The sequence below is a fragment of the Devosia sp. ZW T5_3 genome, assembly GCF_044987315.1.
In the GTDB taxonomy this organism is placed as follows: Bacteria; Pseudomonadota; Alphaproteobacteria; order Rhizobiales; family Devosiaceae; genus Devosia.
This window is the reverse complement of the sequence record NZ_JBJDRE010000002.1, coordinates 1-56,135: the sequence shown is the minus strand read 5'-3', so window position 1 is coordinate 56,135 and position 56,135 is coordinate 1. Positions and strand designations below refer to the sequence as shown.

Genomic DNA, 56,135 nt, shown 5'->3' with positions numbered 1-56,135 from the left:
CATCATCTGCCGCGAAGTTCTTGAAATCGCGCAGATATTGCGTCACCTCGCCATAGGTCTTCTGGATGCGCTCATAGCTCCAGATGGTCGGCTCCACGGGCGCCCCCAGGCGCACGCCAATGGCCTTGCCGATAAAGCCGGCATAGATTTTTTCAAGGATTTGGATTTCGGAGAGCATCAGAAAAGTCTTTCAAACAAGAGTAAGGCGAGCGCGCTGGCGCGCTTCGGCGGCTTGGTGATCGGCGGTGAGAATGGTCTTGGCCGTTTCGGTGAAGGCATCGGCCGATGCGGTCAGGTCGAGCCGATTGGCGCTATCGAGCAGCGCCCGGTCCTCGGCGAGTATGACGCTTTCGCCATGCAGCGCGCCCAGGATCGCCCCGGCCATCACGCCGATGGAATCCGTATCCCGCCCCGAATTGATCCCGTCTTCGATCGATACGCGGAACGCCCCGTCATTGAGCAGGCAAAAGCCCAGCGCCAGCGGCAATTCCTCGATCGCATTGAGCCGCGATGGCCGATAAGCATCGGTCAGCCGCCCCACCCGCTCGGGGCTGTGGTTCACATCGTCCCCCATGGGCGAATATTTGGCGATGGCCGCATGGAACGCGTCGCATACCGCCGCATGGCTCGCGCCGGTGCCGCGCAAGTCCCGCGCAATCGCGGCAATCTCCACAATGGCGTTGCGTGTCCCGTCCTTGGCCACGCCAATCGCCGCGTCGACAATGGCGTCAATGCTGGTACCCGGCACAAAAGCCGCCGCCACCGCCGCCGCCATCACCCCGGCCGCTTCCAGCCCAAAACTCTCCTGGTGTCCCGAAGCAAAGGCGATCGCCTCGTCATAGGCCGCCTTGGGGTCCGCCGCATTAGTCACGCCAATCGGCGCGATATACATAGCCGCCCCGCAATTGACCATGTTCCCGATCCCGCCCTGCCGCGGGTCGCACGAACTCAGCTGATGCCGCTGGAAAATCCACTTTTCCGGATAAAACAGTCGGTCGATCAACATCGCCTCGCGCTGCAATTCGGGCACCCAGCGCGGCTTCCAGGCGATTTGCCGCACCATGCCATCGGCCATGTCCCAGGCATCCAGATGCCGGCGCACATCGCCGTAAATGTCCATCAGCGCCAGCGTCATCAGCGTGTCGTCGGTGACAATGCCGTCGCCGCGCACCCGGTTATTGCGCGCCTCGGGCGCCATATCCATCTTGTGCCAGCGCGTCTTGAGCGAGGTCACCCGGCCATAACGCGCCCTGATATCGGCCGCCGACAGCTTCTCCACCGGCGCGCCGAGCGCATCGCCCAGGGCAATGCCGTGCAACATGGCGCGGACCCGGCCGCGAAGGGAATTTGGCATGTATTCGACTTTCACTTCTGACCAGTCGACCCCCACCCCGGCGCTCCCCTCAAGGGGGAGGGATCGAGGGAGGGGGTCCCTGTGTCGTTACTCAGATGCCTACTTCAGCACAGTCCGCGCATATTCATTCAGCCGGCTGCCGCCCGCCGCTTCCCATTCCGCGACATAGGCATCCCACTGGTCCATTCCGGCTTCACCGGAGATGAACTTGTAGACCCAGGCGCGATAGACGCTTTCGGTGGCATCGAGGTCCGCCGCATAATCAGCCGGGAACACGAACGCATTGTCCGGCTTGAAATTGTCCGACACCTGCTTGAGCGAGGCTTGTGCGGCTTCGCTCATCCAGGGGGTCGGCGGCGTCCAATTGGCGGAAGCGAAGAAGCGCGCATACCAGGTGCTGATCTTGTCGGTCATCGTGTAGGTGTCGCCCGACTTGGTATATTCCTCGCCTTCAAAGCCGAGGCGGTCGAGCAATTGGCCTTCCGGGCTCGCCATGAAATCGAGCAGCGCCATCACCGTGTCCTTGTGCTCGGAGAGCGAAGACATGGCAAAGCCGCGCGCTTCCTTGGACACATCGATGGCCTGATTGCCCTGCCCGGCCGGCCCCTTGGGCGGCGCCAGCAGCACCAGTTCAGTGCCTGGATGCACCTGGCGCATCTTGCCGCCATAAATGTCGATGACTTCCGCGGACGAGCCGAAGATCACGCCAGCCTTGCCGGTATAGAACTTGTCTTCCTTCACATCGAATTTGGACGTGATGTATTCCGGGTCAAACAGGCCCTTCTCGCGCAGCGAGGCATAGAAGGCGATCTTGTCCTTCTCCTGGCTGGTGATGCGGGAATTGACCCATTCGCCAGCCTCGTTCTTCATCCAGCTCCCGGTCACCCCGAACGCCTGGTTGAAAATGGAATCCAGCTCATTGGTGTTGTCGGCCGCGGTCACGCCATAGGTATTGGCCACCCCGTCGCCGTCAAAATCACCATCCTTGATGGCGGTGAACAGGGCGACATAATCCTCAACCGTCTGCGGCGCCGGCAGGCCTGACTTTTCCAGCCAATCCTTGCGGATCACCGGCTGCGGCATGCGCGGCGGATAGACGTAAAGCAGGTAGGGATAATTGGCCAACCGCTCCACATTATGCGGATAAAGCGCCGCCTTCAGGTTCGGCGATTTCTCGATCCAGGGCGTCAGGTCTTCCAGAATCCCCTGCTCCACCATCTTGGCGTCGCCACCCTGGAAATAGATCAGGTCCGGGATATCGCCCGAGAGCAGCATGACGCTGAGCGCATCGGCATAGCCGGAGCTGGGCAGATCAACGATCTGGATATCGATCTCGGTGCCCTTGGCCGCCATCGCTGCCTCGATCCGCTCGATATGCTTCACATCGGGCGGATTGGTACTCACCAGATCCTTGCTGACCATCCGGATCACCACCGGCTCGGCAAATGCCGGCGCAATGGCAAATGCCAGCGCAGTCGTCGCCAGCAACAGTTTCCTCATAAGCATTGCAGTCTCCTCCTAGTGTTTTTGGTAGCCACTCAGCCGCTTGCGCGGGATTTTGGTTGTGTCTCGAAAATTCCCCACCCACCGTGTCATCGCGGAGAGTGGAAATACCGGTGGCCTCATCCCTTCAACGCCCCCGACATCGTCCCCTTGGTGAAGAACTTTAGAATCAGCGGGTAGATCACCAGGATCGGCACGATGGTCAGGATGATCATCCCGGCCTTGAGCGCCCGCAGGTCGATCTGGCTGGCCCCGGTGTAATTGTTCGCCGCGTCCACCCCGACAATGGCCAGCTTGTCCCCGCCGATCACGAATTGCCGGAGCACCACTTGCAGCGGCCACTTGCCCTGGTCGGTGATGTAGATCATCGCCCGGAAAAACTCGTTCCAGTGGAACACGATGTAGAACAGGGTGATCGTCGCCAGCGCCGGCTTGGCCAGCGGCAGCACCACATACCAAAAGGTCTGGAATGCGTTGGAGCCATCGAGCTCGGCCGCATCGAGTAATTCCTGCGGGATTTCCTCGAAGAACCGGATCAGGATGATCAGATACCAGGCATTGACCAGCTTGAAGAGGATCACCGACCAATAGCTGTCCAGCAGCCCCAGCCGCTTGTTGACGAAATAATCGGGAATAATGCCGGGGTCGAACACGATGGTGACCAGCACCATGATGAACAATATCCGCCGCCCCGGCAGGCCCGGCCGCGATAGGCCCCAGGCCATCAGCGCCGTGAAGATGATGTTGAGCAGCGTGCCGACCCCGGTGATCAGGATCGAATTGAGCAACCCGGCCCGCACATTGGGATGGTTGATCAACAGCGTCCAAACATCGAACGACAGCCCACGCGGCAACACTTCCATGCCGCTCATCCCCGGCAGCTTGGCCGGATCCGACAGCGACACCGCCAACAGGTTCAGCAGCGGCTGCACCGTAACGACCACCAACAGCAGCAGCGTCGAAATGATGATCGCATATTCCACTCGCTCGAGCGGGGTGCGGCGATTATTGGCGGCCATCACCAGACTCCCTTGCCGGTCAGTCGTTTGGAAAACAGATGCGCCAGCAGGATCAGCAACATGCCCAGAACGGCCTTGAACAGGCCCGCCGCCGTCGCCAGCGAGTATTCCCCGGTCTGCAAGCCGATGCGGTACACATAGGTGTCAACGATATCGATCTGGCTGCGCACCACGTCGTTGGAGAAGTTGATCACCTGGTTGAGGTCGGCGCTGAGGAACATGCCGGCATTGAGAATGAACAGCGTAGCAATGGTCGGCACGATCCCCGGGATGGTCACGTAGAGGATTTTCTGCCAGCGATTGGCCCCGTCCATTTCCGCCGCGTCATACAGCGCCTGGTCGATGGCGATGATCGCCGCCAGATACAGCAGGCTGTCCCACCCCGCCGAGCGCCACATTTCCGAAAACACCAGCACCCAGCGGATCGCGCCGGTATCGGTCATGTAGGATTTCGGCTGCCCGCCGAAGAAGCCGGTAATGTCATTGACCACGCCATCGCTTGGCGACAGCGCCGCGATGAAAACACCGGCAATCACCACCCAGCTCAAGAAGTGCGGCAGATACACTGCCGACTGGATGAACTTGCGCAGCGAACCGCTCCGCACTTCATTCAGCATCAGCGCCACGATGATCGGCACCGGAAACACGAACAGCATTTTCATGCCGGAAATGATCAGCGTGTTGACCAGCACCTGCCAGAACACCGGTGAGGTGAACAGCACCTGAAAATGCTTCAGCCCCACCCAGATATTGGGCGGGATGATCCGCACCTGCTCAAACGCGATCTTGGCTTCCCAGATCGGCAGATAGTGAAACAGGATGAAGAAAATGATGCCCGGCGCCATCATGGCGTAATAGGGCCACCATTGCCGCACCTTTGCGCCGAAACCGCCCGTCGATGCTAACAGTCCGTTAGCAGATTCGGCGCCCTCGCGAGCGGGAACGTTCCCAATGTCAGGCGCCGTAACACGGCGCAGCCCTGGCTTCGCAACCATCGTCAGTCCTCCCTACCCCGCCGCAACGCGCTTGAGGGCTGGCACCGACAGATCGGCGAGTGAACCTCGCTCTATCAGCCGGCACGGCATATAGATCCGGCCATGTTCGGGCCGGTGTTCGATTTCGTCGAAGAGCTGTTCCACTGCCCGCACGCCGATTTCGCGGCCCGGCTTGGCAATCGTGGTCAGTCCCGGCCAGGCAAATTCGCCCGACGGAATGCCGTCAAAGCCGATGATCGATACATCGGCCGGGCAATTCAGCCCCGCCTCGCGCACGGCCATCATGGCGCCCAGCGCCATCATGTCATTGGCCGCAAACACGCAGACATGCCCGACATGCGGCCGCTCCAGCAGTCGCCGCATTGCCTCGCGCCCGCCCTCGACGGTGTATTCGCCATCTTCCATGGCCAATATGCCAGGGTCGATGTCGCGCTCCACGCAATGCTCATGCACCGCCCGCAAGAACCGCGCCCGCGCCAGTCTCGACTTGGGTCCGACGATAAAGCTTGGCGCAGAATGCCCTTTGGAAACAAGATGATCCATCCCAAGCCTCACAGCCTGGGTGATATCTGAACCGACGCTCGATATGTCGGCAAACCGCTCGGCGCTCGATCCGATGAACACGAATGGCAGCCCAAAACGATGGTGGTCGTCGAAATTATCGGCCACCGGATTGATGATCGCGCCATCCACCCGCGCCCGCCGCAGCGTGCCGATATGGGTGGCTTCCTTGGCCGCATCCCAGTCCGACGAGAACACCAAAAGCGAGGCACCGCTCTCCGCCGCCCGGTCCTGTGCGCCGCGCGCTACCTCACCCCAGAACGGGTTGGTGATATCGGGAATGACCAGCCCCAGCATGCCCGAACGGCCCGATCGCATGCCCACCGCCAGGTGGTTGCGCTCATAGCCCGTCGCCGCCGCCGCCCGCAAAACCCGTTCGCGCGTCTCGTCATTGATATTGTCCGAACCGGCAAGCGCGCGCGCCGCCGTGCTCTTGGACACGCCAGCGCGTTCTGCCACATCAATGATGGTCGGCCGACGATTGCGGCTGCTGTTCATAAACCCATCCCAAAATGGCTTCTGCCGGCATCTCACTTGATGGGAACGTTACCGCGAATCCAAATCAAGTCAATTACTTTGTGCCGCTACGTCGGTCGCCTGCCAAAACCCAATCAAAATCAAAACCTTACCGCATGTGCAAAACCACGCCCACTGGTTGGCAGATTGCAGCACACCAGCCTCGCGGGCAGCTTCCCACCTCCGATCACAACAAAATTCCTGGAAATTTCACTCAAACCCATGATTTCGTCGCACCCATCATCCAAGGATTGCCGATGATGTTCCGCAGCCTCGCCCTCGCCTCCTCAATGCTCCTCGCCACGCCCGTCTTCGCGCAGGATGCAGCGCCCGCGCGCACGCTGACTGAAGTGCTGGAGGATGCCGAACGGCTCGAACCGCTTGAAACCGTGATCGTTTCGCAGAACGGCGAAATCATCGCCGAGCGGGGCTATAACGGCCACCGGCTCGACGCCCCGACCAACATAAAATCGGCTTCAAAAACAATCATTTCCGCCCTGATCGGCATCGCCATCGAGAAGGGCATTCTCGAAAGCACCGACCAGAAGATCGCGCCAATCCTGCGCGCTGACCTGCCCTCCAATGCCGATCCGCGCATCGAGGACATCACCGTCGGCGACCTGCTCACCATGCGGGCCGGGCTCGAACCCACATCCGGCGTCAACTACGGCCGCTGGGTCGCCAGCGACAATTGGGTCCGCGCTGCCCTCACCCGCCCCTTTGTCGATGATCCAGGCGCCGGCATGCTCTACTCCACCGGCTCCAGCCACTTGCTGTCAGCCATCCTCACCCAGCAAACCGGCCGCTCAACCCTGGCCAACGCCCGTGAATGGCTCGGCGCGGTCCCAGGCTTCGCCATCGCCAGCTGGGACCGCGACCCACAAGGCATCTATCTGGGCGGCAACCAGATGGCCATGACCCCACGCTCGCTGCTGGCCTTTGGCGAGCTCTACCGTAGCGGCGGCCTCGCCCCCGATGGCACACGCGTCATCTCGCAAGCCTGGATCGACCAATCCTGGTCCCCGCATACGCGATCCATCCGCACTGGCGACAGCTATGGTTATGGCTGGTTCTTGCGCAATATCGGTGGCGAAGACACCCGCTTTGCCTGGGGTTTTGGCGGCCAGATGCTCTACGTCGTGCCTGCGCTGGACCTGACCGTCGTAATGACCTCGGACGAAACCACCGGGGCCGCCAATACCGGCCACCGCGACGATCTGCATGACCTATTAGCCGAAATCATCGCCACCACAAGCGATGCGGAATAGGCCCTACTCGTCCTCGCCCCGCTTATGGGCATCGGTCCGCTTATCCACCAGCGCCTTCTCGGCCTCAGCCAAGGTCTTCTCAGCCTTGGTCCGCCCGAACTTGACGCGATTCTCGGCCGCCAGCGCGGCTTTGCCGGCCCGAGCCTTGGCCTTGCGGGCCTTGGACAGCGAAATGATTTCAGCCATGTCTAGCGCGCCTCCGGACGGTTCAGCCGAAGATAAACGCTGTGGCACCATTCGTCACCCAGCAGGAAGGTGTTCTCGGCCCGCCCGGCCTCAACAAACCCGAGCTTGCCCAGCACGCTCAGCGAGGCGGCATTGCGCGGGTCCACGTCGGCATCCAGATGCGTCGCTGTGGTATCGGCAAAGACGTAGGCGATGAATGCTCGTGAGGCCTCGGTCGCTAGCCCGCGCCCCCAACAGTCCCGCCGCAACATGAAACCGAAATCGGGCAGCCGCCCTGCTCCAACCGTGCCGATGGCCTCGCCATCCAGCACCATGATGAAGTCCTCGCCGCCATTGGCCGTGCTCTCAAGCATCTTGTCGAGCCAGCGCCTTGTCACCTCGCGGTCGGCATGCGGCAATGTCGACCAATACCGCATCGCCTGCGGGTCCGACATGATGGCGAACATCGCTTCCAGGTCGCTTGCGAGCGGCCGCCGCAATAGCAGCCGCTCACTGCGCAATTCCATCAGACCAGCCGGCTCTGTTCCATCGCGGCCGCAATGAAGCTGGCGAACAGCGGGTGCGGCTCGAACGGCTTGGACTTCAGCTCCGGGTGGAACTGTACGCCGATAAACCAAGGGTGATCGGTGCGCTCGACAATCTCGGGCAGCTTGCCATCGGGCGAAACGCCGGAGAACAGCAGGCCGTTCTTCTCGAGCAGTTTGCGATAGTCCATGTTGACTTCGTAGCGGTGGCGATGGCGCTCGGAAATGCGCGTGGAGCCGTAAATGTCGGCCACACGGCTGCCGCGCGTCAGCTGCGCCGGATAGGCGCCCAGCCGCATCGTGCCGCCCAGATCGCCCTCGGAAGCGCGCTTTTCGGTGTCGTTGCCCTTGACCCACTCGGTCATCATGCCAACGATCGGCTCCTTGGTCGGGCCAAATTCGGTGGACGAGGCATTCTTGATGCCGGCCGTGTTGCGGGCCGCTTCGACGCAAGCCATCTGCATGCCAAAGCAAATACCGAAATAGGGCACGTCCTTGACGCGGGCAAAGCGAGCCGCCTCGATCTTGCCGGCCGAACCGCGCTCGCCAAACCCGCCAGGCACCAGAATGCCATGCACATGCTCGAGATAGGGCGCCGGATCGTCGCGCTCGAAGACCTCGCTATCGATCCATTGCAGGTTGACCTTGACCTTATTGGCAATGCCGCCATGGGCCAGGGCTTCGCTCAGCGATTTATAGGCATCCTTGAGGCCGGTATATTTGCCGACAATGGCGATATTGACCTCGCCTTCCGGGTTATGCAGGCGGGCCGAAACATCTTCCCAGGCCTTGAGGTCCGGCGCCGGCGCATCGCTGATGCCAAAGGCGGCCAGGATTTCGCGATCCAGCCCTTCCTTGTGATAGGCCAGCGGCACGTCATATATGGACGCAACGTCCAGCCCCTGAATAACCGCGCTTTCGCGCACGTTGCAGAACAGGCTGAGCTTTTTCTTCTCGCCCTCGGGGATTGGGCGATCGCAGCGCACCAGCAGCACATCCGGCGCAATGCCGATGGAGCGCAGCTCGCGCACCGAGTGCTGGGTCGGTTTGGTCTTGAGCTCGCCGGCCGAGGGAATGTAGGGCATCAGCGTCAGATGCAGGTAGCAGGCGTGGCCGCGCGGCAGATCATTGCCCAACTGACGGATCGCCTCGAAGAACGGCAGGCCCTCGATATCGCCGACCGTACCGCCGACTTCGACCAGCACGAAATCGAACTCGTCATTGCCTTCAATGACGAAATTCTTAATTGCGTCGGTGACGTGCGGAATAACCTGAACGGTCGCGCCGAGATACTCGCCCTTGCGCTCCTTGGCCAGGATGTCGGAATAGATGCGGCCGGTGGTGATGTTGTCGCGCTTGTTGGCCGCTCGGCCGGTGAAGCGCTCATAATGGCCCAGATCCAGGTCGGTCTCAGCACCATCGTCGGTGACGAACACCTCACCGTGTTGGGTGGGCGACATCGTGCCGGGGTCCACATTGAGATAGGGGTCAAGCTTGCGCAACCGCACCTTGTAGCCGCGCGCTTGCAGGACTGCGCCAAGCGCCGCCGATGCAAGACCTTTACCCAATGAGGAGACCACGCCTCCGGTGATGAATACGTACCGAGCCATGGGCGTTCACCTTAATCACATCGTCGTCGATTCGTAGAGCCCGCGTGCGGCTCTACACAAAAAGAAGAAGGGGATGTTTCCATCCCCCTCTGTCGCTACGCCTTGCGGCGGTTAGTTGGTCGCCGGAGCGGCCGGTGTTTGCGTCGGCGTCTCCGCCGGAGCCTGCGGCACCGGCAGGTCGCTATTGGCGGCCGGGGCAGTCGTCGTCGTATCGGTGGTTGGGGCCACAGTGCCGATATCCTCGGTCACCGGGTCGGCGCCAGCCGGAGCTGCAGGATCACTTGCAGGAACCGGCAGATCGGACGTCGTGCCGCCCTGCAGCGAATTGAGCGCATCAAGCACGCTGGTGGGTGCGGTCTGATCGGTGCCCTGCACGGCGCGTTCGAGAATGCCCGAAGTGCCACGATCAAATTCGCTGAGCACGGTCAACCCGATCGCCGTTGCGAAAAACAGCGTCGCCAGAATCGCCGTGGTCCGGGTCAAAAGGTTGGCCGAGCCGCGAGCGGTCATAAAGCCGCCGCTGCCACCACCAATGCCCAGCGCACCGCCCTCGGAGCGCTGCAGCAGGATCACCGCGATCAGCGCCAGGACGATCAGCAGATAGGCAACAATCAGGACGTTCGCCATCGTGTCTCAGTTTCAGGTCGTGTCAAAAGATGGCGCGTCTTACACGCCTCGTGCCGCAATTGCCAGAGGCCGGGCGGAATTTCCAACCAGCCTCTGCCGTCTCGCGCTTATTATACGGCGGAGATAATGGTGTAGAAGTCCTTTGCCAAGAGGCTGGCGCCCCCAACAAGCCCGCCATTGACGTTTTCAATGGCCAAAATCTCGCGCGCATTCTGCGGCTTGAGCGAGCCACCATAAAGAATGCGGATGGCGAGGCCCTTATCCGCGAACCGGTCGACCAGAATGGTGCGGATGCGATTGTGCATCTGCGCGATTTCTTCGCTAGTCGGCGTGCGTCCCGTGCCGATCGCCCAGACTGGTTCATAGGCGACGATCACCTCATGTTGACCGGCATGATCGGGAATCGATCCGGCGAGCTGGGTGGCGACCACGGTTTCGGCCTTGCCGCCATCGCGCTCTGCCTCAGTTTCGCCGACGCAGATGATCGGCTTGAGCCCGGCGCCGATGGCGGCCTCAGCCTTGGCGCGAACAGTTGCATCGGTTTCGGCATGGGATGCGCGGCGCTCGGAATGGCCGACGATGACATATTGCGCGCCCGCATCGGCCAGCATGCCGGCTGCGATATCCCCGGTATGGGCGCCGGAGGCAGCGGGATGGCAATCCTGCCCGCCGGCCAGAATGCCTGATGTGGCGCCCTGGCGGGCGACGGCCGCCAGAATCGTTGCGGGGGGACAGATGACCACGACGGCGCGGGGCGCTTCACCGGTTGTCAGCATTTCTGCCAGGCTCTGGAGTTCGTCCAGCGAAGCGCGAACGCCGTTCATTTTCCAGTTGCCCGCGATCAGCGGCGTCAATGTCGTTGTCACTCTTAATACTCCTGCCTCTTGCACCAGAGCGGGCTTTGCCCTAACCCCGAACGTCAAATTGGATTACTAGTGCCCACCCGCTGCTGCGGTAAAGCCTAGATACGCGTTATGGAACGTCTGACATGCTCGATAGTTTGCGCGGTTTTGCAAAATCCTGGCCCGGTAAGGTCATGGGTGCTTTTCTTTTGGTGGGCATTGCCGGATTCGGCATCAACAATGTCATCACCGACCTGGGCACCAACACCGTAGCACGTGTCGGCAATGAGGAAATCAATTCGCGGGAATTCCTGCGCGCCTACCAGAACCAGATGAACCAGGTCGCCCAGCGGCTGGGGTCAGTCCCCACTCAGCAGGAAGCCGTGAGCCTGGGCATTCCCTCTATGGTGCTGCAGAGCCTGGCGCAGGATGCGGCCCTCAGCCAGATGGCAAACAATTTCGGGCTCGGCGTTTCCGAGCAGAAGCTCAGCGAAATGCTGCGCGAGGACCCATCCTTCGCCGGCACGCTCGGCACGTTCGACCCCGCCGCCTTCACCCAGGTGTTGCAGCAGAGCGGCCTGACCGAGGCCGAATATTTTGCCGACCAGAGCAAGGCCGCAGAGCGCCAGCAACTGGTGCTCTCGCTGTTTGGCGATACCAAGCTCTCCGCCACGGCTTCCAACCTGGTCAATCGCTACGCTGCCGACCAGCGCACCATGGATTATTTCGTCATTGGCGACACCAATATCGAAACACCGCCAGCGCCGACCGAGGCAGAACTGGCCGCCTATCTCACCGAGCATCAAGCCGACTATCGCACCGTTGAAACCCGTACGGTGCAAATGCTCGAGCTGTCGCCCGCGAGCCTGGCTAAAACCAAGACCATTTCCGACGACGCCATTGCCGCCGAATATGAGCGCACCAAGGCCAGCCTCAATACGCCCGAGACCCGCACCATTCAGCAGGTCGCGCTCAATCCGGAGCAGGTCACCGCCTTCGAAGCCGGCCAGACCGCTGGCACGCCCTTCGAAACGCTGGTGACCACTGCCGGCTTGACGCCGACCGAGCTTGGCACCTTGGCGCAGTCCAACATCACCGACGCCGCCCTCGCCACCGCCGCCTTCGGGCTGCCGCAGGGCGGGTTCGCCATCATCGATGGCATTGGTGGCAAGCGCGCCATTCATGTCTCGGCCATTCAGCCGGCCCGCGCGCCTACTCTGGCTGAGGCCCGTGACCAGATTGCGCAGAATCTGGCTCTGGCCGAGGCGCGCAATGAGGTGTCCGACGTTCTCGACCAAATCGAAGAATTGCGCGCTGCGTTCCAGCCGCTGACCGACATTGCCGCCCGCTTCAACCTCGATCTCTACGAGGCCAATGTGACTGCCGGCGGCGGCGAACTCTCCGTCGTTCCCGGCCTTACCGATGCCGACCGCCCCCGCGTTGCCCAGGCTATTTTCAAGGCCGAAGAGGGCAAGCTGACCCCGGCAACCCAGTTGGCCGGCAGTGCCAATCTGTGGTTCGACCTGGTCAAGATCGACCCGGCACGCGACCAGACGCTTGATGAAGTGCGCGAGCAGGTGACGACCGCGATCACCACCGAACGTACCAATGCGGCCCTCGCCACCGCGCAGGATGCCGCTGTAAAGCGCATCGAGGCCGGCGAAGCCATTGCCGATGTGGCCGCCTCGCTCGGGGTGTTCCCGCAGCTAAGCACCCAATTCACCCGCTTTGGCTCGCAGGACCAGACGATTGACCAGACGGTCGCAGCCGCGGCCTTTGCCGGTGGCGAAGACCACCACGGCGCCGTGGTCAGCAATAGCGGCGAGCACATCGTCTTCCAGGTCACCGCTGTGACGCCAGCCGAAGGCGGCCTGGCCGAACAGGCCAATGCCAGCCTCGAAAACGAAGTGCGGATCGGCATCTATGGCGATTTCGTAACGGCCGTGCGCGACGAAGCCGGCTTGCGCGTCAATGAGCAGGCCTTGCAGCAATCGCTTTCTCTCCTCACCGGCGCGCAATAGCGCCGGCCCAACTCAACTGGAACACCTGACGATGGGCGACGATTCCTACCAGCGCTTTGCCGAGCAATACGAAGCCGGGAAATCGCAGATCGTCTGGCGTCGCATCGTGGCCGACCTCGAAACGCCGATCGGCACCTATCTGAAGCTGGCGCAGGACCGCACCAACACCTTCCTGCTCGAATCAGTGCAGGACGGTGCCATTCGCGGCCGCTATTCGATCATTGGCCTCTTGCCCGATGTCATCCTCAAGGTCGAGGCCGGCCAGGCGTCCATCAATCGCACGGCCCAGCTTGATCCGGATCATTACGAGCCGCTGAGCGAAGCCCCACTCGACGCGCTGCGCACCCTTGTGGCCGACAGCAAGATCGACGTGCCGCCCGGCCTGCCGCCGCAGTCGGCCGGCATTTATGGCTTTTTGGGCTATGAGATGGTCCGCTACATGGAAGTGCTGCCCAACAGCAATCCGGACCATCTGGAGCTTCCCGAAGCGACCTTGATGCGCCCGTCGCTGCTGGCCATCTTCGATACGCTCAAGGACGAGCTTTATCTCACCGCTCCGATCTTCGTGCGGGAGGGCGTCAGCGCCCGGCAGGCCCATGAGGCGGCCGAGGCCCGCATCGAGGAGGCCATCGCCCGCCTGGGCCGCGCTTTGCCCACTACAGCCGCTCTGCCCGACCTTGAGAGCATCGCTGTCACCAGCAACACCAGCCGCGAAGAGTATTTCGCGATGGTGGCCAAGGCCAAGGATTACATCACAGCCGGCGATATCTTCCAGGTCGTGCTCAGCCAGCGCTTCGAAGCCGAATTCACCCTGCCCGCCACCGCACTCTATCGCGCGCTGCGCCGCACCAATCCCAGCCCCTATATGTATTTCCTCGATTTCGGCGGCTTTGCCATTGCCGGTTCGAGCCCTGAAGTGCTGGTGCGTGTGCAGGATGGTCAAGTCACCATCCGCCCCATCGCCGGCACCCGCAAACGCGGCGCCACCCCGACGCGGGATCAGGAACTGGCCGCCGAACTGCTGGCCGACCCCAAGGAACTGGCCGAGCATCTGATGCTGCTCGATCTGGGTCGCAATGATGTCGGCCGCGTCGCTAAGACCGGCACGGTCAAGGTCACCGACAAGTTCTTCCTCGAATTCTACTCCCACGTCATGCACATCGTTTCCAACGTGGTTGGCGTGCTCGATCCCAAATACGACTTCGTCGATGCCCTCTCGGCCGGCTTCCCGGCGGGCACGGTCTCCGGCGCCCCCAAGGTTCGCGCCATGGAAATCATCGATGAGCTGGAAAAGTCCCGCCGCGGCATCTATGGCGGCTGCGTCGGCTATTTCAGCGCCGATGGAACCATGGACACCTGCATCGTGCTGCGCACCGCCATCGTCAAGGATGGCAAGCTCTATGCCCAGGCCGGCGCCGGCATCGTGGCGGACAGCAAACCCGAACTCGAACAGCTCGAATGCGAAAACAAGGCCCGCGCCCTTTTCAGCGCCGCCGAGGAAGCGCTACGCTATGCCGGCGAGGCAAGGATCGGGCAATGAGCGAAACTTTTGAAGACCTCATTGTGAGCTTGTCGAACCACGAGGTCGGGCGAGTGGAGGCCGGTGCCACGACCTCGTCCTTCGACGGGCTCAGGATGAGGTCTACTGAAATTCATCGATGGCGGGACGAGTTCTGAAAACGGAGGTTCCCGCTTTCGCGGGAATGACACCGTGGTTGGAATTTGTCTTTAGTGGAAAGTCCCGAACATGACCCGCACTCTCGTCATCGATAATTACGACAGCTTCACCTACAATCTCGTCCACTTCCTCGGAGAATTGGGCGCCGACGTCACTGTCTACCGCAACAACAAGATCACCCTGGACGAAATCGCTGATATGGCGCCCGAGGCGATCGTGCTGTCCCCCGGCCCTTGCACGCCCAACGAAGCCGGCATTTGCCTCGCCGTCATCGACCGCTTCAAAAGTCAGATCCCGATCCTGGGCGTGTGCCTGGGCCATCAGGCCATCGGCCAGGCCATGGGTGGCGACGTGATCCGCGCGCCCCATCTCGTGCACGGCAAGACCAGCAAGATCCATCACACTGGCAAGGGCCTGTTTCGCGGCCTGAACAATGACTTCGAGGCCACGCGCTACCACTCGCTGATCGTCAAGTCCGAAACCCTGCCGCAAACCCTTGATGTCACCGCCACCACCGATGATGGGCTGATCATGGGCATGCAGCACAAGACCCTCCCGGTCCATGGCGTGCAGTTCCACCCCGAAAGCATCGCCTCGGAAAACGGCCACGCTTTGCTGCAGAATTTCCTCAATATTGCCCGCGACTTCAACGGGCAGAGGGCTGCGTGATGGATATCAAAGCCGCCCTCAACAAGATTGCCGACCGGCGCGACCTGACCGGCGAAGAAATGCGCGCCGTCATGCGCACCATCATGGCCGGCGAAGCCACCCCCAGCCAGATCGGTGCGTTCCTGATGGGTATGCGCATCAAGGGCGAAAGTGTCGGTGAAATCGCCGCCGCCGTCTCGATCCTGCGCGAACAGATGGTGCCTGTCGAAGCTCCCGAAGACGCCGTCGATATTGTCGGCACCGGCGGCGATGGCGGGGGCACGCTCAATATCTCCACTGCCAGCGCCATCGTCGTCGCCTCCATCGGTGTCCCCGTCGCCAAGCATGGCAACCGCGCCCTTTCCTCCAAATCTGGCGCCTCGCAGGTTCTCGAAGCCCTCGGCGTCAAGCTCGACCTGACCCCGGCCGAAATCTCCCGCTGCATCGTCAAAGCCGGCATCGGCTTCATGTTCGCGCCTAGCCACCATCCGGCGATGCGCCATGTTGGCCCCTCGCGCGCCGAAATGGGCGTGCGCACCATGTTCAACCTGCTCGGCCCCCAATCCAACCCGGCGGGTGTGCGCCGCTACATGCTGGGCGTCTATGCCGAGGAGTGGGTCGAGCCTGTCGCTGCCGCCCTGCTCGCCAATCGGGCGATCAAGGCCTGGGTCGTGCATGGCAGCGATGGCCTCGACGAAATCACCGTCACCGGCCCAAGCTTCGTCGCCCAGATCGCCAATGGCGACCTGCGCAGCTTCGAAGTCACCCCCGAACAGGCCGGCCTCAAGCGTCACGACGCCAAGGATTTGCTCGGCGGCGATCCCAGCTATAATGCAGCGGCGATGCATGCGCTGTTCGACGGCGCTCCTGGCGCTTATCGTGACATTGTATTGCTCAATACGGCGGCAACCCTCATCGTGGCCGACAAGGCCGCCGACCTCCGCGAAGGCGCTGCCATGGCGGCCGAAGCAATCGACAGCGGCAAAGCAAAACAAACTCTGGCCCGCCTCGTGGCGGTTTCCAACGGACAGGACCAATGAGCGATATCCTGCAGCAGATCGAGGCCTATAAGCGCGAAGAAATCGCCGCGGCCAAAGCCATGCGCCCCTGGGCCGAGGTCGTGGCGCAGGCCCACGACCAGCCCGCGCCCCGCGGCTTCGTCAGCGCCATCAAGGCCAAGCGCAGCCAGGGCCAATATGCCCTGATTGCCGAGGTGAAAAAAGCCAGTCCCTCCAAGGGTCTGATCCGCCCCGATTTCAATCCGGCCGAAATAGCCCGCGCCTATGAAACCGCCGGCGCCGCATGCCTCTCGGTGCTGACCGACCGCCCTTCCTTCCAGGGCTCGCCCAGCTACCTGATCGAGGCTCGTGCCGCCACGCGCTTGCCCGTTTTGCGCAAGGACTTCCTGTTCGAAACCTATCAGGTCGCCGAAGCCCGCGCCTGGGGCGCCGATTGCATCCTGGTCATTCTTGCCGCCATTGGCGACGACGTGGCCCGCTACCTGCTCGACGCCGCCGCCGAATGGGGCATGGACGCCCTCGTTGAGGTCCACGACCAGCTCGAACTCGACCGCGCGCTGGCTCTGGGCGCCGAGTTCATCGGCATCAACAACCGCAATCTGCGTACCTTTGAGACCACGCTCGACACCTCGATCAATCTCGCCATCGGCGTGCCGAAAAACGTCCTCCTGGTCAGCGAAAGCGGCATTATGAGCCATGACCATGTGGTCAAACTCGAACAGGAAGCCGGCATCGGCACCTTCCTCGTCGGCGAAAGCCTGATGCGCCAGGACGATGTTGCCGCCGCCACCCGCACCCTGCTGATGGGCGCCCCCGAGGTCGTCCGCTGATGGCTGAAGCCAGCCTTACGCATCTGAACGAGCGCGGCGAAGCCCATATCGTCGATATCGGCGACAAGGCCTCCACCAAGCGCCGCGCCGTCGCCCAAGCGCGGGTCATCGCCCAGCCGGCCACCATCACCGCGATCATGGGCGGGAGCCTCAAAAAAGGCGACGCCCTGGCCGTAGCCCGCATTGCCGGCATCATGGCCGCAAAAAAAACCGCCGAACTGATCCCGCTCTGCCATCCGATCCCGCTCACCAAGGTCAGCGTCGACATCTCGGCCGAGAACGACACCGCCATCCGCATTGAAGCCACTGCCGAAACCACCGGCCAGACCGGTGTCGAAATGGAAGCCCTGGTCGCCGCCTCCACCGCCGCGCTGACGCTCTATGACATGGCCAAGGCCATCGACCGCGCCATGGTGGTCACCGACATCTGCCTCCTCGAAAAGTCCGGCGGCAAGTCCGGCGATTTTACGCGCGCGCCATGAGCCTCTTGCCCGTCGAAGACGCCATCGCCGCCATTCTCGCTCGCGTACCCGCCGTGCAGCCCGAAAGCGTCGCCCTGGCCCACGCCAATGGCCGCGTGCTGGCGCAAACACTGTTCGCCACCCACGACCAGCCCCCCTTCAATGCCAGCGCCATGGACGGCTACGCCGTCCGAGCCGCTGACATCGTTCCCGGCCATAGCCTGACGCTGATCGGCACGTCCCAAGCCGGCGCAGGTTTTTCTGGCAGCGTCGCCGAAGGCCAGTGCGTCCGCATCTTCACCGGCGCGCCGGTTCCCGCTGGCGCCGACGCCGTCATCATGCAGGAAGAGGCGACGGTAAACGGCAATCTGGTGAGCTTTACCGAGCAGCCCAAGCCCGGTCGCAGCATCCGCGCCATTGGCAATGACTTTGCCACGGGCGATGCCCTGATCGAGGCTGGCGTCCGCATGGGCCCGATGCAGCTGGCCGTGGCTGCCGCCGCCAATGCGCCCAGTCTTACGGTGGCCACGCGCCCCCGCATTGCTCTTCTCGCCACCGGCGACGAGTTGGCGCTGCCTGGCTCGCCACTCGCGCCCGACCAGATTGTCGCCTCCAACAGTTTTGGTCTTGCGCCCATGTTCGCGCCCTATGCGGCCGAGGTCACCGATCACGGTATCGCCCGTGATGACCGCGCCGCCCTGCGCGCCAAGCTCGAATCGATCTTCGCGGCCGAGCCCGATATTTTGATCACCACCGGCGGCGCTAGCGTGGGTGACCACGATATCGTCCAGGAAATTCTGCTCGAACTCGGCGTAACGCTCGATTTCTGGCGCATCAACATGCGCCCGGGCAAGCCACTAATGTTCGGCACCCGCGGCAAGACGCTGATTTTCGGTCTGCCGGGCAATCCTGTCTCGGCCATGGTCACTGCCACCGTCTTCATCAAGCCGGCCCTGCGCAAATGGCTCGGCTATGTCGAACAGCCCAGTTGGCGCCTGCCTTTGGCTGGCCCCACGCCGCCCAATTCGGCGCGCCGCCACTTCATGCGCGCCCAGCTCGTCCACACGCCAACCGGCCCCGAGCTCATGCCGATCTCACAGACCGACAGCGGCCACACCTCGTCCCTGTCAAATGCTGATATGCTGATCATCCAGCCAGAATTCGACCCCGGCGCCCATGCAGGTGCGATTGTCGAAACCATAGAGATCGACGCATTTTGACTGTCGAGCCAAGAAAATCGCGATACGGGCGCGGGGGATATTGCGGAACATAACTGGAACACGTATAGTCGTTCTGCCTATGTTCCGAATCCCTGTGGAGGGCCGCCAATGCTGACGCGCAAACAACACGAGCTGCTGATGTTCATCCACGAACGGATGAAGGAAAGCGGCATTCCTCCCTCATTCGACGAAATGAAGGACGCTCTCGATCTGGCGTCCAAATCCGGCATTCACCGCTTGATCACCGCGCTGGAAGAGCGCGGCTTCATCCGCCGCCTGCCCAACCGGGCCCGCGCCCTCGAAGTGGTCAAGCTTCCCGATTCGATGAATCCTTCGCTGGGCGGCCGCAAGGCGCGCTTCGAGCCATCGGTCATCGAGGGCACACTGGGCAAGGTATCCAACCCGCCGGCGCGCCAATCTGTTGGCGACGATTACGCCCGTCCGATCTCGATCCCCGTCATGGGCCGCATCGCGGCTGGCACGCCCATTGAGGCTATCCAGACCCACTCCCACACCATCATGGTGCCCCCCGAAATGCTGGGGGCCGGCGAACACTACGCGCTGGAAGTGCGCGGCGATTCCATGATCGAGGCCGGTATTTTTGATGGCGACACCGTCCTGATCAAGAAGCAGGAATCGGCCAGCACCGGCGAAATCATCGTCGCCCTGGTCGACGATGAGGAAGCCACCCTCAAGCGCTTGCGCCGCAAGGGCAATACCGTCGCACTCGAAGCTGCTAACCCAGCCTATGAAACCCGGATTTTCCCGCCTGACCGGGTCAAGGTCCAGGGACGCTTGGTGGGGCTGCTGCGGAAGTACTGATAGTGGACCACGCCACGCCTGAGGCGGTGATGGCAGCTTATGCCGAGCTCATCAACCAGCATGATTTTGAGCTGCTGACATCGTTGATCGATGACGACGCGACCTTTTGGTTCAGCTCTGGCTCCTACCATGGCATGGAGTCAGTGCGAGCCGCCTTCGAGCGGACCTGGCAGCGGTTTTCAAACGAAAGATATTGGCTGGAAGACGTCCGCTGGATCGCCAAGGCGGATACGGCGGCAAGCTGCATCTATAGTTTTCATTGGCAAGCGGTCATCGAAGGGCAACTGGCGCAAGGCAGCGGCAGAGGAACGACCGTTCTCGGCAAGCGAAGAGGCGAGTGGCGCATAGCACATGAGCATCTGAGCGCCTTTCCCGAGTAAAAAAGGCCCGCTGGTTTGGCGGGCCTTTCTGTTTCTGAGACTTAGCGCGCCTAGTGATTATCCCGCGGAATCCCGTTGGTCTGAGCGATCCGCTGGTACTTTTCAGCTGGCTTCAAAATAGCGCCGTCGCCGAGCTGGCCGACGATGCCGCGCTGGATTTCCTGCCATGGGGTCTGATGCTTGGGATATTTGTACCCGCCCATCGATTCCAGATCGGCCCGACGCGTGGCGATTTCCTCGTCGGAAATCAGGATATTGGCCGTGCCGGTATTGAGATCGATGCGCACCCGGTCGCCGGTCCGCAGGATGGCGAGATTGCCACCGGCAGCCGCTTCGGGCGATGCGTTGAGGATCGAGGGCGAACCCGACGTGCCCGACTGGCGGCCGTCGCCGATACAAGCCAGCGCATGGATACCCTTCTTGATCAGGTAATCAGGCGGCCGCATGTTGACGACTTCCGCCGCGCCTGGATAGCCGATGGGCCCGGCGCCGCGCATGAACAACAGGGTATGTTCGTCGATCTCGAGGGAGGGATCGTCGATCCGGTGGTGGTAATCCTCCGGCCCGTCGAACACGACAGCCTTGCCCTCGAACGCGCCGGGGCTGGCCGGATTGTTAAGATAGCGGTCGCGGAATTCCGAAGAAATCACGCTGGTCTTCATGATGGCGTTGTCGAACAGATTGCCCCGCAGCACCAGGAACCCGGCTTCGGCCTTGAGCGGATTGTCGAAGGAGCGAATGACCTTGTCGTCCTGGATCGTGCTGTTGCGGCAGTTCTCGCCAATGGTCTTGCCATTGACGGTCGGCGCATTCTCGCGGATCAGGCCCTGGCTCATCAGTTCGTGGACCACCGCCGGCACGCCGCCAGCATGGTAGAAGTCCTCGCCCAGATATTCGCCCGCCGGCTGCATGTTCACCAGCAGCGGCACCTTGTGGCCATAGGTCTGGAAATCCTGCAGTTCCAGCTCGACACCAATGTGCTTGGCAATGGCCTGGATATGGATCGGGGCATTGGTCGAGCCACCGATCGCGGAATTGACCACGATGGTATTGATGAAATTGTCCTTGGTCAGGATGTCGGAGGGCTTCAGATCCTCATGCACCATGTCCACGATGCGCTTGCCAGTGCGGTAAGCCATTTCCTGGCGATCGCGATACGGCGCGGGAATGGCGGCAGAGCCCGGCAATTGCATGCCCAGCGATTCGGCCAGCGAGTTCATCGTGCTTGCGGTGCCCATCGTGTTGCAGAAGCCGGTGGACGGCGCCGAGGACGCCACCAGTTCGATGAACTGGGCATAATCGATCTCGCCAGCCGCCATCATCTGGCGGGCCTTCCATACAATGGTGCCCGAGCCAGTGCGCTCGCCCTTGTGCCAGCCATTGAGCATCGGCCCGACCGACAGCGCGATGGCGGGAATATTGACCGTGGCGGCGCCCATCAGCATGGCAGGCGTGGTCTTGTCGCAGCCAATAGTCAGCACGACGCCGTCCAGGGGATAGCCATAAAGCACTTCGACCAGGCCCAGATAGGCGAGGTTCCGATCGAGCCCGGCGGTGGGGCGCTTGCCGGTTTCCTGGATCGGATGCACCGGGAATTCGATGGCAATGCCGCCCGCTTCCCGAATGCCTTCGCGTACGCGTTCGGCCAGCACGATGTGGTGGCGGTTGCACGGCGAAAGATCGGACCCCGTCTGCGCGATACCAATGATCGGCTTGTCCGACTGAAGCTCTTCGCGCGACACGCCAAAGTTCATGTAACGCTCGAGATAAAGCGCCGTCATGTCTGGATTGTCAGGATTATCGAACCAAGCGCGCGAACGCAGCTTCTGGGGCTTGCTGGCAGTCATTTCCTCATACCTCACTGTCCGCGCTGGCGGATCGTGCCTCAACGATTGCAGCTTTCTAGCATGCCCACAGCGGTAGTGAACGGAATTCTGCCAAAAAATCATACTTTTTAGAGGCGCAGAAAAAAGCCCTGTGCAATGTTCCGAAACGCGTCTGCTCGCTTACCAAATGAGGAGACGAAACCATGGGCCTTGGGCCTTTGTTCTGTCTCGCCGGCATCCGTAGATTCTGGCTGGTTCCACCGGCGCTCTACTATTAGGGTCGCCCCGCCGGGATAAGGCATGCGGCTCAGAGGAGTGATTTTGACTGACATCGTGGATTGGGTCGCCGTTGATTGGGGCACCTCGAACTTGCGCGCCTGGGGCATTGCTGCCGATGGCGCGGTGACGTTCTCGCGCAACTCCCCCAAGGGCATGGGCAAGCTCACGCGCGAGGACTATTCCGCCGCGCTGAGCGAATTGCTCGATGGGGTCACCGGCACACGCGCCGGCGCAATCGAGGTGCTGGTCTGCGGTATGGCCGGCGCCCGCCAGGGGTGGCTGGAAGCCCCCTATCTCGAAGCCCCCACCGATCTGCGCCATCTGCTCGCGGGTGCTGTCCAGCCGGCCATGCCCAACACCCGTTTCGCGGTCTCGATTCTGCCCGGCGTCTGCCAGAAAAACGGCGCCGACAATGTCATGCGCGGCGAAGAAACCCAGTTGCTCGGGCTCGCCTCCCTGCGGCCCGGCTATACCGGCGTGGTCTGCATGCCCGGCACCCATTCCAAATGGGCGCAGCTCAACGGCACCCGCATCGATCATTTCGCTACCGCCATGACCGGCGAATTGTTCGAAATCCTCAGCACCCATTCGGTGCTGCGTCATTCCCTCGCTGGCAGCCTCGATGGCCCGGGCCGCGCCGAAGGCTTTGCGGCCGGTGCCGCAGCCGGACTCGAACGCCCGCAGGAATTGCTCGGCCAATTGTTTCAGGTCCGCGCCGGCTCGCTCCTCTCCGGCCGCACGCCCGATTGGTGCGCCGGCTTCCTGTCCGGCCTGTTGATCGGCACCGAGATCGGCAGCAATCGTCATCTGATTGGTGCCGAACCTGTGCCATTGATCGGCTCGGCCGCACTTTGCGCGCTTTATGCCGATGTGCTCGCCAAAACCGGCGCAACAGGCCTCCCCGTCGACGCAACAGATGTGGTGCTGGCCGGCCTCAAAGCCGCCCGCAGCGCCATCGCCTGATCGGAGTTACCCATGAATCACCGTCACATCATCGCCATCCTGCGCGGCATCACCCCGCCCGAAACCGTCGCCGTCTGCGAGGCGCTGGTCGCCGCCGGGATCACCATGATCGAGGTGCCGCTCAATTCCCCCGACGCGCTGACCAGTATTGCACTGGCCTCCAATGCCTTGGGCGACAAGGCCGCCATTGGGGCGGGCACAGTGCTCACCAAAAAGCAGGTCTGGGCCGTGGCCGATGCCGGGGGCACGTTCATCGTTTCGCCCGACACCAATAAAGCGGTGATCGAGGAGACTGTACGCATCCAGATGCTCTCCTATCCTGGCGTATTCACCCCCACCGAGGCATTCCGCGCTATCAAGGCGGGCGCCACCGGACTCAAATTCTTCCCCGCCGAAGTGCTGGGTGCCAAGGGCATCAAGGCGATCAAAGCCGTGCTACCGCCGGAAATGCCGATCTATGCTGTAGGCGGTGCCAATCCCGACAATTTCGACGAATTCTTCGCGGTGGGCTGCACTGGCTTTGGCCTGGGCACTTATATCTACAAGCCCGGCATGGACGTGGCCCAGGTCGCCGAGCGCGCGGCTATTGCCGTTGCCGCCTATGACAAGGGCCTGGCGCAATGACCCAGACGGCAAAACTCCTGCTCGACAGCCAATGTGCATTGGGCGAAGGCCCGATCTGGCATGCAGGCCGCCAGCAGTTGTTCTTCTTCGACATCAATGAGCAGACGTTGTTCGCCGTGACCGCTACGGGCGAGATCGCCGACAGCTGGCTGTTCAACGAAATCGTGGCCGCGGCAGCCATTGTCGACGATCACACGCTGGTGTTGGCCACCGAAACGGGTCTCAAGCAGTTTGATCTCGCCACTGGCGGCATGAACCGCATCAACGAGATCGAGGCCGATAACGCGCTGACCCGCACCAATGACAGCCGCGTGCATCCCTCGGGCGCGTTCTGGATCGGCACCATGACCAAGAGCGAAACGGAAGCGCCAATCGGAGCGGTCTATCACTATCGCAACGGCACGCTGACCACGCTCAAATCCGGAATCAAGATCCCCAACGCGACATGCTTTTCGCCGGACGGCAGCATCGCCTATTGGAGCGACACGCCGACCAAAAAGATTATGCAATGCCCCACCGATCCGGCCACCGGCTTGCCGACCGGCGATTGGACCCTCTTTGCCGACGTTTCGGACCATCGTGGCTATCCCGATGGCGCCGTGGTTGATAGCCAAGGCTATCTCTGGAACGCCCGTTGGGGCGGTTCCTGCGTCGTCCGCCATGCGCCCGATGGCTCTATCGACCGCGTCATCGAGGTTCCCGTCAGCCAGGTCACCTGCCCCGCTTTCGGCGGCCCCGATCTCAAGACGCTATTCATCACCACCGCCAACAAGAATCTCAGCGTCGAACAACTCGCCGCCGAGAAAGTTGCCGGTGGCCTGTTTGCCATTGCCGTCGATGTCGCCGGTCTTCCTGAAACTCCGATTGCCCTCTAGAGCCACAAAATGACCCCTGCCCTTGGCGTTTGCTACTACCCCGAACACTGGCCCGAAGACTGGTGGGATCGCGACGCCGCCCGCATGGCTGAGGTCGGCATCAAATTCGTCCGCATCGGCGAATTTGCCTGGTCCAAGCTTGAGCCGACACCGGGCGACCTGCGCTTTGACTGGATCATCCGGGCCATGGATGTGCTCGGTCGTCACGGCCTCAAGGTCGTCTTCGGTACGCCCACCGCCACGCCGCCGCGCTGGATGGTCGACAAGCATCCAGATATGCTCGCCGTCGACGCCAATGGCCGCAAAAAGGGTTTTGGCTCACGCCGCCACTACGACTTTTCGCACCTCGGCTATCGCGAGGAAGCCGCCCGCATCACCCAGCTGCTGGCCGATGCCGTCGGCAATCATCCCGCGCTTGGCGGCTGGCAGACCGACAATGAATATGGCTGCCACGGCACCACCTATTCCTATTCCCCGGCAGCCGAAGCCGGCTTCCGCACCTGGCTCAAGGCCCGCTACGGCACGATCGAAGCCTTGAACGAGGCCTGGGGCAATGTCTTCTGGTCGATGGAATATAATCGTTTCGACCAAATCGAATTGCCCAACCTGTTGGTCGCCGAAGCAGCGCCCGCCCACGATCTGGATTTCCGTCGCTACGCCTCCGATCAGGTCGCCGCCTTCAACAAGGTGCAGTACGACATCCTCAAGGCCAAGCGCCCGGACCTGCCGGTCATCCATAATTTCATGGGTCGCTATACCGAATTCGACCATTACGACGTGGCCGAAACGCTCGACGTGGCCAGTTGGGATGCCTACCCGCTCGGCCACCTTGCCCAGAGCGACGAGCCTGAGGACGTCAAGCGCAACTATATGCGCCAGGGTGAGCCCGATTATCAGGCCTTCCACCACGATCTCTACCGCGCCGTCGGCCATGGCCGCATGTGGATCATGGAGCAGCAGCCTGGCCCGGTGAACTGGGCCAATTTTAATCCCGATCCACTTCCCGGCATGGCCCGCCTCTGGGCGTGGGAAGCCTTTGCCCACGGCGCCGAAGTCGTCTCCTATTTCCGCTGGCGGCAGGCCCCGTTTGCGCAGGAGCAGATGCATGCTGGCCTGTTGCGCCCCGATAGCGAACCGGCGCCAGCCTATCACGAAGCTGCTCAGGTCGCCGAAGAGCTGCGCCAGACCGCCATCGCCGGCACAGCCGCCAAGGGCCGCGTCGCCATCGTGTTCGATTATCAGAGCGAATGGGCCTGGCAGATTCAGCCCCAGGCCAAGGGTTTTAGCCACAGCGCCCATGTCCGCGCCGTCTATGCCGCCTTCCGCAAGCATGGCGTCGATATCGATATCCTGTCACCCAACACCAAGAGCTTTGCGGGCTACGACATTGTCGCCATTCCCGCGCTCTTTGCCTGGAATGATGCCCTGCGCGAAGCCATTGCCGACTTTGAAGGCCACCTCCTGCTTGGCCCCCGCTCGGGTTCAAAGACGCAGAACTTCGCCATCCCCGCCGCCCTGGCGCCAGATCTGCCGAGCAATCTGCTCGACGCCAAGGTGCTGCGCATCGATAGCGTCGATCCGACCCTTGAGGTGGAAGTGCGTGGTGGCGGAGGTGCCGTGCGGCATTGGCGCGAGCGCATCGAAACCCGCGCCGAGGTCGAAATCGAGGATGCTGAAGGCTGGCCGGTGCTGATAGCGCAGGGCAAGCTGCATTACCTGGCCGCCAGCGGCAACAAGGCACTGGTTCAGCGCATCGTCGATTATCTAATCGCCGAGGCCGACGTTCCCACGCTATTGCTGCCCGCCGGCGTTCGCTCCCGGGTTCGCGACGGCTTCCGCATCTATGTGAACTACGGCTCCGGCGCTGCTGTGCTGAACCCGGCCGCCGACGAATCCGGCTACGTGCTGGGCACTGCCGAAATGCCCGCTGCGGGCGTCACCGTGGCAAAACTCGCCAAGGCCTCGTAGTATTGGGAACGGCGGTGCGGATCTCGAACTGCCCCGCCGTTTCATCCCAACGCAGCCAGTGCACCCCGCCCGTGCGCAGTGCCGCCGCGTCGATATATTGTGCCACAGTACACGTCGTGGGCACCCTGATGCGGCTGATCACCAGATCATGCGTTGGGCAATCCTCGGCAAAGGCCGCCGCGCTCTTGATGACGGCGATTGAAAATTCCGGCGTTGTCGCCACACAGGCAATGCTGTCGCAGCGCGCCTCCGCCAGCCCTTCGCCAATCGTTTCCTGATAATGCTGGCTCCACACTTCCACGGCAAAGCTGCCCGCGCGCCCGGTCACCAGTCCCACGCCTTCGGCGCCGCGTAACGCGACGGCCTGCGTCGTGTCGGCCACCAGGATATCGGGCCGTTGATCGAGCCCCAGCAGGAGGATCAGCGGCAGCGCGACCACCGGCCCCAGCATCCGCCACCAATTGCCGACAAAGGCAAACCAGGCCAGCGCAGCAACGCCGATCAGGATGGCGACAGGCGTAAGCAGCGGGTTACCAGTCAGCCCTTCGCTCCAGCCGGCCACCAGCACGCCGCCACCCACCATGCGGTCGATTCCCCACCCCATGACGGATACAGCGGCCCCTTCGATGCCGAAGGGCATCAGCAGGACCGAGATTACGGCAAATGGCATGATGACGAGACTCACCACCGGCAGTACCAACACATTGCCGATGACGCCGAGCGGCGCCGTCTGCTGGAAGTGATAGGCGGAGAAGAGCAGCGTCGCCAGACCGGCAATGAAGCTGGTCAGCGCCGTCACCCAGACCGTGCTGCCCATGCGCAGCAGCCAGCCGCTCTGCCCCTTTACCGGCCGGCGCGGCAGCTCAAAATACCCGATCAAGCCAACCACGGCAGCAAACGACAGCTGGAAACTGGGCCGGAATATGCTTGCCGGATCGATCAGGATGATCGCCAGTGCCGCGAACGCCACATTGCGCATAGTCAGCGCCCGCCGGCCCGCCAGCACCGCGCCAAAAATCAGCGCCAGCATGATGGTGGAGCGCAAAGCCGGCACATTGGCCGGTCCGCCCGCCAGCATGAGATAGCCGGCCGCAGCAACGAGCCCGCCAATAGCAGCCAGTTTCTTGACCGGCAGCCGCGTGCCTAAAGCCGGCACCGAGGCCAGTCCCAATCGCAACAGCCAGAACACCCCGCCCGCCACGATCGACAGATGCAGGCCAGAAATCGAATAGATATGCGCCAGCCCCGACTCGGCCAAAATATCCCGCGTCTCGTCGCTCAGCGCACTCTGGTCGCCCATCACCATGGCGCGGCCGATCGCTGCCGTGTCGCCATCGAGCACCGCATCGATCCGCGCACCGATGCTGAAGCGCAGGCTCTCGATCATGCGGCTTGCATCAAATCCGCTGGCTGGCGTCACCAGTGTAAAATCGCCAATCACCGAGCCATAGGCGCCGATGCCGGAAAAATACGAATGAAACTGCCCGTCATAGCCGCCGGGTAAGACCGGCCCCGGTACGGGCGCCAGCCGGAACCGGCCGGATATGGTGTCGCCCAGTTCCAGCGCCGGCTCGGCAGGCACCAGCAACCGCGCCTTTGTGATTGCCACTGGCCGTGTCGTTCCCATCGGCACTGGCCCCGACACGACAATCCGGCGCTCCTCGGCATTGGCCGAGATGATCTCATCGACCCGCGCCTCAAACTCGCCATAGGCGGGAAATGCCAGCATTTGCGTGCCGAACAATGCGCTGTGAATCGGCAGCAGGCAGAACCCGGCCCAGAATGCGCCGAGCAATGCGACTACTGGCAAAGCCCGGAACCGCCAAACCATGGCCACTGCCACACAGAGAGCCAAAGCGACGCCGATCAAAGCCTGCGGCAGCGGTTCAAACGGCAATTGGGCATAAGCCGCCAGTCCGAAAATCATGGCGAAGGGCAGCAGTACAAACAGCCGCCGCGTTGCGATGGCAGTAGATAGTCCATCGCGGAGCGAGGCCAAAACGCTACCGCGGCCTTTAGTTAGCGGCCATACTTGCCGTTTTACCGGAACTGGATTCAGCCGGAGGCGCGCCCGCTCCGGCGCGGTTCTCGGCTCAAGTGTTTCTGCCCCCAGCACCCGCCTAGCCCCCGCCCTTGCGCTCGTGCCCCTCTATGGTACACACGGCTCGCAAATTCGTCCAAACTTTCCGGTCGCCATGTCTCAGGTTGTCACCCGCTTCGCTCCTTCGCCCACCGGCTATCTACACATTGGCGGTGCCCGCACGGCACTGTTCAATTGGGCCTATGCCCGCAAGACCGGCGGCAAGATGCTCCTGCGCATCGAAGATACCGATCGGGAACGCTCCACCGAAGCCGCAGTCGTGGCGCTGATCGATGGCCTGACGTGGCTTGGCCTCACCTGGGAAGGCGAGCCGATCAGCCAGTTCGGCCGCGCCGCGCGCCACGCCGAAGTGGCGCATGAGCTGGTGAAAATGGGGCATGCCTATTATTGCTATTGCTCGCCCGCAGAGCTCGACCAGATGCGCGAGGAAGCCCGCGCTGCCGGCAAGCCCCCGCGCTACAATGGCTATTGGCGCGACCGCGACACCACGGAAGCCCCGGCCGGCGTCGAGCCCGTCATCCGCATCAAGGCCCCGCTCACCGGCGAGATCGTCGTCGATGATCACGTACAGGGCAAGGTCGTGTTCAAGACCGAGAACCTGGATGATTTCATCATCCTGCGTTCCGATGGCACACCGACCTATATGCATGCCGTAGTGGTGGACGATCACGATATGGGCGTCACCCATATTATCCGTGGCGACGACCACCTGACCAATGCCGCCCGCCAGATCGTCATCTACAACGCCATGGGCTGGACCATTCCGGAGATGTCCCACATCCCCCTGATCCATGGCCCTGATGGTGCCAAGCTCTCCAAGCGCCACGGCGCGCTGGGTGTCGAGGCCTATCGTCAAATGGGTTATCTGCCCGAGGCCTTGCGCAATTATCTCGCTCGCCTGGGCTGGAGCCATGAGGACGACGAGATTTTCTCCACCGAGCAGATGGTGGAATGGTTCAGCCTCGAAGGCCTCAACAAGGGTGCCGCTCGCTTCGACTTCGTCAAGCTCGAGAGCATAAATGGCCATTATATCCGCGAGGCCAAGCCGGAATACCTCTACGACATCATGATCGCGACGGCCGAGGAAGTCGGCCGCCTGACGGATCTCGAAGGCCTCGTCGCCAACAAGGCAACTGCGCTGGCTGCCTTGCCCGAGCTGCAGCCGCGCGCCAAGACTATTCTCGAGCTGATCGATCTGGCCCAGTTCATCTATGCGTCACGTCCGCTTGCTATCGACGCAGCAGCATCGGCTTTGTTGACCCCCGATGCCCGTGGCGTTCTGACCGATATGGAAGAGACCCTGCGCGGCCTCAACGAGTGGAGCGTGCCGGCCATCGACGCCGCCATGCGCGCGCTCGCCGAAACCAAGGGCCTCAAGCTGGGCAAGCTCGCCCAGCCGCTGCGCGCCGCCCTCACCGGCCGCACTGTATCGCCGGGCATTTTCGAGGTCATGGTGTTGATTGGCCGCGACGAAAGCATGGCCCGCCTGGCCGACCAGACCGCTGCTCACTAGAGCGCGAGGAGGGTAAGCGCTGCTTACCTATCGATTGCATCGCGGGGGCGAAAACTGATACCTCTCCCGCATGCTGCTACGCAGATTTGCCGGCCCAGCCCAACCGAAATTCCTTCCCTTCGGGCGCGCGGCCAACGAGGAGAGCTGAATGACCGATAAAGTCGCCAAACTCGTCATCGGGGACCAGACTTACGAATTTCCGGTACTGGCCGGATCCGTTGGGCCTGAAGTAATCGACATCCGATCTTTGTACGCCAAAACCGGGCTGTTCACCTACGATCCCGGCTTTACCTCGACCGCAGCCTGTGACAGCGCGATCACCTATATCGACGGCGACAAGGGCGAATTGCTCTACCGCGGCTACCCGATCGACCAGCTCGCTGCCAAGAGCAACTACCTCGAAGTCTGCTACCTGCTGCTTTACGGCGAACTGCCCAGCAAGGCCCAGATGGCCGAATTCGAAGAGCTGGTGACCCGCCACACCATGGTGCATGAACAGATGCACTATTTCTACCGTGGCTTCCGGCGCGACGCTCACCCGATGGCCGTCATGACCGGCGTGGTCGGCGCCATGGCCGCGTTCTATCACGACTCCACCGACATCAACGATCCGCAGCAGCGCGAAATCGCCTCGATCCGCATGATCGCCAAGATGCCGACGATCGCCGCCATGGCCTACAAATATTCGATCGGTCAGCCCTTCGTTTATCCGCGTAACGATCTCGATTACGCGGCCAATTTCCTGCATATGTGCTTTGCCGTGCCGGCCGAGGAATACAAGGTCGATCCGCGCATCGCCCGCGCCATGGACCTGATTTTCACGCTCCATGCCGATCACGAGCAGAATGCCTCGACCTCGACCGTGCGCCTCTCCGGCTCGTCCGATGCCAATCCCTTTGCCTGTATCGCCGCCGGCGTCGCCTGCCTGTGGGGTCCGGCGCATGGCGGCGCCAACGAAGCCGCGCTCAACATGCTCAAGGAAATCGGCACTGTCGACCGCATCCCCGAATTCATCGCGCGTGCCAAGGACAAGAACGATCCGTTCCGCCTGATGGGTTTTGGTCACCGCGTCTACAAGAACTTCGACCCGCGTGCCACGGTGATGCAGGCGACCGCCAAGGAAGTGCTCGACATTCTGGGCGTGCACAATAACCCGACGTTGCAGGTGGCCCAGGAGCTCGAAAAGATCGCGCTCGAGGATCCCTATTTCATCGATCGCAAGCTCTATCCGAACGTCGATTTCTATTCCGGCGTCATCCTGGAGGCCATCGGCTTCCCCACCTCGATGTTCACCGTGCTGTTCGCCGTCGCGCGCACCGTCGGCTGGATTTCGCAGTGGAAGGAAATGATCGCCGACCCGCAGAAGAAAATCGGCCGCCCGCGCCAGCTCTACAATGGCTCGCCAGCTCGCGACTTCACGCCCGTCGCAACGCGCTAGGCGTTTACCTCTACAAGTCTGCGGCCCCATCCTTGTTCGAGGATGGGGCCGTTTTCATGAATGAGCACTATTCGCAGTTAAGCGTTAGCCTCGCCACCAGGCAAGGACCCGATCTGCAGGGTCCTGACGCGGGGATTCAGGTTCGCCATGTTCCATCAGGTCTGACAGCTCGCCAAAAGCGGCGATCTGGGCCTGGCGGGCTGCCTTGTCGTCGAGCAGGTTGCGCACCGCTCCGGTCAGCACCGTGGCGTCCGGTTGCGACAGGACCAGTTCTGGCGCCGCCGCTCGCTTGAGCACGATATTGGGCAGGCCGACCATCGGCCGGTTGATCTTCTCGTAGACCCGAGCCTGATGTCCGTCCATGACATAGCTGATGACCATCGGCACACCCGCCAAGGCCAGTTCCAGCGTCGCCGTGCCGGAAACGGCCAGTGCCAGAACCGCCCGCTGGTACAGCGCGGCTCGCTCGGAGCGTTCGGCAATCACGGTGACCGGCACGGGCCAATCCGCCACTTCGCGGCGCAGCCGCTCGGCCAGAATCGGCAGGGTTGGGATAACAAAGCCGGTCACCGCGGGGTGATTTGCCACTTCTGCGGCGACCTGCCGGAATAGCGGCAAATGCCGCCGCAACTCGCCATCCCGGCTGCCCGGGAGCAAGACCAATGGTCCCGCTTCCACGGCATCGCGTTGCTGCAGCCGCTCGCGCAAAGCCGGATGGCCAACATAGGCCGTTGGCGGCCCGCCCAGTCGGGCCATCACTTCGGGCTCGAAGGGCAAAACGGCCAGCACTTCATTGAACAGCGGCGTGAGCTTGGCCGCGCGTCCGGGCGAACGCGCCCAGACCGAGGGCGCTACATAGAGTAGGATCGGCCCGGTATATTTCATGGCGCGCAGCCGCCGCGCCAGCAGCGCGGAGAAATCCTGGGCGTCGAACAGCACGACGATATCGGGCTGGGTCGAGCGGATCACCCGCGCCGTCTGCTCGATCCGCCACAACAACAGCGGCAGGCGCAGCAACACATCCGTGACGCCCATGACCGACAAATTGCTCATCGGAAACTGTGAGCGCAGCCCCTGCCCGATCAGCTCATCGCCGCCGACACCGCTCAGGTCGAGCGCCACTCGCTCGCGCAGGCGGCGGACCAGGTCGGCGGCAATCCTGTCGCCGGAGGGTTCGCCGGCCAGCACGAACAGCTTGAGCGGCCTGGCCATGGGCAATGTCATGCGGCGCTCCGCTGCTGGCGCCTAATCGAGCGTGGGACCATTGCGTGGCAACAGGATCGGGCGATCCGACGCGGCGGCGATGAACGCGACGACGTCCTGCACCAGGGCATTGCCCTTGAACAATTCGGCCGCATCCTCGACGCGCTCGCGCAACGTGCCCTCGCTGGCGAAAATCATGCGATAGGCCGCGCGCAGCTTGTGGATTTCTTCGCGATCGAACTTACGCCGCTTGAGGCCAACGAGATTGAGCCCCGTCAGCACCGCGCGGTTGCCGACCGCCATGCCATAGGGGATCACGTCGCCATCGACCATGGAATGGGCGCCGATAAAGGCGTGCGCGCCAACGCGGGTGAATTGATGCACCACGCAATTGCCGCCGAAGATAACATTGTCACCAACCTGGCAGTGCCCGGCAATGCCCACATAATTGGCCATGATGACATTGTTGCCGATGATGGCGTCATGCGCGACATGGGCGCTGGCCATGATCAGGCAGTCATTGCCGATCTTGGTCAGCATGCCGCCGCCTTCGGTGCCCGGATTGAGGGTCGCACCCTCGCGGATCGTGCAGCGCTCGCCGATCACCAGGCGCGAATTCTCGCCGTGATATTTGAGATCCTGCGGCTGCAGGCCGACCGAGGCAAACGGAAATATACGCGAGCCAGCGCCGACCTCCGTATTGCCATCGATGACGACATGGGACACCAGTTCCACATTGTCGTGCAGGATGACCTTGTCCCCCACGATGCAATAGGGACCGATCTTGACGCCTTTGCCGATGCGCGCGTGCTGCCCGACAATTGCCGTCGGGTGAATTGCGGCATCGCTCACGGTGTTGCCTCGATGATCATGGCAGTGATCTCCGCCTCCGCGATAACGGTGCCTTCGACGATGGCCTTGGCTTGGTAGCGCCCGACATTACGTCGGCGCTGGATCTTGGCGATATGGAATTCGATGACGTCGCCGGGGCCTGCCGGTTTACGGAACTTGGCCTTGTCGACGCCCAGCATCAAGACGATGTTCTTCTTGCCGCCGCCAGCATCGTGCTTGATCACGATCGCGCCCGCAGTCTGTGCCATGCCCTCGATGATCAGCACACCGGGGAAAATCGGATTTTCGGGAAAATGGCCTTGGAAGATGGGTTCGTTGAACGTGACGTTCTTGATGCCCACGGCCGTCTCATCACCGTCGATCTTGATAATCTTGTCGATCATCAGGAACGGATAGCGGTGAGGCAGGCTCCTGAGGATTTCGGCAATGTCCATCGCCGCCAGCTCAGTACCCTCTATCGCGCTGTCGGTCATCCCCGCTTGTCCCCTTTTGTCAGTTTGCGCATGGTGGCGATCTCGCGCCAGAAATCTCTTATATCCTGCGCCGGAGCTCCGGCAAGTTTCGATCCTGCGGGCCAGTCCTTGGTGACGGCTGCCCGGCCGTGGACCACCGAGCCAGACCCGATCGTCAGATGGCCGGAGGTACCGGCGCCGCCGCCCATCAGGACGCTGTCGCCAATAATGGTCGAACCCGCCAGCCCGCTCATTGCCGCGATGATGCAATTGCGGCCAATCCGGCAGTTATGACCGATCTGGACCAGATTATCGATCTTGGTGCCTTCACCAACCATGGTGTCGCCCAGCGCACCGCGATCGATGGTAGAATTGGCGCCCACTTCAACGCGGTCCTGAAGCAGGACCCGGCCCAATTGCGGCAGCTTGCGGTTGCTGATGCCGAAATCCAGCCAGCCAAACCCTTCGGTACCGATGCGCACGCCGGACTGGATGACGACGTCATTGCCGATATGGGCACAATCGATGGTGCAATTGGCCGCGATAATGCAATTGCGGCCGATGGTGACGCCGGCACCGATGACCGTATTGGCGCCGATGATCGTGCCGCGACCGATCTCGACCCCGGCGCCAATCACCACATTGGAGCCCAGCGTCACATCGCGCTCAAAGATCGGTGCGCCAAGATCGTCCCGGCCGGCCGAAATGATGGAGCGCGTGTTGGACGGATAGAGCTGATCGAGAATATCGGCGAACAGGTGATGGGGCTTGTCGGTGACAATCGCCACGCTGCCGGCCGGAACGGCATCGCGCAGTGCCGGCAAGACTATAACGGCGCCTGCCGAGGTCTTACGGAGTGCCTCGGTGTAACTGGCGTGGGCGGCCAGCGCGAGATCGCCCGAAGCGGCAAGATCCAGCTCGGCGACACCCGATATTGCCGGGTTGGCCCGCTGGGAGGGCAGCAATTCACTGCGGCCCACCGCAGTCAGGATCGCGCCAAGCGTGGCCGTTCCGGCAAAACGATGAAATCGGGTATCGACCATGATGTCACTTAAAAAGATTGAGCCGCGGCGCTACCGCCCCGCGGCTCAATAACTGAGTCACTGCACTTTAGCCTACAGCAGAGTCTGCAGGGTCAGCTGGAACAGCTGGGTGCGGTCGTCGGTCGACTTGTTCAGCACGTGGGCGAAGTCGCCACGCAGCGGGCCGAACGGCGAGTCCCAGATCAGCGAGGCGCCGATCGAAGTCCGCCACGGCGAGTCAATGCTCTCCGGATCAACCGCATTGCCATTCGTATTCGGCAGGCTGCCATCATCGATCCAGGCAGCATCAGCCCAGATTGCACCCGACAGACCATAGGTCTCCGGCAGAACCGGGATCGGGAACTGGATTTCAGCAGACAGGCCAGCATACATGGTGGCGCCCAGATATTGGTCACCCACGATGCGCGGACCCAGACCACGGCTTTCAAAGCCACGGATCAGCTGCGAACCAGGCAGGAAAGCTTCGACGACATTGACGCCATTGTCGCTGAAGTCGTTGATCACGCCAGCCTGGCCCCTGACGCTGGCAACGATGCCGCTGTCGTCAAGCAGAGGCACGAAGTAGCGGGCACGAGCTTCGCTCTTGAGCAGGTTGTGATCCCAGCCGATATATTGCTGAGTAAAGGTCGCATAGAGACCGCTCGTCGGCTTCTTGGTGTCGTCCAGGCCATTCCAGGTCAGCGTATAGCCAACGAATGCCTTGTAGAACTCATCGCCATCATTGAGCAGCAGCGACTTGTAGGTGCCGTCCGTATCGGAGATCAGCTTGCGCTCGGCACCAGCGAACACCGTCGCCGACAGGTCGCCCATGATCGGCATGCTGGCACGCAGCTGGCCGCCGGTCGCCTGGACGCCATAATAGTTGCGCGAGGATTCGTCGGTGATGCGGTGATACGCATCGACGCCGGCAGCAACCTTGAGGCCCATGAAGCGGGGCTCGGTGAACGAGAAGTCGAAGGTACGACCCGATTCCGACGCGCCGATTGCAGCGCGCAGATACTGGCCACGACCCAGGAAGTTGCGTTCTGTCAGCGAGATTTCGCCCAGAATGCCTTCCGAAGTCGAGTAACCGGCCGTCGCGCCGTATTCACCCGTCGACTGTTCGGTCACGGCAATGTTCAGCACGACCTTGTCGGCGGCAGAGCCAGGAGCGGTCGAGAGCTGCACGGCGGAGAAGAAGCCGAGTGCTTCGATGTTCTTGCGGCCACGGATCACCATGGAGCGGTTGAAGGGGTCGCCTTCACCGAATTCCAGTTCGCGACGGATCACGAAGTCGCGGGTCTTGGTGTTGCCGGTGATGTTGATGCGCTCGACATAGATGCGAGCACCCTCGTCCACCAGGTAGGTGACGTTGAAGCGGCCATTGGTGACATCGCGGTCGAGACGAGCACGGACGTCGGCAAAGGCATAACCCTGCGACGTGGCCTCGTAGGACATGTCCTCGATGGTCTTCTGCAGATCGGTAACCGAGTAGCCGCCACCCTCACGGGTATCGACCGAACCGGTCAGCGCATTGGTGTTGAGGCCATCAATGCTGGTCTCGATGCCGACATTGCCGAAGGTGTACTTCTGGCCTTCATTGATGGTGAAGTTGATGAAGTAGGCATTGCGCGAGGCATCGAACTCACCGACCGAAGTCACCTGCGTGTCGGGATAGCCGCGATTGGCGTAATAGAGGCGAATGCGCTCACGGTCGACGGCGAGCTTCTGCTCGTCATAGCTGTCATCCTTGAAAAGCCAGCTCAGGAAGCCGGTTTCCTTGGTGAGCATCGCGCCCTTGAGATTGCCGGAATTGAACGCATTGTTCCCGGTGAAATTGATTGCCGCGATGCCGGCGCGATCGCCCTCATTGACCACGAAGGTCACGCGGACGCGGCCATCCGGAATAACTTCGGTGCGCGCCGTAACCGACACGCCGCGGAAGCCATCGCGATCATAGGCCTGACGGATGCTTTCAGTATCGGCTGCGAGGCGCTGCTGGGAGAAGATGCCCGAAGTGGACATGTCCACCATGGTGAGCAGCTGCTTGTCGGAGAAACGGCGGTTTCCCTCGAACAATACCGAGCCAACAAGCTGTTGTTGCTGGGCGTGAGCAGAGACAACGCCAAGAAGCGGAACACCAGAACCTGCCAGCGGGGCAGCGCCCAGGATTGCCAGCGCCAAGAAAGCGCCGCGCATCAGCTTGGTGGGGTGGATCATATTTTTATTGCCTTCTGCGACCAGGCCCAAGGGCTCGCCATGCACAGCGCTCCCCCAAGCAAACTCCATTACACCGTTTTACCGTCTTTTTAACCAACGGCAAGGCGGAAGCCTCGACGCGGTTAGCAAATGATTGGTGCACTTGTATTCCTGCAACACCTTGCGAACCAAGGTTAACCAAAGGCTAACCCAGAGTTCTCAGATAGGCAAACAGGGTGTCGTTAAAGAGCGTGAACACCATGAGAGCCAGGACCAGGGCAAACCCGAAACGGAACCCTATTTCCTGAACTTTCATGCTGAGCGGACGCCCTCGCACGGCTTCGACGAGATAGTACAATAAGTGCCCGCCGTCGAGCATGGGTACGGGTAAAAGGTTGAAGATTCCGATATTAAGCGACAACAAGGCTGTCAGATTGATCAGCGCGATGATGCCGAGCGTCGCCACTTCCCCGGAAACCTTGGCGACTTTGACCGGGCCACCCAATTGTTCGACATCGCCGCGGCCGACGAAAAAATCGCCTAGGAAGGCGCCGGTGCGCTGCACGATGAAGCGAATTTCTTCCACCGTCATGCCAATCGCCTCGATTGGACCGGGCCGATAGAGGCTCACATCGGCCTGATCGACATTCCGACTCACCCCGATGCGGCCGATCCGCTGGTTGTTCCCGAAGCGATCCTGCACCTCGACGGCTTCGGGCGTCAGCTCAATGGTCTGGTCGGCGCCATCGCGCTCGATGACGATGCTGACTGGCCGCTGCGGTGCGGTGGCGATAAAGCGCTGGAAATCGTCGAAGCCATGCACGGCGTAGCCGTCGACCGACACGACAGTGTCACCCGCTTCCAGCCCCGCCGCCTCGGCAACCGAGGCCGCCACTACTTCCCCGATCACCGGGGGAATGGTGTAGCGGCCATAGCCGAGCAGCAGGACGTAGAGAATGACAAAGGTGAGGATGACGTTGGCGATGGGGCCGGCAGCCACTACGGCGATGCGCTGCCACACATTCTTGTTGGCGAACAGCCGCGGCGCGAGTTCGGGATCAATGTTGGCCAGCGCATCATTGTCCGGCACGCTGGCAGCATTCATATCCCCGACGAACCGCACGTAACCCCCGAGCGGAATTGCGGAAATCCGCCAGCGTGTGCCATGCTTGTCGTCCCAGCCGATCAGTTCCGGGCCGAAGCCGACGGAAAAGGTCTGGATCGCCACGCCATTCCAGCGCGCCACCAGGTAATGCCCCATCTCGTGCACGAACACGATGACGGTAAGCACCGCCAGGAACGGAATGACGTAGGAAAGCAACCAGAAGGCGAAGTCGAACATGTCGTTCCTTATCGATCCGGCCACCTTGGCGGCCGGGTCATCACCAGTAGAGCAGGCCCTGGGCCACGGCGTCAAAGCCGCCATGCAGGCCGCCCACGATCAAAACCAGCAAGACGCCAAATGTGAGGCTATCGAGCCGGTCCATCAGGCCGCCATGACCCGGAATGATATCGCCGCTATCCTTGATGCGGAAATGACGTTTGATTGCGCTTTCGCCCAGATCGCCCAACTGCCCAAGAACGCTGATCGAGGCCGACAGCACGAGGCCGATCCACCATGGGGAATCGGTGATGACAATCCATAGCAACAGCCCTGCCCCGGTTCCCAGCGCCAACCCGCCGAGTGCGCCCGACCACGTCTTGGACGGCGAGATATCGGGCGCGAGTTTTTCTCCGCCGATCTGCCTGCCGGTAAAAAAGGCTGCAGAATCAGTCATCCACACCACCGTGCCGAGATAGAGGCCAGCCCAGACGCCGTGGATCGTGGTGCCCCGCATCATCAGGGCCGCAATGATGATGGAGCCGAAAATCACCAGCCCCAGCACCCGCCACCAGATGCCCTCGCCCCGCATGGCCAACGCGACCACACAAGCCACGGCGATAACGGCCATGCTGCCCAGCGGCCCGAATAGCGGGAAAACCACGCCGGACAGCGCCACCAGCCCGATCAGCGCCATGCCGCCGGGCGTCAGTGGCGCCCGCGACACCATGGTTTCCCATTCGCGATAGACGCCGCCAAATACCCCGCCGACCACGGCCGAAAACACATAGCCGCCCAGATAAAGCGCGGTGGCGGTCAAGGCAATCAGAACGGCAGCGGAGGCGAGACGTGGCCCGAGATCGGACCACAAACGGCGGCGATTGGCAGAAGGTTCTGACGAGGAATCGCCTGGATTGGTCAAGGTGATGCCGCCTCGATACCGCCGAAGCGCCTGACGCGCTGGGAGAAAATCTCCAGCACACGAAGGAATGTGGCCTCGTCAAAATCGGGCCAGTACTCATCCACGAAGACGAATTCCGAATAGGCTGCCTGCCAGAGCAGGAAATTGGAAATGCGCTGCTCGCCGCTGGTGCGGACGATCACGTCGGGATGCGGAATGCCGGTGGTATAGAGCGCCGCTTCGATTGTGGCCTCGGTTATGTCCGATGGCGCCAGCCGGCCGGCTGCGACTTCGGCGGCAATCCGCCGTGTCGCGTCGACGATTTCGGCCTTGCCGCCATAGTTGAAGGCGACGATCAGCAGGAGCCCGGTATTGGCAGCCGTCTTGGCCTCGACATCGTCGATCAGCCGGATCAGGGAGGGCTCGAGCCCGTCGCGCGAGCCGATGATCCGCACCTGCACATTGTTGCGGATCAGCCGTTGCAAATCCGATGCAACAAAGCGGCGCAACAGATTGAAGATGAAAACAATCTCATCCTTGGGCCGTGTCCAGTTTTCCGACGAGAAACTGAATACGGTGAGGTTTGCCACGCCGTAATTGATGCACAACTCGACGAGATTGCGCAGCGCCTTGACGCCCTCGATATGCCCCTCGGTGCGGCGCTTGCCGCGCGCTTTCGCCCAGCGGCCATTGCCGTCCATAATCACGCCGATATGCGCCGGAATGCGCAGCGACGCAGGCGGAGCGAGTTCGGCAATGCTGGCGGGGTCGATGGACATCCACGCTCTCCTGGCGCAGTGGGCGCAAGCTTAGACCTGCATGATTTCCTGTTCCTTGGCAGCGACGACACTATCGATTTCGGCCACAGCCGCATCGGTCGCCTTCTGCACCAGGTCGGACTGCACACGGGCATCGTCCTGGCTCATATCGCCGTCTTTTTCGGCCTTTTTGAGAATGTCCATGCCATCGCGGCGGATATGACGTACCGCCACGCGGGCCTGTTCGGCGTAATTGTGGGCAACCTTGGTCAGGTCACGCCGGCGCTCTTCATTGAGTTCGGGCAGCGGCACACGAATAATCTGCCCCTCCCCCATCGGGTTGAGCCCCAGGCCGCTATCGCGGATCGCCTTTTCCACGGCATTGGCCATGGAGCGATCCCACACCTGCACGCTGAGCATGCGCGGCTCCGGCACCGTCACGGTAGCCACCTGGTTGAGCGGCATGCGCGAACCATAGGCTTCCACCGTTACCGGCTCCAGCAGGCTCGCGCTGGCGCGGCCCGTGCGCAGTCCGGCCAGTTCCTCGCGCAGCGAGGTAATGGATTTCTGCATGCGATTTTTGAGTTCGCTCAGGTCGTAGCTGACGGCCATGGCTAAAGTCCTTCTCGTCTAGTTCGATGCGCTGACCAGGGTGCTGCGGGTCTTGCCGGCAAGCACACCGGTCAGCCCGCCCGGATCGTCGAGCGCATATACGATTATCGGCATGGAATTGTCGCGGGCAAGCGCGAAAGCCGCCGTATCCATAACCTTGAGGTTTTTCCCGATGACTTCGTCATAGCTGACGGTGTCATAGCGGCGCGCGTCGGGGTTCTTCATCGGGTCTTCGGTATAGACCCCGTCGACCTTGGTGCCCTTGAGCACGACATCGCATTCGAGTTCGATGGCGCGCAACGTCGAGGCGGTGTCAGTCGTAAAGAATGGGTTGCCGATACCGCCACCCAGCACCACCACAAAACCATCTTCGAGCGCCGATTTGGCGGCGCGAGCGGTAAAGGTGTCGGCCACATTGGGCATCGTCACGGCGCTGAACGCTTTGGATTTGATGCCCTGGCGGGAAATCGCATTGGACAGCGCCAGCGCGTTGATCATGGTGCCGAGCATCCCCATCAGGTCCGCCGTCACCCGGTCGGTGCCGTCGGCCGCGCCTGCCATGCCGCGGAAGATATTGCCGCCGCCGACCACGACGCCGATCTGCACGCCCGTATTAGCGACATCGGCGATCTGCTTGGCGATGGCCTGCAAAAAGGGTGGTTCGATACCGAAGGAATTATCCCCCGCCAGCGCTTCGCCCGAGACCTTGAGCAGAATGCGTTTGTAGGCAGGCGCCATCGGCGAACCCCTTCAAGAAAAATTGTTTTGGGGCACCGAATCCGGCAGCACCCGCGCGACACTAGGCAATCGCGCTGCCAAGGGGAAGCGCCGAACCTGTGCAAATTGTAGCTAGGCGAGGTTTCTGCGCTCAATCCCCGGCCAAATCATGGCCGTACGGAGAGCAGCGGACGGGCCCGAAGGCCCATCCGCAAGTGGCTTACTTGACGCCGGCAGTAGCGGCGACTTCGGCGGCAAAGTCGGTTTCGACCTTCTCGATGCCTTCGCCCAGTGCGAAACGCACGAACTTGGTCAGCTTGATCGGAGCGCCGACATCCTTCTCGGCGTTCTTGAGCACGTCAGCGACCTTGGTTTCGCCATCGACGACGAACACCTGCGACAGCAAGGTGACTTCCTCGAAATACTTGCGCATGCGGCCTTCGACCATCTTTTCAGCGATCTCGGCGGACTTGCCCGATTCCTTGACCTGCTCAAGAATGATGGCGCGCTCGCGAGCGACCACATCCTGGTCCAGTTCTTCGGGGGCAATGGCCTGCGGCTGGGCGGCAGCAATGTGCATGGCGAGCTGCTTGCCGAGAGCCGACAGGGCAGCCTTGTCGCCGGTCGACTCGAGAGCCACCAGGATGGCGATCTTGCCGAGGCCCGGCTTGACCGCGTTATGCACATAGCTTTCCACCACGCCATCGGTGACTGAAACGGTCTGCGTGCGGCGCAGGTTCATGTTCTCGCCGATCTTGGCGATGGCTTCGGTCAATTCGGCCGAAACCGAATGGCCCGAACCGGGGAACGGCATTTCGCCGAGCTTGACCACGTCGCCATCGGCGTCGAGCGCCAGCTTGGCAACATTGCTCACGATCGACTGGAACTGCTGGTTGAGCGCAACGAAGTCGGTCTCGGAATTGACTTCGACGGCAGCCGCGGTGGTGCCATTGGTGGCGACGCCAACCAGACCTTCGGCGGCAACGCGGTCAGCCTTCTTGGCAGCCTTGGCCAGGCCGCGCGTGCGCAGCCAATCGACTGCTGCTTCCATGTCGCCATTGGTTTCGGCCAGGGCCTTCTTGCAGTCCATCATGCCGACGCCGGTCGCGTCACGGAGCTGCTTAACCAGTGCTGCTGTGATTTCCATGGGTACACCTCTTGGCGGCCCCTCGCGGGGCCGCATATTTCAGATCAAAACGAAATCGGATTTAGCCGACTTAGTTGACACTTGCTTCGTCGGCCGGCAGGTCTTCGGCCGGAGCGCGCTCGGAAGCACCCAGATCCGCGCCGAGAGCCGACGACGAGCGGCCGATGCCGTCGATCGCAGCCTTGGAGACCAGCGACACATAGAGCTCGAGAGCGCGCGATGCGTCGTCATTGCCCGGGATCGGGTAATCGACGGTGTCGGGATCGCAATTGGTGTCGACGATGGCCACGACCGGAATACCCAGACGACGGGCTTCCTTGATCGCGTTGGCTTCCTTGTTGGTGTCGATGACGAACAGCAAGGACGGCAGGTTGCCCATGTCCTTGATACCGCCCAGGTCGCGCTCAAGGCGTTCCTGCTCGCGGCTCATCATCAGGCGTTCCTTCTTGGTGCGCAGCGCGAGTTCGTCTTCGCTCAGCGACTCGAGTTCGCGCAGACGCGAGATCGAGTTCGAGATGGTCTGCCAGTTGGTCAGCGTGCCGCCGAGCCAACGCGAGTTGACATAGTACTGAGCCGACTGCTTGGCAGCATCGGCCACCAGGGGAGCGGCCTGGCGCTTGGTGCCAACGAACAGCACGCGGCCGCCGTCAGCAACGGTGTCCGAGATCAGCTGCAGCGCGCGGCTCAGGGCCGGCACGGTCTGGCTCAGGTCGAGAATGTGGATATCGTTGCGAACGCCGAAAATATAGCGTTCCATCTTCGGGTTCCAGCGATGCTTCTGGTGACCAAAGTGAACGCCTGCTTCGAGCAGTTGACGCATAGAAAAATCGGGCAGTGCCATGATGGCTGCTCCTTGTTTACCGGTTGATGCCTCCACGAAACATTGCGACGGTCTCCCGCCACCGGATGGTTCTTCAGTTTCCCGAAAAGCCTGTCTCGTGTGTGAAATCGCGCTGACACGCAGTCAAACGCAGGGGCGATATAGGGGAAGCGGCCTCAGAAGGCAAGCGCTACCGCGATCAGGGCTTGCCCGGTTTGGCCGGCTCGACGGCGGTGAAGGCCAGACCGACCTCGTCTTCACTGCGCCAGACTACGCGATAAGGTTCGATCTGGTGGCGATCGGGGATCAGGATATAGGCTGCGTCGGGGATATCCTCGGTTGAGGCGAAGGACAGCTTGGCGCCCTCCGGCGAAATATTCCGGATCGTGCCGGTTTTGCGGACAATGCCATCCTCATGCACCAGGGTGGTTTCGACCTTGGCGGCCTGACGCGGCACTTTGCGACGCTCGATCTTGGGAGTGGGTGTCATGGCCTCTGCCCGGTTGCAGCTGTGTTGTAGCGGTTTTGGGTCACTATCGGATTACACAATTCGATGCGTTTTTAGCTATCTGGCAAGGACCGCTTCGTGAACTGCGAGCCTGTTTCCGCCGGCGCAACATCGCGCTAACCTCACCACTCGCAATAGGAGGTCGAGCGATGAAATTTGGCGTGATGGGAACCGGACAGGTCGGTACAACTATTGGCGGCAAGCTGCAGGCGCTGGGACATGATGTCGTCTTTGGCTCCCGATCGCCGGAGGGCGGCAAGGCGAGCCGCGTCGGTGCTGAAACCGGCATCAGGGTCGCGAGCCACCAGGAAGCCGCCGAGCACGGCGAGTGGATCGTCAATGCCCTGCCCGGCGAGCATGCCATTGCCTCCCTGACGGGCTGCGCACTCGACGGCAAAATTCTCGTCGATATCGGCAATTACGAAGCGGCTGTCGACGGCCCCATTGCCGCGCCGCTCGGCCAAGCGCTGCAGGCAGCCTTTCCGGCGGTACGGCTGGTCAAGACACTCAACAGCGTCAGCGCCCATCTCATGGTGGATCCCGACAGCCTGGGCGCGGACCATAGCGTCTTTCTCGCGGGCAATGATGCGGGCGCCCGGGCGGAGGTCGAGACCTTGCTGCGCGCGTTCGGCTGGCGCTCGATCCTTGATCTGGGGGATCTCGAAGCGTGTCGCGCCATGGAGGAACTGGTGCCGATGTGGATGCGCCTCTTCGGCAAGTTCGGCGATCCCAACTTCAATTTGCTGGTAGCGCGGCAGGGTTAAAAGTTATCCACAAGAACGGAATGCCCGTTTCATTGTGACAGCGATACGGATGATGCGTTCGAATAACGCGGAGCGTGAGGGGGCGCCATATAGCCCGTTTTGCCGCAAAATCGAGCACGCGTGCAGTGGGACTCCGCACTCGCACCACGCCACTCCTGCCCTTCCGAACGGCCGAGTGGCAGGCTGTTACAAGACCGTCGCAAAGTTATGATTACAACGCGGCCGCCGAGACGTTGTGTCCGGTAGCGGGTTTCCGCTTGCACACGCTCGCAATGAATAGTTAGTCTTGCTTCCAGCATTGGCACAAGACCGATGAAATCTGCGGGCGGAACAAACCGTCGAGTGGAACATCCGTTCGAAAACGGACTTTGGGAGACAACAACGATGAAACGGCGTGATTTCATGCTCGCTGCCGGCACTGCCGCTGGCGCCCTTATGCTGCCCCGCATGTCGTTCGGTGCCGAGGGCACGATCGACTGGTACACCAGCTCGGATCAGAACGTGCTCGACTTCTGGACCAATGTGGTGAAGCCGAAGTTCGAGGCTGCAAATCCCGGCCTGACGCTGAACCTGGTCGATGGTGGCGATGGCGCCGGTGTCGCTGCGATCGGCGACCGCGCCCTGGCGGCTCTGGCCTCTGGCGCCGATCCGCAGGCTGATATCTTCGAGGGTTTCGACACCCGCGTGACGGTCGATGGTATTGCCAAGGGCCTCTATGTCGATTTCGAAAAAGCCGGCCTTTCCAACTATTCCAAGATCAATCCGCTGGCTTTCGATACGCCGACCAACCTGCCCTATCGTGGCTCGCAGGTTTTGCTGGCCTATGACACCACCAAGCTCGATCCGGCCAATGTGCCCAAGACCTGGCCGGACCTGGTCGCCTGGATCAAGGCGAACCCCGGCCAGTTCATCTATAACCGTCCCAACAAGGGCGGCTCGGGCGGCAATTTCGTGCGCCGCGCGATTTTCGAGGCGAACGGCAAGGACCCGAGCAAGTTCACCGTCGACAATTACACCCAGGAAACCGGCGATGCCATGCTGAACCCGGCTTGGGATATCCTGAAGGACCTGGCCCCGTCCTTGTTCGATGGCGGCGCCTATACTTCGGGCAATACCCAGTCGCTGCAGCTGCTCGGCCAGTCGGCCGTGACCATGATCCCGACCTGGTCCGATCAGGCCCTTTCAGCCATTTCGCAGGGCGTGCTGCCGGAAACCACAGGTCTGGTTCAGCTCTCCGATCTGGGCCTGCCGGGCGGTTTCACCAAGATCGCCGTTCTCAGCAACGGCGTGAACAAGGAAGCGGCGCTCAAGCTGTCCGATTTCGTGCTCAGCGAAGAAATCCAGTCGGCTGTGCTGACCGAACTGGGCGGTTTCCCCGGCGTGTCCTGGGACTATGTCTCGGCCGACCTGCGCGAGAAGTTCAAGGATATCATTCCAAGCTCGATCCCGTTCTTCCCGGGCGGTGATTGGGAAAAGGCCGTCAATGATGGCTGGTATCGTGCTGTTGCTCCGAACGTGGATCCCAATTCGTGACAGCGGTCACCTCCGGCCCGATCGCTGCCGCGCCCGCAACTCGCAAGAGGCCAATTGGCCTCTTGCTCGTCGCTATTCCCGTGCTGATGGTGATCTGGCTGGTGATCTGGCCGATCATTTCGGCTGTCATTACCACGCTCTGGGTCAAGACTCCGGAAGGCAGCGCCTTTTCCGTCGACACCTATCGCTTCTTCTTTTCCGACGGCTATAGCCTGTCAAACCTGTCGCTGACGCTATGGACAACCGGCGTTTGCGCCATTCTGCTGCTGATCGTCTGCCTGCCGATCGCGCTGTATCTGCGCTTTTCCAATAGCCGCGTGTCGGCCTATGTGCAGGGCCTCGCCATCTTCCCGATGTTCGTGCCCTCGATCATTTTGAGCTTCGCCTTTATCCGCGTGCTCGGCCCCAATGGCACTGTCGATCTGCTGCTTAATGCAGTGAACCTGCCAAAAATCCGCACGCCCTACCTCACCCCCTGGGGTCCGGTCATCGGCTTGGTCTGGGACAATATTCCGCTGACCGTGCTGATCCTGCTGTCGGGGCTGGGCGCGGTGTCCAACCAGTCCATCGAGGCGGCGCGGGATGTCGGCGCGGGGCGCTTTGCCGTGCTCTGGCACATCATCCTGCCGCGCATTTCCAATTCCATTCTGGTGGCCATTTCATTCGCCGTGCTCGGCATTTTCTCGGCCTTCACCCTGCCCTATGTGCTGGGGCCGGCGGCGCCGGAAATGATGGGGCCGTTCATGCAGCGCACCTTCCGCGAATTGTTCGAGCCGCGCACTGCCATCACCCAGGCGGTTGTGACCTTCGGGTTCTGCATCGTGTTCGGGCTCTTTTATGTGCGCTCCGTCGCCAAGAACAGGACGACCTGATGGCCGCCACTCTCGCTCGTCCGAAATGGGACTGGACCGGCATTGTCTTTGCCGTCGTGCTGACGCTGGTCATCGTCTTCCCGCTTATCGTGGTGGGGACCTGGGCCTTTACCAATGTGTGGCGCTATCCTTCCGTCATCCCGCAGGAATTCGGCCTCAAATTCTGGAACCAGACGCTGGCCCGAGCCGACGTGTGGAGCTCGATCACCACCAGCCTGACGCTGGCGGCGACGGTGACGTTCCTGTCCGCCCTCATCTGCCTGCCGGCCGCCTATGCCTTTGCGCGGCTGGATTTTCCGGGGCGGAACCTGCTGTTCTTCTCGTTCCTCGCCGGGCACGCCTTTCCCAAATTCGGCCTGCTCGTCGCCATTGCCGGCATCTTTTTGCAGCTCAACCTCATCGGCACGTTCTGGGGCGTGGTGCTGATCCAGCTCGTGGGCACGCTGCTGTTCATGATCTGGATTCCGGTCGCCGCCTTCCAGGCGGTTGACCGGCGCATGGAGGAAGCGGCGCGCGATGTCGGGGCCTCGCCATTCCGGGTGTTCTGGTCGATCACCCTGCCCCAGGCTGGCCCGACCATCGCGGCGGCGATCCTGCTCTCCTTCGTCGGCACCTTTTACGAAACCGAGGGCGCCTGGCTGATCGGCGCGCCGCAAGTGCGTACCCTGCCGGTGCTGATGATTTCGTTCATCAACAACCAGCCGGTCATCCAATATGGCGCCGTGCTCTCGGTGTTGCTCTGGGTGCCCAGTTTCATTGCCCTGCTGTTCGCGCGCCGCGTGGTCAATTCGGGATCGTTTGCCCGCGGTTTCGGCGGCTAGGAAGTCTCATGTCCGTTCTCAATATTTCCGATGTCTCCAAGGTGTTCAGCACGACGCGCGCCGTGGATTCCTTCTCCCTCGATGTCGCCGATGGCGAGTTGGTTTGCCTTTTGGGGCCGTCCGGCTCCGGCAAATCCACCCTGCTCCGCATGGTGGGCGGCTTTGAGCAGCCCTCGAGCGGGCTGATCACCATTGATGGGCAGGAGATCACCCATCTGCCGCCGGAAAAGCGGCCGACCGGCATGGTGTTCCAGAGCCACGCGCTGTGGACGCATATGAACGTGTTCAAGAACCTCGCCTTCGGGCTCAAGCTGCGCCGCCTGCCGGCCGATGAGATCAAGCGGCGGGTGGAAGGCGTGCTGGAGCTGGTTGGGCTGGGCGGCTATGGCACGCGGTCCGTCACCCAGCTTTCGGGCGGGCAGCAGCAGCGCGTGGCGCTGGCGCGGTCGCTGGTGCTTGAGCCCAAGATCCTGTTGCTGGATGAACCCTTTGCCAGCCTTGACCAGCATCTGCGCGAGCGGCTGCGTGAGGAAGTGCGCGATATTCAGCAGCGGCTCAAGATTACGACGCTGTTCGTGACGCATGGGCAGGATGAAGCGCTATCGATGGCCGACCGGGTCGTGGTGATGCGCGATGGCAAGATCGAGCAGGCTGATCGGCCGGACGTGGTTTATCGCGAGCCGAAGACGCCGTTTGTGGCCGGGTTTATCGGCACGATGAACCTGTTGGAAGGCACTGTTTCCAATGGCGTTTTCAATCGCGCTGGTTTCAGTTTTCCGCTGCCGGTGGCCGATGGCCCGGCAATCCTGGCGATCCGCCCGGAAGCATTGGACCTTACGGCTGTTGCCGAGAATGGCCAGGCCAAGGTGCATCGGGTGACCGATTATGGCACCCATGGGCTGGTCGATCTGGAACTGCCGGATACCACGCGCCTCAAGGCGTCGGTTGCGCATCCCGATCTGTTCAAGACCGGGCAATCCGTCACACTGACGCCGCGCGCAGTCGCCGCTTACCGTGACCACGCCCTCATTCATCGCAGCTGATATGACCGATCCCATCACTATCGAACGCAATGGCCACAAGACCTGGCTAAAATGGCATCGTGGCCGCCGCCGTGCTGGCGATCCGGCCTTTACCGGTGAGAGGATTCTCGAAGGCATGCGGCTGGGGGCCAGTGTCGAGGTTGATCTCGTCATCCATGCCGACCGGGGCTATGCCGTGCTGCATGACTTGAGCGTCGAGCGGGAAACCACCGGCACGGGCAAGGTGGCCGAACTGAGTGCCGCGCAATTGCGGACGTTCCATCTGCGCGATGAGGTTGGCAAGCCGCTTGAGCAGAAGGTGATGCTGCTGGAGGATCTGGCGGCGCTGCTGGCCAAGGAAGGCGCGCATCCTGATGCGTTGTTGCAGTTGGACTATAAAGAGGATGCCCGCGTTCTTGATGCGCGGGCGATAAAGACGTTCAAGGACAGTGTTGGCCCAGTGGCTCGCTACATGATCCTGTCATCGGGGGATGCTGACTCGGTGCGGTTGCTGAGTGCGGGCGTGGATGGGCTGCGGATCGGGTATGATCCTTGCCATGATGGGGCGCTGGAGCGTCTGGCCATCTCGCGAGACTTCACCGGCTTTGTGGCTGATGCCATAGCGGCCTCGCCCAATGCCGAGATGATTTACCTGGCCTATCCGCTGGTGCTTGAGGCCGACCGGCAGGGTTTCGATATCGTCGCGGCCTTCCATGCGCATGGCCGCCGCATTGATGCCTATACGATCAAGGCGGCGAATGCGGATTCCCGCGTTGCGGTCGAGCGGCTGCTGGCGCTGAAGGTAGATCAGATCACCACGGACGATCCCGAGGGCCTTGCGGCCCTGGTTGCCGGATAATTTGGCCCATAGGGCCTGGAGATAGATATGCAGTCCTACGATGCCGTACTCGCCGATATGGTCGCCGTTGCCCGCCAGGCAGGCGAGCTGACGCTGGGTTATTTCAAACGCTTCCGCGACCTCGAAATCGGCATCAAGGGACCGGCGGACTTTGTCTCCGAAGCCGATATGGAATCGGAAAAGCTCATCCGCAAATTCCTGTTCGAGCGCTACCCGAACTGGAGCTTTACCGGCGAGGAATTTGCCCCGGTGACGGGCACGGACCCCGAATATCGCTGGCTGGTCGACCCTATCGATGGCACAACCAATTTCATCAATGGCATGCATTACACCATCTCGATTGCCCTACGGCGTGGCAATGAGACGGTCTGCGGCGCGCTCTACAATCCGGTGTCCGACGAGATGTTCACCGCGATCAAGGGCGAAGGTGCCTTCATGAATGGCGAGAAACTCAAGGTCAGCGAGCAGAGCGATATCGGCCTGATGAATGTCGGCACGGGCCTTGCGACGTCGCGCCTGTTCACCTTCCCCGGCTTCTATCAGCGGCTCGAACAGATCCGCGATCCGATCAGCTCGGTGCGTATTGTCGGCAGCTCCGCCAATTCCTGCGCTTATGTCGCGCTGGGCCGGCTGACCGGCTATTACGAGGAATCGGGCCTGGTCGATTGGGCAGTCGGCGTGCTGCTGGTGCAGGAAGCCGGCGGCATTGTCACCGATTGGTGGGGGCGCGGGCCGGAATTCTACGAAAAGACCGGCTGCGTCATCGTCGCCAACAAGGCGACCCACGCCTATCTGATCGACAAGCTCAAGGATGCGCCGCGTAAAGACCCAGCTGACTAAGCCAGGCGGCGGCTTATGTCGGGCTAAATTCGACTTCCCACATGCGGGGCCAATAGACGTCGTCGTAAAAATCGGGCGGGATCGGCGACATGCGCGAAATCGCGCGTGACGCCAGATCGATCTGCTGGGCGAGGTGCTGGATGACCTCGGGCATGGGTCGCCCGGTGATGAATTCGCGCGTACGCCACTGATCGAGCTTGAGGTAACGCAGGCGGCGCCTGGCTTCGGCCTCTACGTCTTCGACGGAGACGGGATCACTACTGTTCTCGACGACTGCGAAACGCACTTTTGGAACTCAATACGAACACGAACGGCATGATCGCCGCCATAGGTGTCATCACTTTGTCATGCCGGCGTTACCGAAGCGGTAACGCCAATCTGTTGCGTGCTAGTTTGCGGCCATGTCGATTCTCTACGTCATGGCCGCCCCGGCCGAATACGGCCCCCACCTGCGCGCACGCATCACGCCGCTGATGACGGGGATTGGTCCGGTCGAGGCTGCAATCGTGGTGACACGGGCGCTGGCGGAGGCCAAAGCGGCGGGCAGCTTGCCTGGCTTGGTTGTTTCACTGGGATCTGCGGGTTCTCGCACGCTGGAGCAATGCGAAGTCTACCAGGCCTATTCGGTGAGCTACCGCGACATGGATGCCTCGGCACTGGGTTTTGCCAAAGGCCAGACGCCGCTGCTCGATCTGCCACCGGTCTTGCCGCTGCTTCCGCTGGTCGACGGGCTAAAAGGCGCCAGCCTTTCGACCGGCGCCAACGTCGTTTCAGGTGCTGCTTACGATGCTATCGAAGCCGACATGGTGGATATGGAGACCTATGCCATCCTGCGAGCCTGCCAGAGCTTTGACGTGCCTTTGCTGGCGTTGCGCGGCATTTCCGACGGCGTGGCAGAACTGAACCACTTGGCCGACTGGACGCAATATCTGCATATCATCGACGAAAAGCTGGCCGCCGCCGTCGATACGGTCGAAGCGGCATACGGCCAAAGGCCCTACTAGCTTCCGGTCTGCGCCTTCTTGTCGCGGCGGGCGCGGCGCCAAGTGGACCATTTGCGGGTGCCGCGAACGATGGCGTGGTTGACCGGTCCCTGCAGGAAGACCAGGTCGAGCGCCAGGAGCAATAGGCCCAGCGGCAGCATCCAAAGGCCCAGGACCGGCAGGAAGCTGAATATACCGCCAAGGACCAGCAGGAAGCCGAGCGGAATACGAATCCAGCGGGCTTCGGGGCGGCGGACGCGCTCGAGCCAACCGGCGGCGAAGCCGGGCGCACGGCGTTGTATCTTGTCGAATTGCCGGTTGAGACGGGCGTGGCTCTTGCTGCGCATGGCTATCCCTTATTGGCTTGGCGTCAAACTATAGCTGGTGTTTCAATCTGACTTTCCAAGGCCCGTAGCGCAATTTCGGCAATTCGCCAATGCGGCCCATTTGTCCTGCTACCGGAACCATTGGCGCGAGGCCGAGTTGATCGGGGGCAACGAAAACCATGGGAGCGTCATTATGGCAACTTCAGCACGACGGGCTATCAAACAGATTGAAGAGGCCGGCGACGACATCTCCGACAACCTCATCCAGCAGATCGCCGCGCTACGCAAGGAAATCTCGACCATAGCCGACGCTGTCGGCGATTACGGCGGGCACCGGATGCATGACGTGCAGCACAACGCGGTGGCCCTGGCCAACGAAGTGCGTCACCAGGGCCGCGTCGTGGCTAAGCAGGTCGGCCGCCAGGCGGGCGTCGCCACGCGGGCCGTACAGGAAAATCCCGTGCCTGTTATCATCGCTTTGGGCACGATCGCGCTCATCTCGGCGCTGGTTTTCCGGCGCGATTAGTAACGTTAGCGTTTTGCTAACCGTGCCAGTCACCGTTTCCTTAATCGTACAGAGTCATTTTCGGTCAAACTTGCACCAATGCAACAGACCGGAGATGACCCATGCACTTTACGTCGAAGGCGCTTATGCGCGTCGCCGCTTTGGCTGTCGTCGCGACCAGTCTGGGGGGCTGTAGCTTCCTCGGTCTTAATTTCGGTATGGCCCAGCTCAGCGAAAAAGAATGCCTGATGCGGGCAATGTATTTCGAATCCAACCGCTCAAGCTCTGAAGGCATGCTGGCAGTGGGCACCGTGGTGATGAACCGTCTGCAGGATGCCCGCTATCCCAAATCGGTCTGTGGCGTGGTGGGGCAGAAAAACCAGTTCGCCCAAGGCGTCTTGACCAAGAAGATGACCGATAGCGGGGCCGTGCTGGCCTCGCAGGTTGCCGATCAGGTGCTGCGTGGCGCGCGGCATCCCGGCGTGCAGAATGCGCAGCATTTCCATACTGCCGGCCTGCGCTTCCCGTACAACAATATGCACTACGTACTCGAAGCTGGCGGCAACGAGTTCTACGAGAAGTACTAGCCGCCGGCTTAGCCTAGAAGTCGCCGCCCAGATCGAAATCGTCGTCGCCGCTGAAATCGCCATCACCGGCGTCCGTTTCGTCCGGCGTAGCCTCCAGCGGCTGGTCGGCTTGATATTCGGATGCGTTGGCGTCGCCGCCCAGCATGCCAGCAATTGCCGAGCCGAGCAGCAGACCACCCGTCACGCCCAGCGCCGTCTGCGCCGCGCCGGCCAGAAAGCCGCCACCCTGCCCGCGACCAACATCCCTGTCGCCGCCCTGATCCCAGGGACCGCGCGCCCGCCGGCTCGGCCGAGCGGGTTCATCGCCACCAAATAGACCACCGAGAAATCCCCCGCTCGGTTGCTGTTGAGCTTCCAGTTCCTCGATGCGCTCGCGCGCCGCACGTAGGGCTTGTTCCTGAACCAGGATGGTCTGCGCCATGTAATAGGGGGATGGCGGATAGTCGCGCAGGCGCTGCTGGATCAAGGCCTCCGCCTCGGCCTCGCGCGGCGGGCTTTTGCGGGCCGCGGCTTCGATTCGGTCGAACAGGTCGTCTATGGCGTCGCGTTCCTGCTGATTCAGCATTGTCGGGCTCCCTGACATCTCGTCGTAACAAGGAAATGGGAAACACCATCCGATGTTGCAACCGCGCGGAAACTACGATCTATGCAAAGAATTCAAGCTGCCGCGAAGATGCCGCAAAGTTGACCGAATTTCGTCCAGCTTCGTGCGGTAACGAAGCGGTGATCTATAGACCTAACATCATAAAATTTATGGGAGATTGTCGATGAATTCAAAGTTCCTGCTGCCGCTGGCCGCTCTTTCCATGTTTGCGCTGGCCGCATGCAGTGATCCGAAGACTCCGGACGCACCTGCGGCCACGACCGAGACCACGGCACCTGCGGCCGCGCCGGCCGCTGCCCCTGCTGCGGCTCCCGCCGCTGCGCCGGCTGCCGCTCCCGCAGCAGCACCCGCAGCTCCCGCTGCCGGTGCCGCCACGATGACGCCCGAGCAGGCCATGCAGGCCGTGCAGGCCCAGGCTGCCAGCATGACTCCCGAACAGAAGAACGAAACCATCGCCGCTGCCCGCAAGGCTGCTGAAGACGCCGGCAAGGCCCAGGGCCTGTCCGAAGAGCAGATCAAGCAGGCTGCCGACATGGCTGAGCAGGCCACCAAGCAAATGCTCGGCGTTCAGTAACAGCACCGTTTCCGATCTGAGACTTTGGCCCCGCGATCCATTGGATTGCGGGGCTATTTCTTGGCGCTAAGGCGCAGGACATAGCCGATCACCACAGCGATCGATTCATAGAGCTCGATCGGGATGGTTTCATCAAGTTCGACCCCGCTCAGGGCTTCGGCAAGCATCGGATTGGCTTCGATGACCACGCCATGCTCTTGCGCCATGGCGATGATGCGCTCGGCCACCAATCCCCTGCCCTTGGCGATGACGCGCGGAGCATCGCTCGTGCCCTTTTCATATTGCAGCGCGACGGCCAGGGCGCGCGGTTTGATGTCCTCGCTCACGTCTGGGCATCCAGGAAATGGCCGGATGGCGCTGGCGCGGCGGAAGGCTCGCCCCGACGCACGATGATGGCGCCAGGCTGCAGGCCAGTGGCCGCAAGGGCGCCCCGCAATTGCGGTAATTCACTTTCCAGCATGGCGGCGGTTTCGGGCTCACTGGCCCAGAGCATGACGCCGGTGGCTTCACCCCGCAACGAGACATGCGCGCCCACTTCGCCAAGCGCTGGCAGATTGAGGGCGAAGCGCATTTGCCAGCCGCGCTCGCCATCCTGCTCGGCATTGCCCTTGCCGTCGCGGTGGATCTGCATTTGCAGCAGGGTCTGGTGGTTGCCGATCAGCACCGGCAAATCAAGGCTCCAGTCCCCACCCGGCTTACCAGTGGGATCAGGTAGCGACGCATGCTGATGCAAGCGCATGCGGGACAAGGCTGCATCGGTGCGTTCCAGCAGCATTTTGCCGGCTTCTTCCGGCGTGGCGGCCGGATCGATGCCAGACGGTTCATGCGCCGAGCGGGCCCGCAATACACCGCCACGAACCGGCGGCGCCATCATTGCCGCCGCGATGGGCGCCGCCTGTTGCCCCAGCCAATTGGTCAGCGTCTGGCGCAGAGTCAACAGCGCCGATTTCATGTCGGTCTGGTCCGGCACGCGGCCCGCAGCCAAGGCGCTTTCCTGAAAGATGCCGGAGCTGAGGACGGCTTTTTGCAAGGTTGCACCGTCGAGCGATGCGTTTAAAGACAGCCGCCCAGCCAGCACCTGTTGCGCGGCCCGCGCCACGGATTCCGGCAGCGCGACTTTCCCGGCGATTGCAGCCACGGCAGCAGTGAGTGCGGCCACGCTGCCCTGCCGTTGAGCGGAGGTCTGGACCATCTGCACCAATGCGGCCTGGGGGGTGGTTGGGGGCTGTAGTACCGGGCTGGCGGGAATTGGCGCGTTGGTCGCGGGCGACGAGATGGCTGGCCGCGGCGTGGGCTTGGCAGTGACTGGGGCTATGGCAGGCGCGGGCACCGTGGGAGCCACGAGGGTGGTTGGCGCTTGCTGGATGGTTGGCGTGGGGGATGAGATTGGTAACAGGTTGGCTACGGCTGGTGGAGACACCTGGGGCGGCGGGACCTGGCCCTGGGGTTGCGCCACTATGGCGGGTTGCTGGGGCGTTGTTGTTGCGACAGGTGCAAGCGGGACTGCGCTCTGTGGCGGCACGAACGCTGGTGGGGGCGCCGCTGATGCGGAAGTCGGGCAGCAATTGCCGCTGCAGCCGCGAATAGCCGAACCCGGCGATCACCTGCGGGCGCCTTGCGTCCTGCATGGATAGACCCGCCGCGCCGCTGGAATTTGCATAG

58 protein-coding genes (1 of these 58 running past the window's edge) are annotated in these 56,135 nt (G+C 61.9%); 27 read left to right on the top strand and 31 right to left on the bottom strand.

Translation table 11 applies throughout. From position 1 onward, the window contains the following. The 6 genes from ACI3KW_RS02785 to ACI3KW_RS02760 all read right to left on the bottom strand — a co-directional run. A protein-coding gene (locus ACI3KW_RS02785; RefSeq protein ID WP_404846837.1) for an ADP-ribosylglycohydrolase family protein crosses the window boundary here: on the bottom strand, positions 1-178 show its 5' portion. Its footprint begins 1,922 nt before the window's first position; the window shows 178 of its 2,100 coding nt (coding positions 1-178); its start codon is at positions 176-178; its stop codon lies beyond the left edge, outside the window. Positions 179-190: 12 nt separating this feature from the next. Next, the gene (locus ACI3KW_RS02780; protein ID WP_404846836.1) at positions 191-1,354 is read right to left on the bottom strand and encodes an ADP-ribosylglycohydrolase family protein; all 1,164 of its coding nucleotides are present in this window, start codon (positions 1,352-1,354) and stop codon (positions 191-193) included. 99 nt (positions 1,355-1,453) lie between these two features. Beyond that, the gene (locus ACI3KW_RS02775; RefSeq protein ID WP_404846835.1) at positions 1,454-2,860 is read right to left on the bottom strand and encodes an extracellular solute-binding protein; all 1,407 of its coding nucleotides are present in this window, start codon (positions 2,858-2,860) and stop codon (positions 1,454-1,456) included. Positions 2,861-2,976: 116 nt separating this feature from the next. Then, a complete protein-coding gene (locus ACI3KW_RS02770; RefSeq protein WP_404846834.1) occupies positions 2,977-3,876 on the bottom strand; it encodes a carbohydrate ABC transporter permease in 900 nt (299 codons plus the stop codon). Beyond that, the gene (locus ACI3KW_RS02765) at positions 3,876-4,871 is read right to left on the bottom strand and encodes an ABC transporter permease (RefSeq protein WP_404846833.1); all 996 of its coding nucleotides are present in this window, start codon (positions 4,869-4,871) and stop codon (positions 3,876-3,878) included. Before ACI3KW_RS02765 ends, ACI3KW_RS02770 begins: the two co-directional genes overlap by 1 nt. Before the next feature lie 12 nt (positions 4,872-4,883). Then, a complete protein-coding gene (locus tag ACI3KW_RS02760) occupies positions 4,884-5,930 on the bottom strand; it encodes a LacI family DNA-binding transcriptional regulator (RefSeq protein ID WP_404846832.1) in 1,047 nt (348 codons plus the stop codon). A gap of 278 nt (positions 5,931-6,208) precedes the next feature. On the opposite strand from ACI3KW_RS02760, the gene ACI3KW_RS02755 reads away from it, so the two are divergent. Then, a complete protein-coding gene (locus tag ACI3KW_RS02755) occupies positions 6,209-7,216 on the top strand; it encodes a serine hydrolase domain-containing protein (protein WP_404847036.1) in 1,008 nt (335 codons plus the stop codon). A 3-nt stretch (positions 7,217-7,219) separates the two neighbouring features. Here the strand turns inward: ACI3KW_RS02755 and ACI3KW_RS02750 are convergent, their stop codons facing one another. The 5 genes from ACI3KW_RS02750 to tpiA all read right to left on the bottom strand — a co-directional run bounded on the left by ACI3KW_RS02750 (position 7,220) and on the right by tpiA (position 11,029). Continuing rightward, positions 7,220-7,402, bottom strand: coding sequence for a DUF4169 family protein (locus tag ACI3KW_RS02750; protein WP_404846831.1), 183 nt, complete (start codon positions 7,400-7,402; stop codon positions 7,220-7,222). Between the two features lie 2 nt (positions 7,403-7,404). Beyond that, on the bottom strand, positions 7,405-7,908 hold the full coding sequence (locus ACI3KW_RS02745) for a GNAT family N-acetyltransferase (RefSeq protein WP_404846830.1): 504 nt from the start codon (positions 7,906-7,908) through the stop codon (positions 7,405-7,407). Then, entirely contained in the window at positions 7,908-9,536 is a 1,629-nt protein-coding gene (locus ACI3KW_RS02740; protein ID WP_404846829.1) for a CTP synthase, read from the bottom strand. Before ACI3KW_RS02740 ends, ACI3KW_RS02745 begins: the two co-directional genes overlap by 1 nt. Before the next feature lie 111 nt (positions 9,537-9,647). Beyond that, positions 9,648-10,163: a preprotein translocase subunit SecG gene (gene secG / locus ACI3KW_RS02735; RefSeq protein ID WP_404846828.1), complete on the bottom strand. Its 516-nt coding sequence runs from the start codon at positions 10,161-10,163 to the stop codon at positions 9,648-9,650. A 110-nt stretch (positions 10,164-10,273) separates the two neighbouring features. Continuing rightward, positions 10,274-11,029: a triose-phosphate isomerase gene (tpiA, locus tag ACI3KW_RS02730; RefSeq protein ID WP_404846827.1), complete on the bottom strand. Its 756-nt coding sequence runs from the start codon at positions 11,027-11,029 to the stop codon at positions 10,274-10,276. A 122-nt stretch (positions 11,030-11,151) separates the two neighbouring features. Here tpiA and ACI3KW_RS02725 point away from each other — a divergent pair, with 122 nt between their 5' ends. The 9 genes from ACI3KW_RS02725 to ACI3KW_RS02685 all read left to right on the top strand — a co-directional run bounded on the left by ACI3KW_RS02725 (position 11,152) and on the right by ACI3KW_RS02685 (position 20,084). Further along, entirely contained in the window at positions 11,152-13,026 is a 1,875-nt protein-coding gene (locus tag ACI3KW_RS02725) for a SurA N-terminal domain-containing protein (protein WP_404846826.1), read from the top strand. A 31-nt stretch (positions 13,027-13,057) separates the two neighbouring features. Further along, a complete protein-coding gene (gene trpE / locus ACI3KW_RS02720; protein ID WP_404846825.1) occupies positions 13,058-14,566 on the top strand; it encodes an anthranilate synthase component I in 1,509 nt (502 codons plus the stop codon). Positions 14,567-14,773: 207 nt separating this feature from the next. Further along, positions 14,774-15,373, top strand: a complete 600-nt coding sequence (locus tag ACI3KW_RS02715) for an anthranilate synthase component II (RefSeq protein WP_404846824.1) — start codon at positions 14,774-14,776, stop codon at positions 15,371-15,373. Next, positions 15,370-16,392, top strand: coding sequence for an anthranilate phosphoribosyltransferase (gene trpD / locus ACI3KW_RS02710; protein ID WP_404846823.1), 1,023 nt, complete (start codon positions 15,370-15,372; stop codon positions 16,390-16,392). Before ACI3KW_RS02715 ends, trpD begins: the two co-directional genes overlap by 4 nt. Next, positions 16,389-17,201 (top strand): indole-3-glycerol phosphate synthase TrpC, encoded by an 813-nt coding sequence (gene trpC / locus ACI3KW_RS02705; protein WP_404846822.1) that lies wholly within the window; start codon positions 16,389-16,391, stop codon positions 17,199-17,201. The genes trpD and trpC overlap by 4 nt, the downstream gene beginning before the upstream one ends. After that, a complete protein-coding gene (moaC, locus tag ACI3KW_RS02700) occupies positions 17,201-17,683 on the top strand; it encodes a cyclic pyranopterin monophosphate synthase MoaC (RefSeq protein WP_404846821.1) in 483 nt (160 codons plus the stop codon). Before trpC ends, moaC begins: the two co-directional genes overlap by 1 nt. Further along, positions 17,680-18,882, top strand: a complete 1,203-nt coding sequence (glp, locus tag ACI3KW_RS02695; protein ID WP_404846820.1) for a gephyrin-like molybdotransferase Glp — start codon at positions 17,680-17,682, stop codon at positions 18,880-18,882. The genes moaC and glp overlap by 4 nt, the downstream gene beginning before the upstream one ends. A gap of 108 nt (positions 18,883-18,990) precedes the next feature. Then, the gene (lexA, locus tag ACI3KW_RS02690; RefSeq protein ID WP_113120662.1) at positions 18,991-19,704 is read left to right on the top strand and encodes a transcriptional repressor LexA; all 714 of its coding nucleotides are present in this window, start codon (positions 18,991-18,993) and stop codon (positions 19,702-19,704) included. A gap of 29 nt (positions 19,705-19,733) precedes the next feature. Then, the gene (locus tag ACI3KW_RS02685) at positions 19,734-20,084 is read left to right on the top strand and encodes a YybH family protein (protein ID WP_404846819.1); all 351 of its coding nucleotides are present in this window, start codon (positions 19,734-19,736) and stop codon (positions 20,082-20,084) included. Between the two features lie 50 nt (positions 20,085-20,134). Here ACI3KW_RS02685 and ACI3KW_RS02680 read toward each other — a convergent pair whose 3' ends face one another. Continuing rightward, positions 20,135-21,931 (bottom strand): IlvD/Edd family dehydratase, encoded by a 1,797-nt coding sequence (locus ACI3KW_RS02680; protein WP_404846818.1) that lies wholly within the window; start codon positions 21,929-21,931, stop codon positions 20,135-20,137. Positions 21,932-22,231: 300 nt separating this feature from the next. Here ACI3KW_RS02680 and ACI3KW_RS02675 point away from each other — a divergent pair, with 300 nt between their 5' ends. From ACI3KW_RS02675 to ACI3KW_RS02660, 4 genes are read left to right on the top strand one after another with little or no spacing between them, the layout of a single operon-like run. Further along, positions 22,232-23,152, top strand: a complete 921-nt coding sequence (locus ACI3KW_RS02675) for a 2-dehydro-3-deoxygalactonokinase (RefSeq protein WP_404846817.1) — start codon at positions 22,232-22,234, stop codon at positions 23,150-23,152. Between the two features lie 12 nt (positions 23,153-23,164). After that, complete coding sequence (locus ACI3KW_RS02670) at positions 23,165-23,776, top strand: 2-dehydro-3-deoxy-6-phosphogalactonate aldolase (protein WP_262168055.1); 612 nt, start codon at positions 23,165-23,167, stop codon at positions 23,774-23,776. Beyond that, complete coding sequence (locus ACI3KW_RS02665) at positions 23,773-24,651, top strand: SMP-30/gluconolactonase/LRE family protein (RefSeq protein ID WP_404846816.1); 879 nt, start codon at positions 23,773-23,775, stop codon at positions 24,649-24,651. Before ACI3KW_RS02670 ends, ACI3KW_RS02665 begins: the two co-directional genes overlap by 4 nt. 9 nt (positions 24,652-24,660) lie before the next feature. After that, the gene (locus tag ACI3KW_RS02660; protein ID WP_404846815.1) at positions 24,661-26,619 is read left to right on the top strand and encodes a beta-galactosidase; all 1,959 of its coding nucleotides are present in this window, start codon (positions 24,661-24,663) and stop codon (positions 26,617-26,619) included. Here the strand turns inward: ACI3KW_RS02660 and ACI3KW_RS02655 are convergent. Then, positions 26,588-28,618: a ComEC/Rec2 family competence protein gene (locus tag ACI3KW_RS02655; protein WP_404846814.1), complete on the bottom strand. Its 2,031-nt coding sequence runs from the start codon at positions 28,616-28,618 to the stop codon at positions 26,588-26,590. The genes ACI3KW_RS02660 and ACI3KW_RS02655 overlap by 32 nt on opposite strands. A gap of 196 nt (positions 28,619-28,814) precedes the next feature. Between ACI3KW_RS02655 and gltX the strand changes: the two genes are divergently transcribed. Further along, a complete protein-coding gene (gltX, locus tag ACI3KW_RS02650; RefSeq protein WP_404846813.1) occupies positions 28,815-30,233 on the top strand; it encodes a glutamate--tRNA ligase in 1,419 nt (472 codons plus the stop codon). Between the two features lie 148 nt (positions 30,234-30,381). Beyond that, the gene (gene gltA, locus ACI3KW_RS02645; protein ID WP_404846812.1) at positions 30,382-31,671 is read left to right on the top strand and encodes a citrate synthase; all 1,290 of its coding nucleotides are present in this window, start codon (positions 30,382-30,384) and stop codon (positions 31,669-31,671) included. Between the two features lie 84 nt (positions 31,672-31,755). On the opposite strand, the gene ACI3KW_RS02640 is transcribed toward gltA, so the two are convergent. The 13 genes from ACI3KW_RS02640 to ACI3KW_RS02580 form a co-directional block, all read right to left on the bottom strand. Further along, on the bottom strand, positions 31,756-32,895 hold the full coding sequence (locus ACI3KW_RS02640) for a lipid-A-disaccharide synthase (protein WP_404846811.1): 1,140 nt from the start codon (positions 32,893-32,895) through the stop codon (positions 31,756-31,758). Between the two features lie 21 nt (positions 32,896-32,916). Then, positions 32,917-33,726, bottom strand: a complete 810-nt coding sequence (gene lpxA / locus ACI3KW_RS02635; protein ID WP_113120672.1) for an acyl-ACP--UDP-N-acetylglucosamine O-acyltransferase — start codon at positions 33,724-33,726, stop codon at positions 32,917-32,919. Further along, positions 33,723-34,199 carry a 3-hydroxyacyl-ACP dehydratase FabZ gene (fabZ, locus tag ACI3KW_RS02630; protein WP_262168069.1) on the bottom strand — a complete coding sequence of 159 codons (477 nt, stop codon included), beginning with the start codon at positions 34,197-34,199 and terminating at the stop codon, positions 33,723-33,725. The genes lpxA and fabZ overlap by 4 nt, the downstream gene beginning before the upstream one ends. Beyond that, positions 34,196-35,221 carry a UDP-3-O-(3-hydroxymyristoyl)glucosamine N-acyltransferase gene (gene lpxD / locus ACI3KW_RS02625; protein ID WP_404846810.1) on the bottom strand — a complete coding sequence of 342 codons (1,026 nt, stop codon included), beginning with the start codon at positions 35,219-35,221 and terminating at the stop codon, positions 34,196-34,198. Before lpxD ends, fabZ begins: the two co-directional genes overlap by 4 nt. A gap of 72 nt (positions 35,222-35,293) precedes the next feature. Continuing rightward, entirely contained in the window at positions 35,294-37,420 is a 2,127-nt protein-coding gene (gene bamA / locus ACI3KW_RS02620) for an outer membrane protein assembly factor BamA (RefSeq protein ID WP_162740106.1), read from the bottom strand. A gap of 184 nt (positions 37,421-37,604) precedes the next feature. Next, a complete protein-coding gene (gene rseP / locus ACI3KW_RS02615) occupies positions 37,605-38,741 on the bottom strand; it encodes an RIP metalloprotease RseP (protein WP_404846809.1) in 1,137 nt (378 codons plus the stop codon). 40 nt (positions 38,742-38,781) lie between these two features. Beyond that, the gene (locus ACI3KW_RS02610; RefSeq protein WP_404846808.1) at positions 38,782-39,642 is read right to left on the bottom strand and encodes a phosphatidate cytidylyltransferase; all 861 of its coding nucleotides are present in this window, start codon (positions 39,640-39,642) and stop codon (positions 38,782-38,784) included. Further along, positions 39,639-40,400 carry an isoprenyl transferase gene (locus ACI3KW_RS02605; protein ID WP_404846807.1) on the bottom strand — a complete coding sequence of 254 codons (762 nt, stop codon included), beginning with the start codon at positions 40,398-40,400 and terminating at the stop codon, positions 39,639-39,641. Before ACI3KW_RS02605 ends, ACI3KW_RS02610 begins: the two co-directional genes overlap by 4 nt. Positions 40,401-40,430: 30 nt before the next feature. Continuing rightward, positions 40,431-40,991: a ribosome recycling factor gene (gene frr, locus ACI3KW_RS02600; protein ID WP_113120678.1), complete on the bottom strand. Its 561-nt coding sequence runs from the start codon at positions 40,989-40,991 to the stop codon at positions 40,431-40,433. An 18-nt stretch (positions 40,992-41,009) separates the two neighbouring features. Continuing rightward, a complete protein-coding gene (gene pyrH / locus ACI3KW_RS02595) occupies positions 41,010-41,729 on the bottom strand; it encodes a UMP kinase (protein WP_262168080.1) in 720 nt (239 codons plus the stop codon). A gap of 199 nt (positions 41,730-41,928) precedes the next feature. Beyond that, positions 41,929-42,855: a translation elongation factor Ts gene (tsf, locus tag ACI3KW_RS02590; protein ID WP_262168082.1), complete on the bottom strand. Its 927-nt coding sequence runs from the start codon at positions 42,853-42,855 to the stop codon at positions 41,929-41,931. A 70-nt stretch (positions 42,856-42,925) separates the two neighbouring features. Then, positions 42,926-43,696 (bottom strand): 30S ribosomal protein S2, encoded by a 771-nt coding sequence (gene rpsB, locus ACI3KW_RS02585; RefSeq protein WP_113120681.1) that lies wholly within the window; start codon positions 43,694-43,696, stop codon positions 42,926-42,928. 178 nt (positions 43,697-43,874) lie between these two features. After that, positions 43,875-44,165, bottom strand: coding sequence for a PilZ domain-containing protein (locus ACI3KW_RS02580; protein WP_113120682.1), 291 nt, complete (start codon positions 44,163-44,165; stop codon positions 43,875-43,877). 167 nt (positions 44,166-44,332) lie between these two features. Between ACI3KW_RS02580 and ACI3KW_RS02575 the strand changes: the two genes are divergently transcribed. The 7 genes from ACI3KW_RS02575 (at position 44,333) to ACI3KW_RS02545 (ending at position 50,894) form a co-directional block, all read left to right on the top strand. Then, positions 44,333-44,947: an NADPH-dependent F420 reductase gene (locus tag ACI3KW_RS02575; RefSeq protein ID WP_404846806.1), complete on the top strand. Its 615-nt coding sequence runs from the start codon at positions 44,333-44,335 to the stop codon at positions 44,945-44,947. A gap of 384 nt (positions 44,948-45,331) precedes the next feature. Then, a complete protein-coding gene (locus tag ACI3KW_RS02570; protein WP_404846805.1) occupies positions 45,332-46,480 on the top strand; it encodes an extracellular solute-binding protein in 1,149 nt (382 codons plus the stop codon). 86 nt (positions 46,481-46,566) lie between these two features. Next, positions 46,567-47,352 carry an ABC transporter permease subunit gene (locus tag ACI3KW_RS02565; RefSeq protein WP_113120745.1) on the top strand — a complete coding sequence of 262 codons (786 nt, stop codon included), beginning with the start codon at positions 46,567-46,569 and terminating at the stop codon, positions 47,350-47,352. Then, a complete protein-coding gene (locus ACI3KW_RS02560; RefSeq protein ID WP_262168094.1) occupies positions 47,352-48,173 on the top strand; it encodes an ABC transporter permease in 822 nt (273 codons plus the stop codon). Before ACI3KW_RS02565 ends, ACI3KW_RS02560 begins: the two co-directional genes overlap by 1 nt. A gap of 8 nt (positions 48,174-48,181) precedes the next feature. After that, entirely contained in the window at positions 48,182-49,216 is a 1,035-nt protein-coding gene (locus tag ACI3KW_RS02555) for an ABC transporter ATP-binding protein (protein WP_404846804.1), read from the top strand. 1 nt (position 49,217) lies between these two features. Beyond that, positions 49,218-50,054: a glycerophosphodiester phosphodiesterase gene (locus ACI3KW_RS02550; protein ID WP_404846803.1), complete on the top strand. Its 837-nt coding sequence runs from the start codon at positions 49,218-49,220 to the stop codon at positions 50,052-50,054. A gap of 27 nt (positions 50,055-50,081) precedes the next feature. Then, on the top strand, positions 50,082-50,894 hold the full coding sequence (locus tag ACI3KW_RS02545) for an inositol monophosphatase family protein (protein ID WP_404846802.1): 813 nt from the start codon (positions 50,082-50,084) through the stop codon (positions 50,892-50,894). 13 nt (positions 50,895-50,907) lie between these two features. Here the strand turns inward: ACI3KW_RS02545 and ACI3KW_RS02540 are convergent, their stop codons facing one another. Next, positions 50,908-51,180 (bottom strand): hypothetical protein, encoded by a 273-nt coding sequence (locus ACI3KW_RS02540; protein ID WP_113120689.1) that lies wholly within the window; start codon positions 51,178-51,180, stop codon positions 50,908-50,910. Between the two features lie 115 nt (positions 51,181-51,295). Here ACI3KW_RS02540 and ACI3KW_RS02535 point away from each other — a divergent pair, with 115 nt between their 5' ends. Further along, positions 51,296-51,898: a 5'-methylthioadenosine/S-adenosylhomocysteine nucleosidase gene (locus ACI3KW_RS02535; protein ID WP_404846801.1), complete on the top strand. Its 603-nt coding sequence runs from the start codon at positions 51,296-51,298 to the stop codon at positions 51,896-51,898. On the opposite strand, the gene ACI3KW_RS02530 is transcribed toward ACI3KW_RS02535, so the two are convergent. Next, complete coding sequence (locus tag ACI3KW_RS02530) at positions 51,895-52,224, bottom strand: hypothetical protein (protein WP_404846800.1); 330 nt, start codon at positions 52,222-52,224, stop codon at positions 51,895-51,897. The two genes, ACI3KW_RS02535 and ACI3KW_RS02530, sit on opposite strands and share 4 nt — an antisense overlap. 172 nt (positions 52,225-52,396) lie before the next feature. On the opposite strand from ACI3KW_RS02530, the gene ACI3KW_RS02525 reads away from it, so the two are divergent. Both ACI3KW_RS02525 and ACI3KW_RS02520 read left to right on the top strand, forming a co-directional pair. Beyond that, a complete protein-coding gene (locus tag ACI3KW_RS02525) occupies positions 52,397-52,729 on the top strand; it encodes a hypothetical protein (RefSeq protein WP_404846799.1) in 333 nt (110 codons plus the stop codon). 101 nt (positions 52,730-52,830) lie between these two features. Then, positions 52,831-53,295: a cell wall hydrolase gene (locus ACI3KW_RS02520; protein WP_404846798.1), complete on the top strand. Its 465-nt coding sequence runs from the start codon at positions 52,831-52,833 to the stop codon at positions 53,293-53,295. A 13-nt stretch (positions 53,296-53,308) separates the two neighbouring features. Here the strand turns inward: ACI3KW_RS02520 and ACI3KW_RS02515 are convergent, their stop codons facing one another. Then, entirely contained in the window at positions 53,309-53,860 is a 552-nt protein-coding gene (locus ACI3KW_RS02515; protein ID WP_404846797.1) for a DUF2076 domain-containing protein, read from the bottom strand. A 202-nt stretch (positions 53,861-54,062) separates the two neighbouring features. Between ACI3KW_RS02515 and ACI3KW_RS02510 the strand changes: the two genes are divergently transcribed. Next, complete coding sequence (locus tag ACI3KW_RS02510; protein WP_404846796.1) at positions 54,063-54,473, top strand: hypothetical protein; 411 nt, start codon at positions 54,063-54,065, stop codon at positions 54,471-54,473. A gap of 53 nt (positions 54,474-54,526) precedes the next feature. Here the strand turns inward: ACI3KW_RS02510 and ACI3KW_RS02505 are convergent, their stop codons facing one another. Together ACI3KW_RS02505 and ACI3KW_RS02500 are read right to left on the bottom strand one after the other, a co-directional pair. Next, complete coding sequence (locus ACI3KW_RS02505) at positions 54,527-54,799, bottom strand: EscU/YscU/HrcU family type III secretion system export apparatus switch protein (protein ID WP_404846795.1); 273 nt, start codon at positions 54,797-54,799, stop codon at positions 54,527-54,529. Further along, on the bottom strand, positions 54,796-55,665 hold the full coding sequence (locus ACI3KW_RS02500; RefSeq protein WP_404846794.1) for a flagellar hook-length control protein FliK: 870 nt from the start codon (positions 55,663-55,665) through the stop codon (positions 54,796-54,798). Before ACI3KW_RS02500 ends, ACI3KW_RS02505 begins: the two co-directional genes overlap by 4 nt. Positions 55,666-56,135 lie beyond the last annotated feature (470 nt).

Coding starts and splice junctions, on each gene's coding strand:
- ACI3KW_RS02780 (WP_404846836.1), bottom strand. CDS start 1,354: ATGCCAAATTCCCTTCGCGGCCGGGTCCGCGCCATGTTGCACGGCATT.
- ACI3KW_RS02775 (WP_404846835.1), bottom strand. CDS start 2,860: ATGCTTATGAGGAAACTGTTGCTGGCGACGACTGCGCTGGCATTTGCC.
- ACI3KW_RS02770 (WP_404846834.1), bottom strand. CDS start 3,876: ATGGCCGCCAATAATCGCCGCACCCCGCTCGAGCGAGTGGAATATGCG.
- ACI3KW_RS02765 (WP_404846833.1), bottom strand. CDS start 4,871: ATGGTTGCGAAGCCAGGGCTGCGCCGTGTTACGGCGCCTGACATTGGG.
- ACI3KW_RS02760 (WP_404846832.1), bottom strand. CDS start 5,930: ATGAACAGCAGCCGCAATCGTCGGCCGACCATCATTGATGTGGCAGAA.
- ACI3KW_RS02755 (WP_404847036.1), top strand. CDS start 6,209: ATGTTCCGCAGCCTCGCCCTCGCCTCCTCAATGCTCCTCGCCACGCCC.
- ACI3KW_RS02750 (WP_404846831.1), bottom strand. CDS start 7,402: ATGGCTGAAATCATTTCGCTGTCCAAGGCCCGCAAGGCCAAGGCTCGG.
- ACI3KW_RS02745 (WP_404846830.1), bottom strand. CDS start 7,908: ATGGAATTGCGCAGTGAGCGGCTGCTATTGCGGCGGCCGCTCGCAAGC.
- ACI3KW_RS02740 (WP_404846829.1), bottom strand. CDS start 9,536: ATGGCTCGGTACGTATTCATCACCGGAGGCGTGGTCTCCTCATTGGGT.
- secG (WP_404846828.1), bottom strand. CDS start 10,163: ATGGCGAACGTCCTGATTGTTGCCTATCTGCTGATCGTCCTGGCGCTG.
- ACI3KW_RS02725 (WP_404846826.1), top strand. CDS start 11,152: ATGCTCGATAGTTTGCGCGGTTTTGCAAAATCCTGGCCCGGTAAGGTC.
- trpE (WP_404846825.1), top strand. CDS start 13,058: ATGGGCGACGATTCCTACCAGCGCTTTGCCGAGCAATACGAAGCCGGG.
- ACI3KW_RS02715 (WP_404846824.1), top strand. CDS start 14,774: ATGACCCGCACTCTCGTCATCGATAATTACGACAGCTTCACCTACAAT.
- trpC (WP_404846822.1), top strand. CDS start 16,389: ATGAGCGATATCCTGCAGCAGATCGAGGCCTATAAGCGCGAAGAAATC.
- moaC (WP_404846821.1), top strand. CDS start 17,201: ATGGCTGAAGCCAGCCTTACGCATCTGAACGAGCGCGGCGAAGCCCAT.
- glp (WP_404846820.1), top strand. CDS start 17,680: ATGAGCCTCTTGCCCGTCGAAGACGCCATCGCCGCCATTCTCGCTCGC.
- lexA (WP_113120662.1), top strand. CDS start 18,991: ATGCTGACGCGCAAACAACACGAGCTGCTGATGTTCATCCACGAACGG.
- ACI3KW_RS02685 (WP_404846819.1), top strand. CDS start 19,734: ATGGCAGCTTATGCCGAGCTCATCAACCAGCATGATTTTGAGCTGCTG.
- ACI3KW_RS02680 (WP_404846818.1), bottom strand. CDS start 21,931: ATGACTGCCAGCAAGCCCCAGAAGCTGCGTTCGCGCGCTTGGTTCGAT.
- ACI3KW_RS02670 (WP_262168055.1), top strand. CDS start 23,165: ATGAATCACCGTCACATCATCGCCATCCTGCGCGGCATCACCCCGCCC.
- ACI3KW_RS02665 (WP_404846816.1), top strand. CDS start 23,773: ATGACCCAGACGGCAAAACTCCTGCTCGACAGCCAATGTGCATTGGGC.
- ACI3KW_RS02660 (WP_404846815.1), top strand. CDS start 24,661: ATGACCCCTGCCCTTGGCGTTTGCTACTACCCCGAACACTGGCCCGAA.
- gltX (WP_404846813.1), top strand. CDS start 28,815: ATGTCTCAGGTTGTCACCCGCTTCGCTCCTTCGCCCACCGGCTATCTA.
- gltA (WP_404846812.1), top strand. CDS start 30,382: ATGACCGATAAAGTCGCCAAACTCGTCATCGGGGACCAGACTTACGAA.
- ACI3KW_RS02640 (WP_404846811.1), bottom strand. CDS start 32,895: ATGACATTGCCCATGGCCAGGCCGCTCAAGCTGTTCGTGCTGGCCGGC.
- fabZ (WP_262168069.1), bottom strand. CDS start 34,199: ATGACCGACAGCGCGATAGAGGGTACTGAGCTGGCGGCGATGGACATT.
- lpxD (WP_404846810.1), bottom strand. CDS start 35,221: ATGGTCGATACCCGATTTCATCGTTTTGCCGGAACGGCCACGCTTGGC.
- bamA (WP_162740106.1), bottom strand. CDS start 37,420: ATGATCCACCCCACCAAGCTGATGCGCGGCGCTTTCTTGGCGCTGGCA.
- rseP (WP_404846809.1), bottom strand. CDS start 38,741: ATGTTCGACTTCGCCTTCTGGTTGCTTTCCTACGTCATTCCGTTCCTG.
- ACI3KW_RS02605 (WP_404846807.1), bottom strand. CDS start 40,400: ATGTCCATCGACCCCGCCAGCATTGCCGAACTCGCTCCGCCTGCGTCG.
- frr (WP_113120678.1), bottom strand. CDS start 40,991: ATGGCCGTCAGCTACGACCTGAGCGAACTCAAAAATCGCATGCAGAAA.
- pyrH (WP_262168080.1), bottom strand. CDS start 41,729: ATGGCGCCTGCCTACAAACGCATTCTGCTCAAGGTCTCGGGCGAAGCG.
- tsf (WP_262168082.1), bottom strand. CDS start 42,855: ATGGAAATCACAGCAGCACTGGTTAAGCAGCTCCGTGACGCGACCGGC.
- rpsB (WP_113120681.1), bottom strand. CDS start 43,696: ATGGCACTGCCCGATTTTTCTATGCGTCAACTGCTCGAAGCAGGCGTT.
- ACI3KW_RS02580 (WP_113120682.1), bottom strand. CDS start 44,165: ATGACACCCACTCCCAAGATCGAGCGTCGCAAAGTGCCGCGTCAGGCC.
- ACI3KW_RS02575 (WP_404846806.1), top strand. CDS start 44,333: ATGAAATTTGGCGTGATGGGAACCGGACAGGTCGGTACAACTATTGGC.
- ACI3KW_RS02570 (WP_404846805.1), top strand. CDS start 45,332: ATGAAACGGCGTGATTTCATGCTCGCTGCCGGCACTGCCGCTGGCGCC.
- ACI3KW_RS02565 (WP_113120745.1), top strand. CDS start 46,567: ATGGTGATCTGGCTGGTGATCTGGCCGATCATTTCGGCTGTCATTACC.
- ACI3KW_RS02560 (WP_262168094.1), top strand. CDS start 47,352: ATGGCCGCCACTCTCGCTCGTCCGAAATGGGACTGGACCGGCATTGTC.
- ACI3KW_RS02555 (WP_404846804.1), top strand. CDS start 48,182: ATGTCCGTTCTCAATATTTCCGATGTCTCCAAGGTGTTCAGCACGACG.
- ACI3KW_RS02550 (WP_404846803.1), top strand. CDS start 49,218: ATGACCGATCCCATCACTATCGAACGCAATGGCCACAAGACCTGGCTA.
- ACI3KW_RS02545 (WP_404846802.1), top strand. CDS start 50,082: ATGCAGTCCTACGATGCCGTACTCGCCGATATGGTCGCCGTTGCCCGC.
- ACI3KW_RS02535 (WP_404846801.1), top strand. CDS start 51,296: ATGTCGATTCTCTACGTCATGGCCGCCCCGGCCGAATACGGCCCCCAC.
- ACI3KW_RS02530 (WP_404846800.1), bottom strand. CDS start 52,224: ATGCGCAGCAAGAGCCACGCCCGTCTCAACCGGCAATTCGACAAGATA.
- ACI3KW_RS02525 (WP_404846799.1), top strand. CDS start 52,397: ATGGCAACTTCAGCACGACGGGCTATCAAACAGATTGAAGAGGCCGGC.
- ACI3KW_RS02520 (WP_404846798.1), top strand. CDS start 52,831: ATGCACTTTACGTCGAAGGCGCTTATGCGCGTCGCCGCTTTGGCTGTC.
- ACI3KW_RS02515 (WP_404846797.1), bottom strand. CDS start 53,860: ATGCTGAATCAGCAGGAACGCGACGCCATAGACGACCTGTTCGACCGA.
- ACI3KW_RS02510 (WP_404846796.1), top strand. CDS start 54,063: ATGAATTCAAAGTTCCTGCTGCCGCTGGCCGCTCTTTCCATGTTTGCG.
- ACI3KW_RS02500 (WP_404846794.1), bottom strand. CDS start 55,665: ATGGTCCAGACCTCCGCTCAACGGCAGGGCAGCGTGGCCGCACTCACT.